We start from the raw sequence: 57,671 nt of genomic DNA on the forward strand, positions 1-57,671 counted from the left end.
CGATGGAGCACGCCCTGACCCGCACCGCGGCCGAGAACGACGCCGACTTCCTGGCCCGGATCAGCCGCAGCTGGGCCGAGGCACTGGACCAGGACGGCGCCGAACCCTCCGAGGAACTGCTCCGCCAGCTCCAGGGCGCCTTCCTCCGCAAACCCCGGCACGGCCTGCAACACCTGGAAATCTTCGCCACCACGGACCAGTTCGAACACCTGATCACCGTGATGAACACCGCCACCAACCCCCGCACCGGCCCGGACACCGGCCAGGGCACCCCCACCGGCAACACGGCACAGGCCGGACCGGGCGAGGGCGGGGCGGGCGAGGGTGGGGCGGCGGATGCGCCAGGCCCGGCTGCGGAGCCCGCCACGGCCGAAGAGGACCCGTCGCTTCTGTCCCTGGACCTCCGCTCCCGGCCCCAGCGGCTGCTCGACGGCCTGGTCGGCGCGTGCAAAGCAGCCCTCGCCACCGGAGGGCTACCCGCCGCGGGCGGGCTCCGGCCCCAGGTCATGGCCACCATCGACTACCGCGACCTGCTCACCCGGCTCGGGACGACTCCCGCCGAAGCAAGCGCCCCTGCCAACACCGCACAGCACGGCACCGGAACCAGGCACGGCACCGGGACGCTGCTGTTCACCGGCCCCGTCACCGCCGGCACCATCCGCAAAATCGCCTGCGACGCGGACATCATCCCCGTCGTCCTCGGCGGCGAGGGCCAGGTCCTGGACATCGGCCGCGCCTCCCGCATCTTCCCGCCCCACATCCGCAAGGCCATCACGGCCCGGGACCGGGGCTGCGCCTTCCCGCAATGCACCATCCCGGCCTCCTGGTGCGAGGCCCACCACATCACCTACTGGTCCCGCGGCGGAACCACCGGAACCGGCAACGGAACCCTGCTCTGCTCCCATCACCACCACGTGATCCACAAGGAACACTGGAGCATCCAGATGCGCACCGGCATACCCTGGTTCATCCCGCCACCCCACCTCGACCCAGCCCAGACACCCCGCCGGAACACCTACTTCCGCCTGGAGTGACCCCGTGGCCGCCGCGTGACAGACGCCCTGACGGCAGGGTGACCGCGTGGCTCGAACGGCAGCGGCCCGGACGGCCGGGTGGCCGGGTGACAGAAGCCCGGACGGAGGCGAGCCGTGCGCGTCGGACGTCAGCGGGCTGGCCGCCCCGGGCAGCGGCCCGGACGGCCGAGTGGCCGCGTGACAGAAGCTTGGACGGAGGCGAGCCATGCGGTTCGGACGGCGGCCGGGTGGCCGCGTGACAGAAGCTTGGACGGAGGCGAGCCATGCGGTTCGGACGGCAGCGGGCTGGCCGCCCCGTGAACAGCGGCCCGGACGGACGGCGGGCTGGCCGCCCCGTGAACAGAAGCCAGGACGGCCGGGTGGGCTGAGCGGCTCGCACGTCCAGGCCAAGGTCATGGCCGCGCGGGGGGCAACCCCGAGTCCTCAGTCCTGGGAGCCCCGGGAGCCCTCCGTCTTACGAGTTTTCCCGGGACGTGATACCAAAGCTCGGAGACTGCAGCTCGGTGAAGTTCCCGACGCTGGCACGCACGGTGCACTGGGGCGTGATCTGCAGGGCCGTCACGGTAAGCCCCGCGCTGTCCACCGCGAGCGCCCCGCCGCAGCCGTCGGAAAACCGTACTCCTTTCTCGCCGCCACTCACTGCGGCGAGCATCTGCGAGGGCTTGCCCGATGCAGGACTGACGTAGAGCGGGTTCAGCTCGTCGGCGCCGCCCGCCCAGACTGGCACGAGGGTGATCTTTAGCGGGCTAGGCGTCACGACGCGCGCCGGAGTACGCACCTCCACGCCCTTCAGTCGCTGGACGGTATAGGCCGTGCCCTTGACGGCAGGGTCCTGCGTCGCGGCCGTCGTCGCCTCGGACCCAGCCCGCAGCCATGCGTCGAGGGCCTGCTGGTCCGCCGGTGACACTGACACCTTGGCGGTGACCTGGGCTGCCCCTCCCGCCGGGACCTCCAACCCCGAGACCTTCCAGCCGCATTCGACGTCAAGGCCGGTGATCGAGGCCTGATTCCTGCTCACCGAAGCCCCGTCCCATGTGACCGCAGGGCACGCTTCCCCATCGGCCAGGCCCGGGATCACCTCAAGGAAATCACCGGACAATGGCGCCTTCTGCGCCGCGTACGCGACAGTCAAGCGGACCTGACCGGAGGACGGCTCATAGGAGGCCTCCCGCGAGATTGTCAGGCCGGTTGGCAGCGCCGCGTCCTGAAGTTGCTTGGACACCTGGCCTTCCGCGGTGGGCCGCATTTGCTGACCTGCAGGGGCGAGGACAACGAACCCCACGACCATCGCGACGACGAGCAGGGTGGCGGCGCCCGCGAGCAGTAACGCTTTGCGAGTGCGCCAGAACGGGGTGGAGACCTGTTCCTCGAGCCGGGCCTCCGCACGGGGCCGCACTTCGCGACGCGGGATTGGCCGGGCGATGGTGGCGCTGTCGGCCTCCCCGAGCTCGGGAGCCTTCCCGGCGTGGTCATCTGGCGAGCCTGACGCGAAGGCCGCGAGGTCCTCGTCCGTGAAGGCGCCCCGGACGACGGTGGCCGAGCGTTCGACGGCGTCGAAGTCCTCCGGGGCCTCGGTACGCGTGATCGGGCTGCTGCCGGCAAGGCGGGGTGCGAGACGCCGGAGCGTCGCCGCGGCCTCACTCGCCGTCGGGCGTCGGGCGGGGTCTTTGGACAGCAGCGAGTCGAGTACGTTCCATACCGCGTCGTCCACGGGGATCCGTGGCTGGCGCGAGGAAACATGGCGGTACGCGACGCTGAAGTCCGTCCCCGGCCCGGCGAAAGGAGTGCGCCCGGCGAGGAGCTCGTAGAGCATGATGCCCGTTGAGTACACATCGCCCGGCGGGCCGGACCGGCCCTGGCTGATGAGCTCGGGAGGCATGTAGTGCGGGGTGCCGATGAGACCGGTCGTCTGGCGGATCTTCTCGCCCACGACGTCGGAGATGCCGAAGTCGGAGACCCGTACGTCGCCCGCGGCACACTCGGGCCAGGGGCGGGCGAGGAGCACGTTGTCCGGCTTAATGTCGCGATGGGTCACGCCTCGTGAGTGCGCGAAAGCCAGTGCGTCGAACACTTCGGCGGCGACGTTGAACGCGTCCAGAGGACGCAGCGGTCCCGTCTCCTTGAGCGCGTCGCGCAGCGAGCCTCCCGCGACGTAGTCCATGACGATGGCCAACCGCGCGCCTTCCACCACCATGTCGCGCACCGTGACGATGTGCGAGTCCTGCAGGCCAAGCAGGACGGATCGCTCACGGACGAACCGCTCTACGAGCGAGGGATCGTCGGCGTGCTCCGGGCGCAGGACTTTGGCGGCAAGCGTCCGGCCGTCGGCAGAGGTGACGGTCCAGACCTCGCCGACGGCGCCGGAGCCCACCCGTTCGCCGAAGCGGTAGGACGCTCCCAGAGCCTGACCCGTCTGTGCGAATTTCATACCGTACTCCCCAACGCTATCGATCTGATTCTTCAAGGCCCCCGGCCGTCCACTCGTTCGTCGTAGGCGCTCGTAGCCGGGCTCAGCCCTCGGCGCTCATCGACTGGATCAGTGCCAATTGGCCGCCGACGCCGATATATCCACGCCCCGCACTCAGCGCCACCGGCGCCCTGCGCGGGAGTGCGGTGCCCAGCAGTTCGCCGTCGTAATCTGCATCCGGTTGCAGCAGCACGCCCAGGCGGGATTTGCGGAGCGTCTTGGTCCAGTGACTGTACAGCCCGCGGAGATCCGTGGCCCGTCCGGCCGCGATGACGCACAGCCCCGGCTGCCCGGATGTCACAGCCCCCGCGATGGATTGATCGGTGTCCTCGAAGCGCTCTGCGTCGTCAATGAGCAGGAACACTGGGCCGCGCTCGAGGCGCAGGGAGGCCAGCAGGGCCGGCACTTCATCCGTGCCGACGGCCACGCGATCCAGATCGGCGAGGGCCAGGGGCGAGCGGCGATCGCAGATGCCCCACACCTGAGCCGGCCCGCGTGAGGTGGTCGCGCCACGCAGGGCTGCGGCCAGGGCCAGCAGCAGCGTGGACTTTCCCGACCGGGCAGGCCCGGCGACAAGCGCGTGCTCGCCCTCGTAGATTTCCAGGAAAGCCGGCGAGAGGTCAGCCTCCTTTATTCCTACCGGGATGAGCCAGGGTTCGGCCTCCAGCCGGGGTTCCACCCCTAGCTCCAGCATGGTGACGTTGGAGGGCAGGCGCCGGATCGCCGGGGTCTTCGCGGGTGCGTGTGCCCAGCTTTGCCGCATGCGATCCACCGCAGCCTCGACCCCGATACCGGGCGTGGCCACATGCATCTGGAGCGAGGTGCGGGGATCCACGCAGCGCCCAGGAAGCGCAGCGGGGATTTCCTTGCCCCGGACGCCGAGCGAGGAGTAGTCGTAGTCGTCCGCCAGCCGGAAGAGCCACTTCTGCAGCGTCACCTCGTTCATGGCCGAGGGCACCGCCTTGGCGCGTGTGGTGGAGACCGCGAAGGACAGTCCCAGCGCCGGGCCGTCCGCGTACGCCCGATACAGCAGCGCCAGCAGCTGCTGCCCTTCGAAATCCTGGAACTCGTCCCGCAGTGAGGCCAGGCCGTCCAGCAGCACCACGGTGCGGCGGTGCCTGCCAGGCTCGGCGCGGCGGCTCTCGAGCTCCGTGTGCAGGTGCCGGAGGAAACGGGCCTGCTGCTCCTTGGCACCGGCCCCGGTTCCCACATACGCCACGGTGTGCGGCAGGCGTTCCAGGGCTTCGAGTTCACGGGAGCCCATGTCGAGGATCATCAGGTCCAGTTCGGCCGGATCGGCGTCCTTCGCCAGTGTCAGCGCGATCGAGGCCAGTGTGGTGCTCGTGCCGGAGCCGGCCACGCCCATGAGCATCAGGTTCCCCACGGACATGTCCCATCCCGCCGCGGACTGGCGCTGCAGCTCCGGCTCGTCGACGATTGCCACCTGGACCGTGGAGCCTCGGACGGCGCCCACCATCGGCAGCGGCCGGCGTGCGGGATCGGTGGGAGTGTCGGACGGTGTGGCGCGACGGCCGCCGTCCGGCTGAGGATGGTAACCCTCCAGCTCCACACGCTCACCCAGGGCCTCCGGCCAGACCTGCCGCGGCTGGGCGTACCCTGCCTCGGCGTTGGCTTCGACAACCGCGTCGATGAGCAGTTCGAGGTCGTTCTCGTCCACGCCCGCAGACCGTGGCGGCGCCGCCGCGGGCACGGGGACGCCGAACTGGCGTATCTCGCGCACGTCCACGGCGGGCCCGGCGCCGAGCTGCGCCCGTCCGGTCACGAGGGCTGTCTGCACGGGGGTGATGTCGTCCTGGCCCAGTTTCACGAATGCCCGGCCCATCTGGGCCCGGCCGATCGCCGAGGCGGCGGGCACACCGATGACGTTGTTGGAGTCGTCGCGGCTCTGCACCCGAAGGGCCACCCGAAGGTTGGTGTTCGCGAGGATGTCGTCGCTGACGACGCCCGCCGGGCGCTGCGTCGCCAGGATCATGTGCACTCCCAGGGTGCGGCCCACTGCGCCCACGCTGACGAGCGCTTTGAGCACGTCCGGGAAGTCCTTGGCCAGCATGGCGAACTCGTCGATCACGAGCAGCAGCCGGGGCATGGGCTCGGCCGGGTTCGTGGCCAGGTAGGCGTTCAGGTTGTCGATGCCCTCGCCGGCCTCTGCGAAGACCCGCTGGCGGCGTTCCATCTCCGCTTCCAGGGCGCGGAGGGCCCGGTCGGCGAGCTGCTCGTCCAGATTGGAGATCGTGCCAATGGTGTGCGGAAGGCGTTCGCATGCCTTGAAGGCGGCCCCGCCTTTGAAGTCGACGAGGATAAAGTTCAGGCGCGTCGGATCGTTGCGTGCCGCGAGGCCGGCCACAAGCGAGCGGAGGAACTCGGACTTGCCGGAGCCGGTGGTGCCGCCCACCAGGCCGTGCGGGCCGTCCTTGACCAGGTCCAGGGTCAGGGTGCCGTTCTCCCCTGTGCCGATCGGCGTGGAGACTCCGGTGGGAGCCTGCCACATGCGACGGATCGTGGTCGAGTCCGGGCGGTCGTAGCCGAGGAGCCCGGGCAGCCGCACAAGCGGGGGCAGCGAGGCCCCGGGCACGCTCAGCTCCGGATCGTCGAAGTGCGCCACGCGCATTGCGCAGCGCAGGGCCTCCTCCTGGTCCAGGCCCGCCAGGATGACGTCCTCCACGCGGGTCAGGTCCTCCGGCTGGTCCACAGTGGCCGCTGCGTCCGAACCGACCCTGATGATCGTGGTGCAGGAGGCCGGCAACTGTTCCTCCGAAGTCGCGATGACGATGCCCGCCACCCGGCACGGGCGCTGCTGCGGGCTCCCATGGGCCCCGGGCACGGAGCGGCCCGTGCCGAGCAGCGCGCGCGCCGGTGAGTCCCTGCCCTCCGTGAGGACCTCGGAGTCCAGGACCACCAGCATCGCTGGTGTGGGCAGCTCCTGCACAGCGTCCTTGAGCGTGCGCAGCATGGCCAGGCTCGCCTCGCGGTCCGCGGACATCCACCGCTCGCCCGTGCTGCTGCCGGCCTGGCGCGTGTGCGGCAGCCATGAAGCCCACTCCCACTCGTCAGCGCGTCCGGCGTCGCAGAAGACGCCGATGGTCAGGTCGGCTGGGCCGACGTGCACCGCGGCCTGGGCCAGGAGGGATCGCGCGAGCGCCAGAGTCCCCTCCCGCGGCCCGACGATACCCACCACACCGGCGTCGGTCAGGTCCACGAGCACGGGCGCGGCCTGAAGGCGCGCGGCCGCGAGGGAGTCCTTCACCTTCTCATCCAGCCGCGACCCGGCGGTGCGGTCCACCTCGGGCTTCCAGTGGACGTCACCTGTGCCGGCGTGCAGGGCCAGGAAGTCGTCCGCGTCGGCGCGGCGCTGCCACAAGGACGTGGCGGGGAGTGCGGGGCGCCGGACTACGGTCGCGGGATCGGGGATCATCCGATGGCGTCGTGCGGTCTCCGTCGCTGCGGCTTCGCGGATCTGCCGCTCGAATCCCTGGAGCGCCCCGGCGAAGCGCTCGTCCTCTTCTTTGAGGCCCCGGGCGTGACGGCGCTTTTGTTCGAACCACATGCCCACGGCCATGACCGGGCTGAGCATGGCGAACATCGCGAAGCGCAAGTCCCGCAGGATCAACACCATCGCCGCTGCCATCACGAGGGGCGCGAGCACCGTGATGTAGCTGAATTTGCTGGCCGGCGGCACGTCCTTGCGGCCCGGCGGGACCAGTGGCTCGCCCGCCGGGGCCTGCCCGGGGCGGGGAGGCCGGTTGAAGGGCGCTGTCGCCGCCGGCGTGAGGTTGTGCAGGCTGCCAGGCGCCGGGGCGGGCGTCTCGTCCAGGGACCAGCGCAGGAGGAGCACCGCGCCGCCCGCCGTGATCGTGGCGGTTTCTGTCACCAGGACCCCGTCCTCCCCCACCGGCTCGCCATTAACGAGGGTGCCGTTCGTGGACCCGCCATCGAACACCCGCAGCCCGTCCTCCTCCCGGCGCAGGCGGCAGTGGTCCCATGACGCGCTTTCGGTCGGAAGGCTCAGATCGGCGTGAGGGGACCGACCGATGAGCATCTCTCGCCCGTGCGGAACGTCAATCACGCCGCCGGTGCTCTGGCCGCCGGCGAGCGTCACGCTCCAGCCGCGCACGCGCTGCGGAATCTGCCACGGCGCCCGCGAGATGCGGCTACCCTCCAGGAAGATCAGCTCTGACACGGGGGTGGAACCACGCACCTCGGCCTCGTTCACGAACACCGCCTCATCGGGTGCCAGGCGCGGGCCACCGGCGGCCTCCACGAGGTCTGTCAGCGTCGTGGCGGGCGCGGCGTGAGCCACGTCGCACTCAAAGCGACGCTCGTCCAGGTCGATCAGCACACGCACCGGGCGCTCCTTCAGTGGTGGATGGTCCCCGCCCGCTTTGGTGCGAACCGGGGGCAGGTGGTCAGGGGTTTGCCGGCGCCGGCACCCAGACGAGCCGCGGAGCGGCCTCATCCGGCGGGCGCAGGCCCAGATCCTGAGGGGAAGCGTAGACCGGGATTGCCTCCGCGGTCAGCGCCGCGGAGCGCGAGAAATCCAGCGCCGGCCCGGCGAGGCCGTCACCAGGACCGAAGGACATGGTGCGCAACGCCGCGCCGACCTTGGACGGCTCGCCGCTTCCAGCCGATGCGGCCGCCCGTACGAGGGCGACGACGGCGTCGTGGCTGCGTGAGTCCGCCGCCCATGCGTCGGCGGAGAACGCGGCATCGCCCGTCAGGTTCTTGACCTTCGGGTCGCCGGAGGCCAGGCGCACGGCGGACAGGAATGCGGACATCCCGCGCCCCTGGGCGTCCTGCTGGAGCGCCGTGGCATCGCCGCCGGCCGGGGCAACGCTGACCAGCTGCCCGGAGGCGGCGCCGTCGAGTTCGGCGAGCGTGGAGGCGAAGGCCGGGGCGGTGGCACCGTCCGGTATGACGACGGGGACGGACACGTCGCGGGCCTGCAGGGCCTGGACCAGACGGGCCAGCCGCTGCGGGGTGGCGGCCGAGACAACCACGGCGTCCGCGGGCTCGGCGACCCCCGTGGACCCGGCGCCTGCTGGGGCGTCCTCGGCAGGAGGGCGCAGCTGGTCCCCTGTTCGGATGGCGGCCTCCTGGGCCAGGTCCGTCACCGCGTCGAAGCCATCGAGGTTCAGCGTCTGTGAGATCCCGACGGAGGCAGGGACCTCGCCGCCGTCCCCGACGAGCAGCACCCTGTTTTTGCCGTTCAGCGCGGTGCGAAGGGCGGCCGCGACGGATGCGCCCGACGGCCTCGTGGTCCAGGTGGTCTGCGCGGGGTCCGATGGTTCGGCGTAGGGCAGGATCGCCGGGAGGCCGAGCTCCTCGGCGGTCTTTGCCGCGGCCCGGGCCGGCGCACCCGTGGTCGCCACGACGACACCCGATGCTCCCTGCGCGGCGAGCGCGTGGACGGCGGCGCGGGCGCCATCTTCCGTGCCGCGGTCGTTCTGGGCTGCGAGGGCGACGGTGGCGCCGCCCTTGGCAAAGCGCTGTGCGGCGACGATCGCGCCCTGTGCCGCCCGGTTGTACTCGGAGCCGGGCTCGCCGGACTGGCCCAGGGTGAGGACGACGCCGATGGAGAGGTCCTTCGGCAGGCCCTCGGCCTGCAGCGCAACGGGAACCGTCGCGGCTACCGGATCGGGCCGTGAAGCCTCCTTGGGACGGCTCAGCGCCACGGTCGTCAGGGCGATCGCAGCCGCGAGGACGACAGTGATGCCCGCGACGATCAGGGTCGTGAGCCCGGTGCGGGAGCTCATGCGGTGCCGCCGATCTTCAGTGTGTACAGGGTCTGCGACGTGGCGCCGGCCGGCACCTCGAGGTGGAACGGTGGCAGTTCGTCGACCGCGGTGAGTGAGGCCTTGAACTGCGCCTGGCGCAGGAGCAGCCCCGCCACGTCCCTGGAGCGGATATTGGCATAGCCCTCAGCGTTCTGCGATGCCAGTGCCAGCTGATAGTCAGCGGTGTCGGCTTTGGCGGCGCTTGTGGCCATGGAGCCGAGCAGGCCGGATCCGTTCACCGAACGGTCGCCCAGGTCGAGCATCACCTTGGTGAGGCTTGAGGACAGGAGGGCGCTGGCGCCCTCGACGTCACGGGTTGAGCCGGACGTGCTGGAGGCGATGTTCGCGAGCGAGGACTGCGTGCTCTTGTCCAGGGATGCGGCCAGCGCGTCGCTCTGCCCGCGCAGTTCGTCCCGCTGCTTATTCACCGTGCCCTCGGCGTCGTTCACCACCTCGTCCGAGGTGGACTTCAAACCGGAGATAGAGCGGTTGAAGGCCGTGATCACGGCGTCGGAGCCCGCGTCGCCGATCTCGGCGACCCGGCGCACTTGCTCGTCCACGGTCTTGTAGACCTCGGCGGCGGTCTCCGCCGAAACCTCGCGGAGGGACTTCTTGATCTTGTCGCCGAGCCCGTCCTGCTGCTCCTTGAGCTTCGCGAGCGTCGAGCCGACCCGGCCGGAGGAGTCGATCGCCTTACCAAGCGCGGCGTCCAGGGCAGCGAGTTCCCGCTTGTTGCTGTTGACGTCGCCCGTGGCGGCGCCGTCGAGCGCCTTCGTGGCTTCTTTGATGGCGTCCAGCTTGGCGTCGATGTCGTCGATCGTCGTCCCCAAAGTGGTGAACGCCTGGCCGATCTCCTCGTCCGGGGCGGTGGTGTCGGTGGCCGCCAGGACCGCGTCCCAGGCGGCCGTCTGGGCCTGGATCCGATCGTCCAGCGGGTCCTTGAACCCCAGCGGCGGCCGCAGTTCCTGCGCCGGGTTTCCGCTTTCATCCGTGGGCTCGCACGGTGCGGACGTCAAGTAGGAACGCAGCCGCTCCGCTTGCTCGGCGGACAGTCGGCCCTCGCGGGGCGAGGCGCCGTCGGCCATCTTGCACAACTCGTCGGCGAGCCGCTGCGTTTGCTGCGTCATCGAGCCGTTCAGCAGCGAGCGGTCACCCAACTCGCCCCGGGCGTCCTGCGCAGTCTTCTTGATGTCGCCCAGCTTCTGCCGCAGGCCGTCGATGCTGCCGCGGACCGCAGCGGCCGCGTCCCGGGTCGCGGCGACGGAGCCCCGGGCGGACTTGATCGCTTCTTCCACGTTTGCGAGGGCAGTCTTGTAGTCTTCCGTGGTCTCGGCGCCGTCGAGGACCGCAGCGAAATCGGCGCGAACCTTCTCCAGCGTGACGGCGGCAGCCTCCTGATCCTTGATCGCGCCCTCGACCATCTGCGGCTGCAGGTCCGCCACAAGCTCGTCGCCCTTCTTCACCAGGCCCAGCAACGCGCCGGTGACGGTCACGGCAGAGCCGTAGAGGGAGCATGTCATCGAGCCCTGCTCCGCGCATTCCTCCGCGGTGGGGTCCTCGGGGCCCATGGTGGCCTTGATGGCGCCAGCGACGATATCCCGGCAGCCCGCACTCACCTTCGCGTAGGCGTCGAGCTGCGAGGCCATGGTCTGGATGCTGGAGTAAACCGTGGCCGCCTTCCCCGATTTGGGCACCTCCGCGGTGCAGCCGTCACCGTTGATGGGGGCCGTCGCGGGCACGGCCGAGGTGTCGCCCAGCATCGCGTCCACGGCGGCGACGGTCAGCTTCAGCTGGGACGCGGTGGTGGACTGCGTTGACTTCGTCGCGGCCTCCAGGTCGGCGCCGAGAGTCTTCAGTTGCTCCTTCAGGTCCACCATGGTTGCGGCCAGGGCCGTGGAGTTATCGCGCAGCTCGCCCGCGGTCTTCGCACCCAGGGTCTGAGAGGTCACCTGCAGGTTCCGCCGGACCTCGGTGATGGTGGAACCGGCCTTGGTCAACACGGTGTTGACGTCCGAGACCAGTGAGATAGTGCGGCGTTGCAGCCCCATCTCGGAGCCCGCGCCGGAAGAGAACGCGCCGGCGAGCACGCCGTCCGCGCTGAGGTCTGTGTTAAGGCCCGGCTGGACCGCCACGTCGAAAGCAGGGACCTGAAAGTCCTTGACATCAGCAACGAGGCGCAGCGTGGTGCTCGCCCCGGAACGCGGCGGGGCCAGCACGGTGGCCCACTGCACCACGGTGGCACCGTCCTCGGTGCTGCTCAAGACGCCGTTGGTGCCCGTTCCGCCGTCCGCAGAGCCGGCGGTGACGTCGTCGGCCCGTACACCGGTGAGTTTCGTTGAGGCGGCGATAGTCAGCGGGGCGCCTACGAGGGCGGTATCGGAGCGGGTTTGGCCAGCGGCATCGTACTCGATGACCCGCGGCTTAACCGTGAGGTTCTCCAGAGTCAGGTCGATCTCGACCGGCCCGGTGTGGCCTTGAAGCTCGGTGAGGTCGGAGCCGGACTTGTCGCCGGCCCGGTACTGCAGGCTCACTCGCACCGGCAGTTCGCCCACCGCCTGGGCGGCGTCGTACTTCGTGTCCGCTGCGGAAGAGTCGCCGGCCGCGGACACAGAGATGGTGGTGCCTTCGATCGTCTCGACCCCGGCGGCCGGGGACATGCCCACGCGCACGCTCTGCAGGAGCTTGACCGGATTGGACACCGATTCCGGCTCGGGGGCCGGGCCGCACGACGTCGTCGCGATCAGCCCCAGGCCGGCAAGGAAGGCGCCCAGCGCCCGGCCGGGCGCGATGCGGCGCCCCGGGATGTGCTGGTGCGTGGTAGTCCGTCTGGACATGATCGTCCCCTCTTCCGTTCATGGTGCCTTCAGCATGATACGGGGTTTCACTCACGAATGGACTAATCGCGGTTTGCCTGTGTCATGCGCATGACTTGGGCGGTCATGTCCCGCCGTCCTAGTTTTTCTTTTTGTTGGATTTATTGACGTGTGTTGGTAGCGTCGGCACCGTCTGGTCGTCGGCGGTTACGTGTCCGGCGGAGAAGCGCTTGTCTCTTGGGAGGAATTTCTATGTCGCGTGTGTTGTCTACTGAGCAAGCGAAGGCTGCGATTGGGCAGGTGCAGTCGATCATTAACGGTGGTTTCACGGATCAGATCTCGGCGCTGGATGCGCAGGGACGAGTTTTGTCAGATCCGAATATTTGGGATGGTCCCCTGGCTGCGCAGTTCCGAGGTTCTACGTGGCCGGAGACGAAGGCTGCTTTGGACAAGGCCAAGGAGGAACTCGAGCAGTTGCGGGGGCAGCTGCAGAAGATTTCGCAGGACATCTTCTCTGCTGGCGGCGGCGCCTGAGCCTGTATGTGATTGCGTGAGGGCCAGGTAGTCGCGCCGCTCTGGTGAGTGGGCGGTTACCTGGCCGATGCACGTTTGGTGGTTTGTCTTTCTGTTCCAGTTCTTGTTCTGTGGGGGGCTTTGGTTGTGACCGATTTCGTTGAGGTGCCGCTGTTGCCGGCGTCGGATGCTTCTCATGGCGGGCGGTTCAGTTATGCCGTGGCCGAGGCGGTGCAGTCGGTATTTGAATCGGCGGCGTCGCGGGTTGAGGGGCAGGCGGGGTCGCGGGCTTCGTATGTTTCCACGGCGAAGACGGACTTCCAGGGCCATTTCTCGGACCTGTTCGCGGCGAACGCAGTAACGGCTGCGGGCGACGCGGAGGCCCTGGTCTCAGCATTGCGGACGGTCGCCGGCTATGTGGGGCAGATGATCGAGGCCGGGCGTGATGAGGATGATCGGCGCCGGCGGAACAACGAGTGGGTCCGGGAGCACAACGACCGGAACGGCTTCGAACAGGCCAGGGACTGGTTTTTTGGTGAGTCGGAGCGGCCGAACGCGGATCCGGGTCCGGCCCCGTCGTTTGCTCCGGCCTCGGCGGCCCTGGGCTCACGGGAAACCCCGGCGCCCGGTGGCGGGTATGGAGGCGGGACGTCCTCGGCGCGGCCGGCTGATCTGCGGTCCTTCGCGGCAGGGTCGCGGGGCCTGGACGACGGTTTGGCGGCCGAGCCGGGCTCGTTGCACGGGCAAATGTCCTCGTTCGCGTCTGCTTGCTACTGGGGTTCAATAGACGCGTCCGGAGTGATCACCGCATACCGGCGGTACTTGCAGGCGAACGAGAACGACGCGAAATGGGCGGTGACGGTTGCGGATGCATTTGCCGCTGCCGGCGGCGAGGGGGCCGTGTCGAGTGTTTCAGACGCGGCGGTGAACGAGGCGCTCGCTGCGGCGGGGGTGAGTGCGACCCGGTCCTCGTTGGCGATTGATCCGCCCACGGCGGCCGGTGCGATGCCGACCAGCGGGTACGCCAATGATCCCGTGAACACCTCAACGGGAAACTTCATCGAGCCGGAAACGGATCTGGGGTTCGCCGGGGTTGCCTCAAACGTGGTGCTGTCTCGGATGTACAACTCGCTGGCGTCAGGTTTGGAGAGGCCCGGGGTGTTTGGTCCTGGGTGGGCCTCGGTTCTGGATCAGTACCTCACGGTCTCGGATGAGGGGTGCCGGTGGGTGATGGCTGATGGCCGCGCCGTGGACTTCCCCCGGGAGGGCACCGGCTGGGGCAGGGGTGTGGGAGAGAATTACTGGCTGGCCCGCGAGCATGCAAAGGCTGCTGACCTGGCGGAGCTGGGCTCCCTGCCTGACGGTACGGTCGAGCTCCTGGTGGTCCGGGACAACCAGGGCGCGTGGTGGGCTTACAGCCTGGCCGGCGTGTGGCTCGGTGCCGGGTCCGGGCCTGGCCGGACGGCGTCCGTTCTCCGGGAAGGGCCAGCTGACGCCGGCTGTGCCGGACTGGTGACCCGGCTGGCGCATGTGCGGGGCCGTTTCCTCGACGTCGAGTACGTGGACGGGCTTGTTGCCGTGGTGAGGGCCTCGGACGGGCGCCGGGTGGAGTACGCGTACGACGCCGCTGGCAGGCTGACCCGCGTGGAGACCGGGCTGGGGACGCGCACCTACCGGTGGAATGAGCAGGGCCTGATCGAGGCCGTGGTCTCGGCTGCGGGCGTTCTCGAGGCAGAGAACACCTACGACGAACACGGCAGGGTTGTCCTGCAGACCTCCCAGCATGGGCGCCGGACCAGGTTCGCGTATCTGCCGGGCCGGGTCACGGTGGTTTCGGATGAGGACGGTACCCGCTCAAACTCGTGGATCGCCGATGCGAAGGGCCGCCTGGTCGGGGTGCTTGATTCCCATGACCAGCGTCAGTCCATGGCGTATGACGGCCACGGAAATCTGGTGTCGTTCACGGAGCGCGACGGGACGGTCACGGTGCACGCCTACGACGGGCGGGGCCGGAAGACCCGGACCGTGACCCCGGAGGGCGCGGACCTCACCTACGGCTGGGATGAGCAAGACCGCATCACCACTCTGGTGACGGAGTCCGGGTCGGTCGTCTCGTATGAGTATGCCGGTGAGGTGTCGCGGGATCCCTCGGTGATCCTGGACCCGCTGGGCGGGCGCACCGAGCTTCAGTGGCGGAACGGGCAACTGGCCCAAGTAGTGGACCCGGCCGGAGTGACGGTCGGCTTTGAGTACGACGGGTTCGGGGACCTGGTCGCGACCCGGAACGCTGTAGGAGACATCGCAAGGATCGTCCGTGACCATGCGGGCCGCCCGGTCACGGCCATCAGCCCGTCGGGCGCTGAGACCCGTTTCAGCTACGACGCCGCGGGCCTGCTGGTGCGGCGCGAGGACCCGGACGGCGCCGTCTGGGCCTTCGAACACGATTCGGCGGGGCGGACGACGGCGTTCGTCGCCCCGGACGGCGGGCGGACCGAACTCGAATACGCCGTCAACGGTGATCTGGTCCGGACAATCGATCCGTTGGGCCGGGCCATTGAGCGGGTCTTCGATGAGCTCGGCAACGTCACCGCCGCGGTGCTGCCCGACGGTGCCCGCTGGGGCTTTGTCCATGACACGCTTTCCCGGCTGGTCGGGATCACGGACCCCGCCGGCCATGACTGGGTACGGGAGTACGACAAGATCGGCGCCCTGACCGCCGTCGTCGACCCCACCGGGGTCCGCACAGACGCGACCGCGGACCGCAAGGCCGGGACGGCGACGCTGACGGACGCGTTCTCATCCTCGACGTACAGCTTTGACGAGTACGGGCGCCCCAGGCAGGTCCAGGGGGTGGACGGCTCCGCGGAGCTCACCTCCTATGACGCGGCGGGCAACCCGGTGGAGCTCGTCGACGGCGACGGCGGCCTGACGGTCCTGGGCCGGGACGTGGCCGGGAAGATCACGTCGATCACCTCCCCCAGCGGTGCCGTTACCCGGTACGAGTACGACGTGTGCGGGCGGCCTTGGAAAACCACGGACCCGCTCGGCGCGGTCACGGAACTGGCCTACGACGCCGATCAGCGCGTCACTTCCCGGACGCTGCCCACGGGCGAGGTCGAGACCTTCGAGTACGACCCGTGCGGACGGCTTGTGCTGCGCCGCACCCCCGGCCAGGGCGTTTCCCGGTACGGCTACGACAATGCCGGGCGGCTGACGTTCAGCCAGGACTCCTGGTACGGCACGCGCCGGTTCAAATACAACACCGCCGGGGAACTGACCGAGACCGTCAACGGCGTGGGCGGCCGGACCCTGTTCGAGTACGACGTCCGCGGGCGCCTGGTCCGGATCACCGATCCCCTGGGCGGGGTGACCACCCGCACCTACACGGCCACGGACCAGGTTGATTCCGTCACCGATCCGCTCGGGCGGATGAGCACCGCCACCTACGATCCCGCCGGGCGGCAACTGTCCCAGACCGACCCGGACGGACACACCACAACCTGGACGTATGACCGGGCCGGCCGGGAATCCTCCACCTCGTTCGACGGGAAGCTCATTGCCGGCGTCGAACGCGACCTGATCCGCCGCCGCGTAATCATTACCGATTACACGGGCGCTGACGGGCTGGCCGTCGAGCACGAGCTCGCGTATGACCGCTGCGGGCGGCTGGCGTCCCGCACCCGCGGCGGCCGGGGAATGTCGTGGAAGTACGACGCCGACGGGAACCGCACCGGTTTCACCGACGCGCACGGAACCACCACCACTTATGTCCGGGATGCCGCAGGCCGGGTGACCGCTGTCAGCAACCCCCGGCTCGGGGAGGCCGTGTTCTCCCACGATGCGTCGGGGCGTATCACCGCAGCCACTGCCGGGAACCTAGTCCAGGAATGGGCCTACCGCTACGGGAGCCTGTCCGAGCACAGCCGCACGGACCGTTCTGACCCGCTCTCGACCGATGTCACCCTGATCGGCCGGGACGAGGACGGCCGGATCACGGCCCTGACCCGCGCCGGTACTGTGACCCAGTACGGGTATGACGGGGCCGGCCAAATGGTCTCGGCCGCCACCACCCGGAACGGGGAGCCGCGGCTTCCCTCTGCGGTCTCCGAGTGGATGTACGACGCCGGCGGGCGCCTTGTCCGGGAATCCACGCCGGGTGGCTCCCGGGTCTATGAGTACGACGCCGCTGGACAGCTCCTCGCCGTCACGGACGCTGACGATTCACGGACTGAGTATGTTCATGACGGCCTGGGCCGCCGTACCCGGCTGATCCGGCCGGACGGGTCCTGGACCGAGTACTCGTGGGGTCAGAGCGGCCAGTTGAAGAGCGTTGCCGACCGCACGCCCGACGGCATGGAAACCTCCCGGCATGAGCTGTGGGTGGACGCCCTCGGCGAGCTGGCTGCTATCGATGGGTCGGAGCTGTGGTGGGACACCGCCACCCCCATCCCCACCCTGGCCGGCTTCGGCGGTGAACAGGTCCTTTCGTTGCCTTGTGGTGTCACCGGGATCGGGGACGCCTGGATCGCGCCGGGCTGGCGGGCCGCCCGCCCCACCGACCAGTCCGACCCCTGGGCCGTCATCGGCGCGCCGGCAGTCCCTGGCCCGGGTGGCACTGCCGTTGGTGGTGCCGCTGGTTTGGGTTCGGTGTCCGGGCTGGCCGGTGTGCTGCCCGCCGGGATCACTCTGACCGGCAACGGCGGCCTGGACATCGCTGGCCTGGAGTGGCTCGGGGCACGTGCGTACGACCCCGCTACTCGTGGTTTCCTCTCCACCGATCCTCTCTCCCCCGTCCTCGGCGCGGGCTGGGACGGCAACCCCTACGCCTACGCCGGCAATAACCCCCTCAACACCACCGACCCCACCGGGCTGCGTCCGCTCACTGATGACGAGCTGAAGGCCTACGACAAATCGGCCGGGAGCCACTGGGAGTACGTCGTTGCGGGACTCGCCGTGGCCGCTGGCGTTGCTGCATTGTTCGTGCCGGGGCTCAACATCATCGCGGCAGGAGCTATCGCCGGGGCATTGAGCTCGGGTGGCCTCTCGGTCTTTTCCCAGAAATCGCAGAAGGGTTCGGTCGACTGGTGGTCGGTCCTCGGCAACACCGCGATAGGCGCGGCTACCGGTGCTGCAGGCGGCGGCGCGGCCATGTGGACTAGGGGCGTCCTCGCGGGTGCGCCGGCCGGACAGGCTGCAGCAGCGCTCGGAGTAAGTGCTGGCGCCAACGGGGTCGTCGGTGCGGGTGCAAGCGCCGCGAGCTACCTTTATCAGAAAGGCGGGCGCATCAATAACGGCTGGGACTTTGCGGGCAAGATCGCTGGTGGTGGCTTCGCCGGTGCCGTAGGCGGCCTCGCGGGGCCGGCCGGCGGCAGCCTCGCCAGAGGGATGTCATTGTCGTCGACCGGCGTGGTTGCCAAGGCCGGAACGATGGCCATCAGTGGCGTTGGTGCGGGAACAGGTTCGATGCTGGAGAACGTCGTCGCCGGGGATCCCATTGACCCCGCGAAGGCCGGGGCAACAGGCCTGTTTGGAGCGGGTGCTGCCGCGATACCTGTGGGGCGCATACCGGCGTTCAACCAGACAGGCGTTAGCACGCTAAGGCAGATGCCGTACTTTGCGCCTCGGACTGTGAACGGCATGTTTAACTACAACCAGACGAATACCGTGGGACTGTGGGGAGGCGCCTTTGGAGGTGGCACTGTCGGCTTCGGTGGCGACCAACTCCAGAGCGCACTCGGATGGTGAGCAAAACAGGCCTAGAAAGGGTTGGTTGTTGTGGGAAGAAAAGCTGAGCATCCGGTAAGGAATGCTCTGATCCTTAGTGGCGTGTTATTGAGCGCCACGGTCGCGGTGATCCTGGCAGGACCTCAGGACCACGTGTCACAGGAGGTCGTGGCACTACTCGCCGGCCTGGCCGTGGGTGTGTGGTTGCTGCGTTTCTCACCGCCCTGGCGATGGCTAGCCATGTTGGTTTTGGTGCTTTCCCTCGTTCTCTGTTTGGTGTTGGGCCCAGCCGGAATCGCGTGGTTCGGTGGGTTTATTTCGGGCACTCAGGCAGGACTGGCCTGGCAGCATGCGAATAAGCGGAGCCGTCAGCCCGCTAAGCCGAGCCGGGAAACCACAAATAAGGCGGAGTGGCTTGTTGATGGGCGGGGCCTTAGCACCGTCGCGGAGGCACGTGAGGCGGCTGGTGCTGCGCTGCATTCCTTGGACGGGAAGTTGCGTGGACGGCTGGCTGTTGAGCATGGGTCGGCACGTTTTGAGGTGGCCGGTGGTGTTGGGCTGGGGATGGTCTGTCACCGGAATGCTGATGCTGACCAGGAGAGTTCCTGGGCGGTGTTGTTGCGGCCCGGACAAGCGAAGGATGAATCGGTGGAGGTGCCGATGGGTGATGCGACGGGCTTCATTCCTTCTCGGTTCGTTAACGACCTCGGACCTGTCGAGGCGGCACTGACAGATTTCCTCGGGAACCCGGGATCAGCGTCGTTGGGCCCGGAATGGATGACGGGTAACGACGCAGAAGCCACTCGCCTGACCACTTTCTAACCACTAAATGGTGTCGCGATTGGCAGGAATGTGAGATCGTCGCGGCCCGCTTGTTCCGGGACGGCGAGTTGGAAAAACGGGTCGAGTATCCCACTGGATTAGTAATCAGCGATTCCGAGTTACAGACATAAGTTGGAGTCGTTCTGAACCACATGGGCCTTTGACCACAATGCTGAATCAGTGGAGCCCCTGGAGCGACTTGCAGGAGTGTCAGCGGATTGCCGATCGCCTTTTTCGGGAGGGCCGGAGGGAGGATTGGGTTGAGTACTCAACGGCCATCGTCGTGCCGGGTTAGGCGTTGGGGGAATACTCAGCAATGCTTCGAGGACAAAAGGCCGGCCGCCGCGCTCAACGGCGCTAGTGATTTGCACGTCGCGAAATCTCCAGATCGACCGTGGCGACCAATTCTGAAGTAGGAAAAGCGTATGGTTCGGTGGATTTATTTTGGGCACTCAGGCAGGACTGGCCTGGCAGCATGCAAGTAAGCGCCGTGAGCCCGCTCAGCAGGCCCGGGAAACCGCAAAAAAGGAACGCTGACGGCTGTCGGATCACGATGCAAGATGTGGATCGCCGGCGCTCTTGGTTTCGCAAATTTGCGCGTGTATCGTTGGCTATCGTTGTATATCGTTCACGGTCGTCCAGAGGAGAGCATGATGCGCAGTTCTTACCCGGCAGGCGGATTTCGCGGCAACAATGTCGACGGCATGTGGCAGGCCGTAGAGGAGTTGCGTTCGAGGTTCGAGAAGCGCTCGGGTTCCCGGGCGGGGCGTGGCGAGGTGCGCTCGGCTGTGCTGGCACTGCTCGCCGAGCGGCCGATGCACGGCTATCAGATTATTCGTGAAATCGAGGAGCGCAGCGGCGGCACCTGGAAGCCCAGTGCTGGCTCCGTCTATCCGACCCTCCAGCTGCTGGCCGACGAGGGCCTTATCCGTGCTGAGGAATCCAACGGCCGCAAGATCTATTCCCTGACGGACGCGGGCCGCGAGGAGATGGCGGGTGCCGGTACGTCAGCGCCCTGGGAGTCGACGGGTCCGGCGTCGGGCTCGGGATTCGCGGCGCTGCCCAAGGCGGGCGTCGAGCTCGCGCAGGCCGCCTCCCAGGTGGGACGCACCGGCACACCGGAGCAGGTGCAGGAAGCCGTGGCGGTGCTCGATGACGCGCGCCGCCGGCTGTACGCGATCCTCGCCCAGGGCTGACCGGGGTGATGTCGGTTCGCCGGGACCGGGCAGCTCCGGGACCCGGCGCCCGGGGCCACCGGGCCCGTTACCGCCGCATCCTGCGCTTCGCCGCATGGCATCTCGCGGTGACCTGGTGGTTCGAGCTGTTCCTCCCCCGCATCGGGCTGGTGCGGATTGCCGAGCGCACCAGGGCGAAGAGGATGCGGCGCTTCGCGCAACGCTTCCATGCGCTGGCGGTGGACCTCGGCGGCCTCATGATCAAAGTCGGACAGTTCCTGTCCTCCAGGCTCGACGTGCTGCCGCCCGAGATCACCAAGGAACTCGAGGGGCTGCAGGACGAGGTGCCTCCGGTTTCGTTCCCCGCGATCCGCGCCCTCGCCGAAGCTGAGCTGGGCGCGCCGCTGGAGCAGTTGTTCGCCTCGGTCGAGGAGACACCGATCGCAGCAGCGTCCCTCGGGCAGGCGCACCGGGCGAGGCTTGGCCCGGGCGACGCCGCCGACACCGGGCTCGACCGCGTGGTGCTAAAGGTGCAGCGGCCGGGCATCAAGGCCATTGTCGACGTCGACCTGGCGGCACTGCGCAAAGTGGGCGGCTGGCTCAGCCACGTGCGCCTGGTGTCCGATCGTGCCGACATGCCCGCCCTGGTCGAGGAGTTTGCGCAGACCAGTCTTGAGGAGATCGACTACCTGAATGAGGCGGCGAATTCGGGGCGGTTCGCTGCCGATTTCGCCGACGACGGCCGGGTGGAGGTGCCCGACGTCGTCTGGGAACGGAGCACCCGCCGCGTGCTCACCCTCGAAGACGTCACGGCGATCAAGATCACGGACTCGGAGGCACTGCTGGCGGCGGGCATCGATCCGGCCCAGGTCGCCCCTGTTTTTGCCTCGGTTATGTTCGACCAGATTTTTACGAGTGGCTTTTTTCATGCCGATCCGCACCCGGGGAACATCTTTGTCACGCCGGTTGCCGATCCATCCACGGAGCACCCATGGAAGCTGACATTCATCGACTTCGGCATGATGGGCGAGGTTCCGGCGAGCACACGCAGCGGTCTGCGGAAGCTGCTCATCGCTGCCGCTTCGCGTGACGGCAAGGGGTTGATGACCGCGATCAGCGACGTGGGGGTGTTGGTGCCCTCAGCCGACACGGTCGAGCTTGAGCGGGCGATGACGCACCTCTTTGCCCGCTTTGGCGGGATGGGCTTCGCCGAGCTTCGCGAGGTTGACCCCCGGGAGTTCCGTGATTTTGCGGTGGAGTTCGGTGACGTGGTCCGCTCGTTGCCGTTCCAGATGCCGGAGAACTTCCTGCTCATTATCCGGGCGATGTCACTGACGTCGGGTGTGTGCAGCTCGCTGGACGCCCGGTTCAATCTGTGGGACTCGGTCGAACCCTATGCGGCGCAGCTGCTGCGCGACGAGCGCGGCAACATCGTGCAGGACGTTGCCCAGCAGGCGCTCGATGCCGCCGGGATGGCGCTGGGTCTGCCGAAACGTCTGGATGGGCTGCTAACCCGGCTCGAGGACGGTTCACTGTCGGTAGCAAATCCGCGCCTTGAGCGGCAGCTGGGACGGCTTGACCGCACGGCGCAGCGATCGGCATCGGCGCTGATCTTCGGCGCCCTGCTGGTTTCCGGCTCCGTGGTCCGCGCGGATGACATGGTGCTCGGCAATGTCCTGATGATCGCGTCGGTGCTTCCGCTGCTGCATGGGCTGTGGGTGGGGCGCAGCGGCCGCTGATCGAGCCGGTGACGGGGGTTTTGTCGCGCCGGACCCCGTTGGGTTCCGCTGCCGGGGGATATCATCAAACCGTGAAGGAAGGCCAGCCTTTTCGTCCTGCGAACCCCACCGAAACCCCCAGCCCCGGCCCCACAGGGCTCAACCCCACTTCCTGGAAGTCCTCGATCCTGAACGGGAGCGGCGCTCTCGCGGCGGCCGCCCTGATAGTGGTCCCGCTCTGGATGCTGCTCAGCAACCCGGCCGTCCTCGGCGGCCACCCCGCCCTGCCAACTCTCCTGGTGGCCGCCGTCGCACTGGGGATTCTTTGGGCGCTGATTCTGGTCAGACGCTGGTGGTTCGGCGGCAAACAGCAGCGTAGCGGTGACATTTCCACCTGGCAGTTGGTCCGCGGGATCGCAGGCAGGCTCACGGTCCTCGGTTTCGTGGCGGCGCTGATGTGGCTTAGCCCGTTCCCCCACCAACCCGACCGGGAGAAGACGGTCCCGGCCAATGGACCCACCGCGACCGCGCCAGCCGGGTCAAAGGCTGCAGATGACGCCACTTCGATTACCCTTGCCCCGGCGGGCAAAGCCACCACGGGTCTCGTCTTCTACCCCGGCGCCAGGGTCGACGCGCACGCCTATCAGGAGCTGCTGCAGCCGCTCGCGGACGCGGGTCATCTAGTCGTCATCCTGAAACCACCCCTTGGCGTCTCCCTGCTGGACACCAACCAGGCCCGTGCAGCCATGGACCGGCATCCCGAAATCGCTTCCTGGGCCGTCGGTGGTCATTCGTTGGGCGGCGTGAGCGCATCATCCTTCGCGGCGGCGAATCACGACGTCTCCGGGCTGCTGCTCTTTGCTTCGTACCCCGCAGAGAACATGGCGGACGCGCAGGGCCTCTCGGTGCTCTCCATCTCCGGCTCAAACGATGGCCTGAGCACCCCGGACAAGATCGCGGCGTCGAGGTCCCTGCTCCCGCCAACCACCACCTACGCAACGGTTGTGGGCGGCGTGCACGCGTTCTTCGGTGACTACGGTGGGCAGCCCGGGGACGGCGAGCCGGGCATCAGCCGCAACGAGGCGCAGCAGCAGATAGTTGCCGAGTCGCTCCGCTTCATGGACCGGCTCAAGGCTTCCGGCTAGGAAGCGAGCATTCCTCAGCTCCACCGCTACGCACCGCCAACCGCTACCGGCCCGCGGCGTACCCTTGCGCACCGCGCGGATTCGCGGCAGCCTGCAGGATCCCGGTCTCAGGATCCCGCACGACGGCGGACAACCGCCCCAGCGCCCAGTCACCAGCCCGGCTGACCACATGCCCGCGGCGTTCCAGCCCCGCGATGACGTCCTCACCGAGCCGGTCCTCGACGACGGCGCCGCCGGGCTCCCAGGTGCGCGGCCAGAAGGACCCGGGCACCGACGTCGTATGGAACGTCGGTGCGTCGATGGCCTGCTGCGGCGAATACCCGCCCACGATGGTCCGCAGCAGGTACGGCAGCTGCCACTGGTCCTGCTGGTCGCCGCCGGGCGACCCCAGCGCGGTCACGGCGTGGCCGTCCCGCAGCACGAGCGTGGGCGTCAAGGTGGTGCGCGGGCGTTTGCCGGGCGTCAGAGTGGACGGCGTGCCGGGCTCCAGCCAGGTCATCTGCAGCCGGGTGCCCAAACAGAAGCCCAGCTCCGGTATCGCCGGGGAGGACTGCAGCCAGCCGCCGGACGGCGTGGCGGAGACCATGTTGCCCCAGCGGTCCACGACGTCGATATGGCAGGTATCGCCGCGGGTCACCCCCGCGGGTGTCACGGTGGGCTCGCCGACGCCGAGTCCGGCCGCGGAGGCATGGCCCGCGAGCGCCGGCACCGTGTAATTGGTGCGCAGTGGCGGCCTGTACGGCGCCAGCCCGGGCACGGTGCCAGGCCGGAAGTCGTGGGAGGCCCGTTCCGTGATCAACGCCCGGCGGCCGGCACAGTAGTCCTCCGACAAGAGGTAATCGAGCGGCACGTCCGTGTCGCCGTAGTACGCTTCCCGGTCCGCGAGCGCGAGCTTCTGCGCTTCCAGTACGGTGTGCGCCCCGAGCTCGGTGGACGGATCAAGGAACCGGTCCTCGAAGCCGGACAGAATGGCCAGGGTCTGCAGCAGCGCCGGCCCCTGGCCCCACGGCCCGGTCTTGGCGATCGTGTGGCCCCGGAACTCCACGGTGGCGGCCGCCTCATACCCGGCCTCGAATCCCGCGAGATCGTCCAGGGCGAGCACTCCGCGGTGATCCGTGCCCGAGGAATGCCGGTGCGGGGACTGAACCGACGCCACCATGGCGCGGGCCACGAACCCCTCCCGCCACTCGCGGCGGGCCGCATCAATTCCCGCCTCGCGGGTGGATTCCCTAACTCCGGCCTGCACGAGCCGTTCCAGGGTGCGGGCATAGGCCGGGTTCCACACCAGCTCGCCCTCAACCGGGATTCGGCCGCCCGGCATCCACAGCTCAGCGGACGTGGGCCAGTGCGCCTCGAACAGCGCGGACACGGCCGCGATGGTGGTTCCGACCCGGCCGAGCATCGGGTGCCCGTCCCGCGCGTAGCCGATCGCGAAGTCCAGGACCGCGTCCAGCTCCCACGTCCCGTGGTCACGCAGCAGCAGGAGCCAGGCGTCGACGGCGGCAGGCACCGCGGCGGCCAGGGCACCCGATCCCGGAACGAGGTCCAGGCCTTCGGCCACGTAGTGCTGCACGGTGGCCCCGGCCGGCGCCGGGCCCTGCCCCATCAGGACTATGGGCTGCTCCGGCCGGTCCGCGGTGACGAAGATCCCGGTCATGTCTCCGCCGGGCCCGTTGAGGTGCGGTTCCACCACGTGGAGCACGAACGCTCCCGCCACCGCGGCATCGAAGGCGTTCCCGCCGCGCTCCAACACGGACTGGGCCGCCGCCGTCGCAAGCCAATGCGTGGACGCGCTCATCCCAAACGTGCCCTGCAGCGTGGGGCGGGTGGTGAACGCCTCCGGGCGTGTGAACGGCACACTCACCGCGCGCGAACTACCACCGAAGACTTCTGCCACCACGGTGTCAGCCAAACAGGGCCGCCACGCGGGTGAGGGTCTCATAGACGCCATACGCGAGCGGCACGCCGACAAGCCCCCAAGCGATGACCAACCTCCCGGTGGACGGTGTGACCGAACTCTGTGCAGTACTCATTTCAGCCCTCCAAGGCAGGTTCTTCGGCCCGGACGCGGCCAGGACGTGGTTCGTAGAATCGTGCGTCCACCGGCGTGACCAAGAGGTTCGCCACGAAACCGATCACCAGCAGCCCCACCATGGTCAGCAAGGCGGGCTGGTAGGACGCGGCGTTGAGCGCGCCGGGCTTGCCCTGCGCGTCCAGGAAAGCGTTGACGATCAGCGGCCCGGCGATGCCCGCCGCGGACCAGGCCGTCAGGAGCCGGCCGTGGATGGCTCCGACCTGGAACGTGCCGAAGAGGTCGCGCAGGTAGGCGGGGGCCGTCGCGAACCCGCCGCCGTAGAAGGAGATGATGACGAACGCGAGGGCCACGTAGAGGACGGTGGACGTAGAGCCGGCCAGCGCCAGCACGGTGTAGAGCACGGCGCCGACGCCGAGGTAGACCATGTAGATGCGCTTGCGGCCTGTGACATCGGAGGTGGCGGACCAGGCAAAGCGGCCGGACATGTTGCCGATCGAGAGCAGCCCCACGAAGCCCGCGGCCACTGCGGCGCTGGCCAGGGACGTGCCGTCGGGCTGGCGGAAGAAGTCCTGGATCATCGGAGCGGCCTGCTCAAGGATGCCGATCCCTGCCGTGACATTGCAGAACAGGGCGATCCAGACGAGCCAGAACTGCCTGGTCTTGACCGCGTTCCGGGCGGAGACGTTGTCCGTGGTGACCAGCGAGGCGGCCTTGACCTTTGCGGGGTCGAAACCTGCCGGTTTCCAGCCCTCGGCCGGAACTCTGATGGTGAACGCGCCGAACATCATGTAGGCCAGATAGACGACGGCGAGGGTCAGGAAGAGCTTGCCCACCGACTCACCACTGGCCACCCAGCCCTTGGCCCCGGAGTTGGGATCGTACATTTTCAGCAGGGCCGTGGAGACCGGGCTGGCGATCAGGGCGCCGCCGCCGAACCCCATGATCGCCATGCCCGTGGCCAGTCCGGGCCGGTCCGGGAACCATTTGATCAGGGTGGAGACCGGGGAGATGTAACCGATCCCCAGTCCGATGCCGCCGACGACGCCGTAGCCGAGGTAGACGAGCCAGAGCTGGTGGCTGAAGATGCCCAGGGAGCCGATCAGGAAGCCGCTCGCCCAGAACGCGGCGGAGGTGAACATCGCCTTGCGGGGCCCGTTCCTGTCCACCCAGGTGCCCATGATGGCGGCCGAGAGGCCCAGCATCACGATCGCAACGGAGAAGATCACGCCGATCTCGGTCAGGCTCGCGCCGAAGTGCTTCACCAGCGCGGTCTTGTAGACGCTCGTCGCGTAGGCCTGGCCGATGCACAGGTGCACCGCGAGGGCTGCCGGGGGGACGAGCCACCGGTTAAATCCCGGCGGGGCGATGGTTCGTTCGCGGTCCAGCCAACCCATAAGTACTCCCCCTGCTCGTCAACGGACATCGGTGTCCAGCACATTGCGGAAACGGCCCTCTGCCAGGGCCTCTGACCGAGCTTCCGGTAGAGGGCCGTTGCCTCCGGCAATCATGGTGCAGATCGTCAGCAAACGTACTAGTTATGCGCCAAGCGGTAGGGAATCCGCGACGAACGGTGGTGCGGCAGCCGCACCGGGCGCTACTTGCCCAGGCCGGCCTTCCGGAGTGCCTCGGCCATCGCGGTGTTGACCGGCGACGGCGTGGGGGCCGGCTTCTGCGGTTGCCTGCCCGGCGTCCGGCGGTCGGCTGCCGGTTTCCCGGACGGCTGCCTTCCGGACGGTTGATTCGACGGCTGGGTCGACGACTGGGTCGACTGCGCCTGCGCCGCCGGCTGCCGCGGACGTTCCGGCCGCGAGTCCGCACGACCGCCGGCCGGGCGATCTCCGGCACTGCGGCCGCCCGCCGCACGACCGCCGGAGGCCGGTTCGTCGTCGAGCCTGAGGGTGAGCGAGATGCGCTTCCGCTCCGGATCCGCCTCCAGCACCTTGACCCGGACCACCTGCCCGGACTTCACCACCTCACGGGGATCGGAGACAAAGCGGTTGGCCAGGGCCGAGACATGCACAAGCCCGTCCTGGTGCACCCCGACGTCGACGAACGCGCCGAACGCGGCCACGTTGGTCACCGTTCCCTCCAGCACCATGCCGGGCCTGAGGTCCGAGATCTTCTCGATGCCTTCAGAAAACGCTGCCGCCGCGAAGGCCGGACGCGGGTCACGGCCGGGCTTCTCGAGCTCGGCGATGATGTCCTGCACGGTGGGCAGGCCGAAGGAGCCGTCCACGAAGTCCTGCGGGTTCAGCGCCGCAAAGCTTCCCGCAGCGGGCGCTTTACCGGCGGCCGCCTTGATTTTCCGGGCCACGGGGTAGGCCTCCGGGTGCACGCTGGAGGCGTCCAGCGGCTCCGCTCCCCCGGTGATCCGCAGGAAGCCGGCGCACTGCTCAAACGCCTTGGCGCCCAGCCGCGGGACCTTCTTCAGCTCGCTGCGCTTGGCGAAGGGCCCGTGCTCGTTCCGGTACGCCACAATGTTCTCGCTCAGCAGCGGCCCGACCCCGGCCACCCGGCTCAACAGTGCGGGCGAGGCGGTGTTGACGTCCACGCCCACCGCGTTCACGCAGTCCTCGACCACCGCGTCCAGGCTGCGGTCCAGCTTCGCGGCCGTGACGTCGTGCTGGTACTGCCCGACGCCGATCGACTTCGGCTCAATCTTCACCAGCTCCGCGAGCGGGTCCTGCAGCCGCCGGGCGATCGAGACGGCGCCGCGCAGGGACACATCCATGCCGGGCAGCTCCGCCGCGGCGAGCGCCGAGGCCGAATACACCGACGCCCCGGCCTCGGACACCACAATTTTCTGCGGCTTGTTTTCCGGCCCGGAGGAGAGCTGCTTGAGCAGTTCGGCGGCTAGCTTGTCCGTCTCCCTCGACGCGGTGCCGTTGCCGATCGCGACGAGTTCGACCCCGTGCTTCGTGGCGAGGCCCACGAGGGTCCGCAGCGCCTCGTCCCATTTCCGGGCCGGGGCGTGCGGGTAGACGGTGTCCGTCGCGACCACCTTGCCGGTGCCATCCACCACGGCGACCTTGACGCCGGTGCGCAGTCCCGGGTCCAGGCCCAGGGTGGCGCGGTTCCCGGCCGGCGCGGCGAGCAGCACATCGCGCAGGTTCGCGGCGAACACACGCACGGCCTCGTCCTCGGCGGCGGCGAACATCCGGCTGCGCAGGTCTGCCGTCAGCCGCGCCAGGACGCGCGAGCGCCAGGCCAGCTGGGCGGTCTGCAGCAGCCAGGCATCGGCGGGCCGGCCGCGGTCGGCAACCCCGAGGAACCTGGCCACGGCAGCCTCGTACCGGCCGCGGGCGGCGGTGAGGGCGGCGTCGTCGTTCGGATCAGCCTCGGCGAGGTCCAGCTCCAGCGCGCCGTCCTTTTCTCCGCGCAGCAGCGCCAGGACACGGTGCGAGGGCATTCCGGCCGGCTGCTGGGAGAACTCGAAGTAGTCCTTGAATTTCTGGCCTTCGGCTTCCTTGCCTTTCTTCACCCGGGACACCATCCGGCCCTGGGTCCACAGCCGTTCCCGGAGCGTGGCGGCCAGGTCGGCGTCCTGCGCTACGCGTTCCACCAGGATGGAGCGGGCACCGGCGAGCGCCGCGGCCGCGTCCCCGATCGAGTGTTCGGCGTTGAGGTACTTGGCCGCCTCGCTCTCCGGGTCCAGTTCGGGGCGCTTGAGCAGGGCGTCGGCGAGCGGCTCCAGCCCGGCTTCGCGGGCGATCTGCGCCTTGGTGCGCCGCTTGGTTTTGAACGGGAGGTAGATGTCCTCCAGCCGCGACTTAGTGTCCGCGCCGACGACGGCGGCCTGCAGTTCCGGGGTCAGCGCGCCCTGGGCGGCAATCGCCTCGAGGATACTCCGGCGGCGGTCCTCGAGCTCGCGCAGGTAGCGCAGCCGCTCCTCCAGCTCGCGGAGCTGGGTATCGTCCAGGGTGCCGGTCGCTTCCTTCCGGTAGCGGGCGATGAAGGGCACGGTGGACCCGGCATCGAGCAGATCCACGGCGGCCTTGACCTGCCACGGCAGGACGCCGAGCTCGCCGGCGATCTGGGCGGCGATGCCGGACTCCTGGGTGTGCGGCGTGCCGGTCTGTGGTGAGCCGGTCTTCGCGGACGGGCCGGGGGCGGGCGAGGCGGGTGAGGCGGGGCGCTGCGGGTGTTGGGTCACCAAACCATTTTGCCTTACCCCGGTCAGCGGCCGGGCTCGCCCGGAGGAGTCAAGGGCTCCTGCACGTCCTGAACAACCTCGTTGCGGCGCAGGAACCACGGCTTGAACGGCGGATCAAAACGGGCGAATCGTGGCGGCCCCACAGCCTTCAGCCCGGCTAGCTTCAGTGCCTCCTGGAGGCCATCGTTTCGCCGTACAAAGGCCGCCTCCGACCCGCTGCCGGAGAACCGAAGGGCGGCTGCCAGGGAACCTGGCTGGGCCCGGACTCTAACGTCTGGGTTCGCCGGGACCGGCGCCGTCTCCGCCGTCACCCCAGCGGGGAGCACAAAGGCCACGATGAAATCAGCGGGCTCTGCACTTCCCGGCAGCGGGCCGCTTTGCAGAACCGGCGCGGTCATCGCCAGCTTTTGCGACGGCCCGGGCCCCTGGATCACCGGGGCCGTCATCGCCAGCTTCCGTTGCGCCGTGTTGCTGCCGCTGATGTAGTTGAACAGGTGCCGGAAGGCAGCATTCCCGGCGCGGTCGAAGGTCGCTTTGACCTCTATTTCCGCCACAGCGTACGCGGGATAGCGGCGCAGCTCGAAGTGCGCGTAGCGCTGGACCAGCTCATACGGTTGCTGTTCGGTCATAGTCCTCAGACCCTACGCCGGTCCTGCGACAGGAACCAGAGGACATTGCCTGGTTCCGGTCCCGTGTTTGACTGTCAGAGGGCTTTGATAGCTTGAATAGCGGAGGCACCAACAACGGGGCACCAGCAACGGGGGCACAGTGTTTTTTCTTGAACCTGAGGTACCGGGCTCATCACCGGATCTGGTCTACTCCGCGAGCGACCTCGTGGTGGCAGCGAGTTGCGAGTATCAGCTGCTGCGCAAACTCGACGAGAAGCTGGGCCGGTCCCCCAGGGCTACCTTCGAAGACGACGAGATGCTCAAGCATGCAGCGGTGTTGGGTGACCTCCACGAGCGCAAGGTCCTCGGCGGTTTCGTGGCGAAGTTTGGCGACTGGGATCCGGCCACCGGGCACGGCGTGTACGACGTCGTCCCGGCCGAGGCCATGGACCGCGCCACGCTGGCGGCCAAGCACGCCGAGTCCATTGGGGCGCTGCGCGCGGGAGCCGACGTCGTCTTCCAGGCCGCCTTCTTCGACGGCCAGTTCCACGGCCGCTCCGACTTCCTCGTGCGGCAGTCCGACGGCAGCTACGCCGTGTTCGACACCAAGCTCGCCCGCCACGCAAAGGTGACGGCTCTGCTCCAGCTGGCCGCCTACGGCGACCAGCTGCTGAAGGCCGGGATCCCGGTGGACCCGGCGGTGACACTCGTCCTTGGCTCGACGGTGCAGCTGCCCGGTGGCGGATTCGACTACGTGCGAAGCCACCACAAACTCTCCGAGATCCTGCCGGTTTTCCGCGAGCGCCGCGAGCGTTTCCTCGCGCTGACCGCCGCGCACATCGCACAGCCGGGAACAGTGGGCTGGGGCGCGCCCGGGCTCACCGCCTGTGGCCGCTGCGATTACTGCCAGGAGCAAGTCAAAGCCACCGACGATCTCCTCCTCGTGGCCCGGATGAACTCCGTGCAGCGCAAGAACCTCCACGAACGTGGGATTAGTTCAGTCACTGACCTGGCGCAAGCGACCCTCACCAAGCCCACACCTACGCTCCTGCGCCTGCAGGAACAGGCGCGGATGCAGAGCGGCGTTGGCCCTGCCGACGGCGAAGTCTGCTACCGCAAGGACGGCGAAGAGCACACCATCCGCTACGGCGTCCTGCCCGGGAACACCTTGGCCGAGCTGCCCCCACCGAGCCGGGGCGATATTTTCTTCGACTTCGAAGGCGATCCGCTGTGGCAGGACCGCGCCACGGGAGTGTGGGGGCTCGAGTACCTGTTCGGCGTGATTGAGGCGCCCACCGAGCCCGGCAGTCCGGGGATTTTCCGACCATTCTGGGCCCACAGCCGGGAGGCGGAGAAGCAGGCGTTCCTCGATTTCCTTGACTATGTCGAGAAACGCCGGCGGGACCACCCGGACATGCACGTCTACCACTACGCACCGTATGAAAAAACGGCGCTTCGAAAACTCTCGGTGATGCACGTTGCCGGGGAGGACATCGTGGACGAGTGGCTCCGCGAAGGCCTGCTGGTGGACCTGTACCAAACGGTCCGGAACAGCATCAGGATCTCCGAGAACTCCTACAGCATCAAGAAGCTCGAGCCGCTCTACATGGGGGCGAACCTTCGAACTGGCGAAGTGAAGGATGCCGGCGCCTCCGTGATTGCCTATGCACGGTTCTGCGACGCGAGGGACAATGAGCGGCCCGACGAGGCGGCCAAAATCCTCGCCGGGATCTCCGACTACAACGAATACGACTGCCTCTCCACGCTGGAGCTCCGGAACTGGCTGCTCGGGCTGGCCAAGGAACGCCGGCTGGAGCAGCACGGCGCGGAGGCGGGCGCGGCGTCCGGTGCGGAGGCGGGCTTAGCGTCCGGTGCGGAGGCGGGCTTAGCGTCCGGTGCGGAGGCGGGCTTAGAGGACGGCCCCGACGACGACGGCTCGGCACGAGCCGATGCCGCGCTGGCCCCGGCTGAGCTGGCACTGATGGAATTTGCTGAGCCGGGCAGCGGCTTGTCCGAGGACGACGGTAAGGCCGTCGCCATGCTGGCCGCGGCCGTGAGCTACCACCGCCGGGAGCGCAAGTCGTTCTGGTGGTCGCACTTCGACCGGTGTGAGCACGGTCCGGACACGCACGAACGGGACCGGAACGTTTTCCTCGTCGAATCCGCGGAACTCCTCGACGACTGGCAACAGACGGGGACCAAACTTCCGGAGCGGCGGGTCAAGCTGACCGGCTCCGTGAGTCCCGGGTCGGACCTCCGCGAGGGCAGCAAGTGGTTCCGCATGTACGAGCTGCCTCTTCCCGCCGGGCTGGAGGGTACCGGCAAGAACGGAACCGGGCGGAGCGGATGGTTCGGCACGGAGGTCCTGGAGCTGGGGCGTGAGGACGGCAAGGACACCGTCATCATCCGGGACCGGCTGCACCGGAAGATACCGCCCTACAATGACCTCCCCATTGCGCTGACGGAAGACCAGCCCCTCGCGACCAAGAGCCTCGAGCAAGCACTGGCAGCCCTCGCTGACACGGTGGTCGCCGGCCTGGGGTCCGGTTCCCTCCCCCGCCATCCTGCGCTTGACCTCGTCCGGCGTCAGCCGCCGAGGCTGGCCGCCGGAGCTTCACTGCCGCAGCCTGGTGCCGGACCGGACCGCTTCATTGAAGCCATCACGGCGGCCGTGCTGGCCCTTGACCACTCCTACCTGGCGGTGCAGGGTCCGCCCGGAACGGGCAAGACCCATGTGGGGTCCCACGTCATCGCCCGGCTCGTGGCCCGCGGCTGGAAAGTCGGCGTCGTCGGCCAGTCGCATGCGGTGGTGGAGAACCTGTTGAAGACCGCTGTCACGAAGGCCGGGGTCGAACCGGCGCGGGTGGCCAAAGACGTGAAGCACAACGACGCCCTGCCGTGGGCCCGGCGCACCGGCAAGGACGTTGCGGAGCTGTTGGGTGCGCCTGGAGGCGCCCTCGTCGGTGGCACGGCGTGGACCATGACCGGCGCCACCGTCCCGGCCGGCTCCCTGGACCTCCTGGTGATTGACGAGGCCGGCCAGTTCTCGCTGGCCAACACCCTTGCCGTGGCCCAGGCCAGCAGCCGGCTGCTCTTGCTCGGCGACCCGCAGCAGCTGCCGCAGGTCAGCCAGGGCAGGCACCCCGAGCCGGTCGACGACTCTGCCCTGGGCTGGATTTCCGCAGGCCACGCCACGTTGCCGCCCGAGCGTGGCTACTTCTTGGCCGACTCGTGGCGGATGAACTCAGAGCTGTGCCTGGCCGTCTCGGAGTTGTCCTACGAAGGCCGGTTACGTTCCGCCCCGCCCGCGGATCTGCGCCGTCTGGAGGGTGTGCCCGCGGGGATTGAGACGGTGATGGTGCCGCACAGCGGGAACACGACGTCGTCGGCCGAGGAGGCTGCCGAGGTCGTCGGGCAGGTGCGCCGCCATTTGGGCCTTTCCTGGCACACCGCAGACGGAGCCCGGCCATTGGAGGCGGCCGACATTCTGGTGGTGGCTGCCTACAACGCGCAGGTCAACGTCATCCGCGATGCCCTGGACGCCGCGAATCTCGCCGGCGTGCGGGTGGGGACCGTGGATAAGTTCCAGGGCCAGGAGGCCGCGGTCGTGATTGTGTCCATGGCATGTTCTGCGGTGGCCGAGGCTCCGCGGGGCATGGAGTTCCTGCTCTCGCGGAACCGGATCAATGTGGCGGTGTCCCGCGGCCAATGGCGTGCCGTGATCGTCCGCGCGCCCGAACTGACCAACTACCTCCCCGCCCACCCCGAGGGTCTGGAGCAGCTGGGCGGCTTCATCGGCCTGTGCCAGAGGTCAGTCCGCGCCTAGCTGTCTTTGCCGCACCCTCCGACGAGGGACATGCCCATTCTTCGATGGCCTCAGCCTGGGACATGCCCATTCTTGCCCCCGACCAAGGACATCTAGGCATCATGCCCGTCGCACGCGGCCAAGGCCGGACATGTCCACTCTTCGCTGCCCACCCAACGGAACATGCCCATTCCTCGGTGGCCACAGCATGGGACATGCCCATTCTTGCCCCCGACCAAGGACATCTAGGCATCATGCCCGTCGCACGCGGCCAAGGCCGGACATGTCCACTCTTCGCTGCCCACCCAACGGAACATGCCCATTCCTCGGTGGCCACAGCATGGGACATGCTCATTCTTGCCCTCGACCAAGGGACATCTAGGCATCATGCCCATCGCACGCGGCCAAGGCCGGACATGTCCACTCTTCACTGCCCACTCCACGGAACATGCCCATTCTTCGATGGCCACAGCATGGGACATGCTCATTCTTGCCTTCGACCAAGGGACATCTAGACATCATGCCCGTCGCACGCGGCCAAGGCCGGACATGTCCACTCTTCGCCACCCACCCAACGGAACATGTCCATTCCTCGCCAGCCACCCCACGGGACATGCTCATTCTTGCCCTCGACCAAGGGACATCTAGGCATCATGCCCATCGCACGCGGTCAGGGCTGGACATGTCCCACGGGGGTTGGTTCCGGTGCAGTGAAGCCCTCGGCCAGCAGGAGTGCCTCATCCAGCACGGCGCCGAAATTCACGGGGTCGTGTGCAAACCGGCCCAGGAACAGGCCCGAGAGACCCTCAAGCGTGGGCAGCAGTCCGGGCTTCGCCGATCCGCCGTAAATGACCGGCAACCCTGGCACGCCGGCGGCGGTGAGCTGGTCCCGGAGCCGGCGGACGACGTCGGACACGTACGCGGCGGCGGCCGGCTCGGCCGCGCCGATGGCCCAGACCGGTTCGTAGGCCACCACCAGGCGGCCGGCGAGGTCCCAGTCGCCGTCGACAGCCGACTCGATCTGGCGGAACACAAAGTCCGCCGCGGCCGCCGGCTGCCCGCCGTCGCGCTCCCCCACGCACAGCAGCGGGGTGAGCCCGGCGTCGTCCGCGGCCCGGACCTTGAGGGCCACCATGGCGTCGTCCTCGCCGAAGTGCTGCCGGCGTTCGGCATGGCCGATCTCCACGAGCCGGACGCCGAGTTCCGCGAGCATGGACGGGGCTACTTCCCCGGTCCAGGGCCCGTCCGCCCAGCCGCAGTTCTGCGCACCGAGCAGCAGCGGCGAACCCGCCAGGAGCCGGGCCGCCGCGGGCAGGACGGGGAAGGACGGGATGACAAACGGGACAACCCGCCCGGCCGCGAGGGCCGGGCGGGTGTCCACTTCGTGCTGCAGCCGCTCGAGCCAGTCCAGGCTGTCCCGGTAGCCGAGGTACATCTTCGTGCTGACCCCCACCAGGATGCGGGTGTTGGAGGTCTGGCTGCCGGGGCGCTGCTGCATGTGTTGGTGCTTTCTGCTGGATCCAGTGGATGGGCGCTGGACGTCGCGCTGGAAGTGAGGCCGGGGGGCCTTTACTGCTCCAGCAGCTCGTCGGCCTTGTTCTTGAAGCGGCGGGTCGCGAACATCATGGCCGCTGCCAGGAACGGGAGCACGCCGAGGGCGTAGACGCCCATTGTCCCGGTGTCCGAGGCGGTCATCTGGTTGACCGAGGTGCGCAGGATCGGCGCGACGAAGCCGCCGAGGTTTCCGAGCGAGTTGATCAGGCCGATCCCCGCGGCCGCGGCGGTTCCGGTGAGGAACGCCGTCGGGTAGGACCACGCGATGGGGCCGATGGAGAGGAACGAGCACACGGCGAGGGTGATGAAGATGATGCCGAGCGCCGGAATGTGGTTGGCGCCGGCCCACGCGGAGCCGAAGATGCAGAGTCCGGTGGAGATGAACAGCCCGGTGCCCCAGACCCGGCGGCGGATCACGGTGTTCGCGGCCTTGCCGATGAAGTAGCAGGCGAAGATTCCGAAGAACCACGGGATGGCTGCCATCAGGCCGACGGCGATGCCCACCTTCTGGCCGGTCAGCTGGGCGACCTGCTGCGGCAGGTAGAACGTGACGCCGTAGACGGCGATCTGCAGGCAGAAGTAGATGACGGTGAAGTACCAGACCTTGCCGTTCTTCATGGCCGCCAGGACGCCGCGCGGCCCGGACTCTTCCTTGACGGTGTCCTCGAGCGCCATGACCTCCAGGAGCGCGTTCTTCTCGTCCTTGTCCAGGAACTTGGCGTCCTGCGGGCTGTTGATCAGGAAGAAGTACGCGGCGACGCCGGCGACGACCGCCAGCATTCCCTCGACGAAGAACATGACCTGCCAGCCCTGGACGCCGGGGACCTGGTCGCCGATGTTGATCAGCCAGCCGGAGAGCGGGGCGCCCAGCATCTGGGAGAACGGCTGGGCCAGGTAGAAGATGGCGAACATTTTGACGCGGACCTTGTTGGGGAACCACGCGGCCAGGAACATGATGACGCCGGGGAACAGCCCGGCTTCGGTGACACCCAGCAGGAACCGCAGGATGATGAAGGACGTCTCACCCTGCACGAACGCGAAGCAGGCCGAGACGATGCCCCACGTGATGGCGATGCGGGCCAGCCATACCTTGGCGCCGAATTTGGTCAGGAGCAGGTTGCTCGGGATCTCGAACAGGGCGTAGCCGATGAAGAAGATCCCGGCGCCCAGGGCGAAGGCGCCGGCGCTAATGCCCTTGTCCACGCCCAGGGCAGCTTCGGAGAAGCCGACGTTGGTGCGGTCCAGGAAGGCGACCACATACAGGATCACCAGCATGGGCATGAGCCGGCGGGAGGCCTTGGAGATGGCCGATTTTAGGACCGGTGTCTCCAGTAGGTCCCGGGTGGACGTTGTTGTTACGGTCATCAAAAAACTCCTCGTCGAGCAATCAGTGGTGTAACTCAGGGGGGTGAATCAGTTGCATGAAAGTGGCCGGATGAGGCCAGTCCAAAACGAGCCAGGCCGGCTCCGGCTGGAGAAAACTAGCGCGAAAAAACCATCATCAGGACGCCGGCCACGCAGGCCAGGATCCCGACGGCGAGGTAGATCTTCCGTCCTTTGCTCCAGGCTGCGAATCCGGACGCGGGGGTTTGGCTGTGTTGTGCCACGAGGCTTCTTCCTTAGTGCATGTAGAGTCCGCCATCCACATTCAGCGTCTGGCCGGAGATGTAGCCGGCGTCCTCGCTGATGAGGAAGGCGATGGCTGCTGCGATGTCCCGGGTGGAGCCGACCCGGTTGACCACGAGGTCTTTGGTGAGTTCGTCCTTGCGTTCCTCGCTGAGGGTGCCGCCCATGATGTCGGTGTCGATGGGCCCGGGTGAGATGGCGTTGACCGTGATGTCGTATTCGCCCAGTTCACGGGCCGTGGCCCGGGTCAGGCCGATCACGCCGGCTTTCGCCACGGAGTACGGCGTCTTGGAGAAGGTGCCGCCGCCACGCTGCGCGGAGACAGAGGAGATGTTCACGATGCGCCCGATCCTGTTCTTCACCATGGATTCCGCGACGCGGCGGGTGGCGTAGTGGACGCCGTTGAGGTTGATGTTCAGCACCCGGTCCCATTCGGCGGCGTCGAGTTCCAGGTAGGGCACCGGAGAGCTGACGCCGGCCACGTTGGCGAGCGCAACGATCTGCGGCAGTTCCGCCTCGATGGCGTCGATTGCCGCGCGGACCGAGCCTTCGTCGGAAACGTTGGCGCCGGCGCCGAAGGCCTTGACGCCGTGCTCGGCTGCCAGTTCCTTGGCCGCCGCCTTGCAGAGTGCGTCATCGAGGTCGATGATGCCGATGTTCCAGCCCTGTGCGGCCAGGTAGCTGGCGGTGGCGCGGCCGATGCCGCGCTCGGACACGGCGCCGGTGATGATGGCGGTGCGTTCTGTTGGGAAAGTGCTCATGGGAAGGCTCCTGAAGTGAAAGAGGAAGATGCGGAATCAGCTGATGGGGGCGGGGCCGAGCTCGTCGATGAGCTTCTGCATGGCCACGTACGCCTTGTTCCGGTAGGCGATCAGTTCCGGCGTGCGCTCCGCCGGGACGTTCAGGAAGCCCGCGCCGGTCTTGGTGCCCAGCTTTCCGGCCTCCACCAGGTCGGTGAGGATCTTCGGCGTCGCGAACCGTTCCGGGAAATCGGTCTGGAGGGACTTGTAGCAGAAGTTGTAGACGTCCAGCCCGGCCATGTCGGCTATGGCGAAGGGCCCGAAGAACGGCAGCCGGAAGCCGAAGGTGGTGCGGACCAGGGTGTCGACGTCCTCCGCGGTCGCGATCTCCTGCTCCACCAGCTGGGCGGCCTCGTGGAACAGCGCGTACTGGAGCCGGTTGAGCACGAAGCCGGTGACGTCCTTGACGACGGCGGTCTGCTTGTTGGCCGCGTGCACGAGGTCGCGGACGGTGCCGACCGTCGCGGCCGAGGTGCCGGCATGGGGGATGATTTCCACGCCCGGGATGAACGGGGACGGGTTGGAGAAGTGCACGCCCAGGAAGCGTTCCGGGTTGGTGACCGGCTCGGACAGGTCCGCGATGGAAATCGTGGACGTGTTGGACCCGATGATGGCGTCCGGGCGGGCGGCCGCGCTGATGCGGGCGAGAGTCTGGTGCTTGATCTCGATGACCTCGGGGACGGCTTCTTCGATGAAGTCGGCGTCCGCCACGGCCTCCTCGATGTCCTTGGCGGGCCAGAGGTTTTCCTTCAGGATTGCGGTGGCGCCTTCCGGGAAGAGCCCGGCGGCAACGAATTCGTCGGATTCGGCCAGGAGCCGCTCGTAATTCTTCTGGGCCACTTCCGCGGACACATCCGCGAGCGCCACCCGGGCGCCACCGAGTGCCAGGACCTGTGCGATCCCGCCACCCATGTAGCCGGAGCCGACGACGGCGATCTTGCGGGCGGCGTTGATGGCGGCTGCGGTTGCTGTTGATTCGGTCATGTTCAGACTGCCTTCGTGTATTCGGGTTCGTACGAGCAGATGGCGTCCACCTTCGCGGCGGAGGAGGAGTTTTCGTCGAAGCGGTGGCTCAGCCATTCGCCCACGAGCTTCTTGGCCAGTTCCAGCCCGATGACGCGCTGCCCCAGCGTGAGCACCTGGGCGTTGTTGCTCAGGACGGACCGCTCCACGGAGTAGCTGTCGTGGGCCGTGACGGCGCGGATGCCGGGGACCTTGTTGGCCGCGATCGCCACGCCCAGGCCGGTGCCGCAGATCAGCAGCGCCCGGTCGGCGTCGCCGTCGGCGATCTTGCGGGCCGCGTCGACGGCGACGTGCGGATAGGCGGTGGAGTCATTGGCGCCGACTCCCACGTCCTGCACGGACGCCACGCGGGGGTCGGCTTCCAGGAGCGCCTTCAGCGCGTTCTTGTATTCGACGCCGGCCTCATCGTTGCCGATGACCACCCGCCAGCCTGTTGCTGTGCTCATGCTTGTGCTCCTTGTTCCGCCGGCTCGGGGGTGCCGGGCCGGGATCCTGTGTCTGTGGTGTGGGTGGATATCCGGGTCGCGATGAGGGCGAAGGACACCGCTCCGGGGTCGGGGTGGCCGAGGCTCTTCTCGGCGAGCGGGCGGGCCCGGCCTTTGAGCGGACGCAGCCCGGCGGTCCGCTCTGCGGCGGCTGTGGCGGCGGCCGCCGCCGCCGCGAGGGAACCGGCCACTGGTGTGCCGGCGTCGAACGCGGTGAGGAACGCGTCCTGGAACGGCAAGAGTGCGTCCACCATGGTCTTGTCCCCCGGCTCGGCCTTGCCGAGCGCGGTGATCGCATCCACGAAGGCCGTGACCGCGGCGGCCGCGTCCTCGCCGCTGTAGCTGTCCTGGTTGCCCAGGGCCTGTCCGGCGGCGATGATCGCCGAGCCCCAGAGCGCACCCGAGGTGCCGCCGGCGCGTTCGCTCCAGGCCTCCCCCGCAGCGGTCAGGACCCGCGACGGCGAGGCGCCGCCGTCGTTCGAGGCAGCCTGTTCGGCCGCGGCGACCGCCGCGTCCACGCCGCGGCGCATGCCGATCCCGTGGTCGCCGTCGCCGGCGACGGCGTCCAGACGGCCCAGTTCTTCCTCATGCTCGACCACCACGTCCCGCGCCTGGCCGAGGAAGTCGGCGGCCAGCCGGCCGAGGGCTGCCGCCGCGGCGGTGGGCCGTTCGACGTCGGCGGTCTCTTCGGCGTCCGGACCGGCGAGTTCGCGGCGGGCACGGGGTGCCAGGTTTCCCTTGCGGAACGCCGGGGTGTCGGCCGGGGCGGCCCAGTACTGCTCGAGTTCCTCGTCCAGCCACAGCAGGGTCAGGGACAGCCCGGACATGTCCAGGCTCGTGACGAGCTCGCCGCATTCGGGTTCGACGACGGTGAGCCCGGCCGCGGTGAGGAGTTTCTCGATCTTGCCGAACAGCAGGAAGAGTTCGTCGTACTTGACCGTGCCAAGGCCGTTGACGATTGCGACCACGCGGGTGCCGGCGTCGTCCGGTTTGTCGGCCAGGAGCCGGCTGACCAGGAGTTCGGCCAGTTCGGAGGCGGTGGGCATGGGGTGGTCGGAGATGCCCGGTTCGCCGTGGATGCCCAGGCCCAGGGACATGTGCCCCGCGGGGACAGAGAACAGCGGGGCCTCCGCGCCGGGCAGCGTGCAGCCGTCGAAGGCCACGCCGAGGGACCGGGTGCGGTAGTTGGTCCGGATGGCCAGCCGTTCGACGTCGTCCAGGCTCAGTCCCGCCTCTGCGGCGGCGCCGGCGATCTTGAAGACCGTCAGGTCCCCGGCGATGCCGCGGCGCTTCTCGATCTGCTCCAGCGGGGCGCTGGCGATGTCGTCGGTGACCAGGACAGTGCGGGTTTCGATGCCTTCGGCGTTGAGGCGCAGCTGGGCCTGGCCGAAGTGCAGGACGTCGCCGGCATAGTTGCCGTAGCTCAGCAGCACGCCGCCGCCGGCGTTGGCTGCCTTGGCCACGCGGTAGACCTGGCCGGCCGCGGGCGAGGCGAACATGTTGCCGCAGGCCGAGGCGGTGGCCAGGCCGGGCCCGACGAGGCCGGCGAAGGCCGGGTAGTGCCCGGAGCCGCCGCCGACCACCAGGGCCACCTGCCCGGAGGGGACTTCGGTGGAGCGGACGACGCCGCCGTCGACTCGGGCCACGTAGCCGCGGTTGGCCGCAACGAAGCCGTCCAGTGCCTCATCCGCGAAATCAGCGGGATTGTCGAAGATCTGGGTCATGGTTCCTCATTGAATCCGTGTTGGAGAACTAATGCTGTGGGTAGAGGTGGGTGGTGCGGCCGCCCCCCAAGTGGCTTGACGGCCGCACCACGCGCCGGTGTCGGCGCCCGTTCAGGCGCTGGCGAGTACCGTGGCTGCCGGCAGCTGTCGGCCCTGGGCCACCTGGCTCCTGCCGAGGGCGTAGCCGTCGGTCTTCGGCAGGACCTGGCGGCGGAGGTAGTCCTGGTTGCTGGCCGTGACGCTGAGGCCGTCGCCGCCGTAGTGCTCGGTGCACAGGATGCCCTGGAAGCCGACGGAGAGCGCGGTCTTGAACGCCTCGCGGTAGTTGATGAGGCCGCTTTCCATCGGGGCCGGCATCGCCACGTAGGTGTCCCGGGCGACGTCCTCGTCGCGGATGTAGTTCTTCATGTGCCAGTAGTTGGAGTACGGGAGAGTCTTGGCGACCATCTCGCGCCAGTCCTCGATCGGGCGGTGCAGCCGGATGAGGTTGCCGATGTCCGGGTTGATGCCGACGTTGGCCAGGCCGATGTCCTGGACCAGCTGAACGGAGGAATCCGCGGTGCCGAGGTACGTGTCCTCGTACATTTCGAGCGAGAGCAGGACGCCGACCTCGGCCGCGTGCTGGCCGAGTTCGCGCAGGCGGCTCACAGCCTTGCCCCACGTTTCCTTGTCCCCTACCGGGTCCTTGTACCCTTCGACGGTCCAGAACCAGAGCTGCTTCTGCTGCTCGGCGGTGATGGCCTGGTGCAGTCCGAACGAGACGACCTCGCAGCCCAGCTCGGCGGCGGCGTCGATGGTGCGGTGGCTGTACGCCAGGTTGGCTTCCCAGTTGCCTTCCTCGATCACGCTGCGGCGGATGGCCGAGATGACGGGGATGCCGATGCCGACGTTGTCCGCGGTCTGCTTGAACTCGGCAAGCCGCGGAGAGCTCAGGTCGCCGGGGCGGACCCAGCTGTCCGTGAGGTCGGCATTGGCAAAGCCGGCGTCCTTGACCTCACTGAGGACCTCGGCCCAGGCGGAGGCGTCGGCGTCGTTGATGTGGCTGCCCTGCGCGTCGGCCCCCGGGAACTGCAGGAGCGCTGCGGTGATGGGCCAGTTTTCGGCTGTATAGGCCATGGGTTCACTCCTTCGTGGAATCCTGTTTCCTATAGGATTTACTATCTATGGGGATGTTGTCAAGGTCACACCCCCGGGTTACGGGCGCTTCGCGGCGAAGGCCGCGGTCGCGAAGACCTCCGGATTCAGGACGTTGGCAGGGCGCTCCCCTGCCGCGACCGCCAGGATTGACCCAATGGCGCTGGCAGCGACGTCCCGCGTGAAGTCCTCGGTCCAGCACAGGGAATGCGGGGAAAGCACCACGTTGTCCAAGGTCAGGAGCTCGTCGTCGGGAAGCAGGGGTTCCGGCTCAAAGACGTCCAGGCCGGCACCGGCGATCCGGGCGTCCCGCAGGGCGTCCCGGAGGGCATCCGTGTCCACGAGCTTTCCGCGGCCGATATTGATCAAGTAGGCGCTTGGCTTCATCCGCGCAACGCGGCCGCGCCGATCAATTTTTCGGTCGCCGGTGTCAGCGCGGCGCAGAGCACAACGTAATCCGAGCGCTCCAGGAGCTCGTTCAGGCCCAGCAGCTCAACGCCGAGTCCGGCGGCCTCCGCGTGGCGGCCGCTGCGGTTGTTGCCCACGACCTTCACCCCGAGCGGGGCCAGGAGGCGGGCGAGCTCAGCGCCCACGCTGCCGAAGCCCACGATGCCGACCGTCTGGCCCACCAGCGGCGCGCCGCGGTAATGCTCGCGCTGCGCCCAGTCAGAGGTCCGGGTCAGCCTGTCCTTGGCCAGGAGCTTGTGCGAGAGCGCCAGGAGCAGCGTCAGTCCCGCCACCGCCAACGGCCGCCGGATGGCATCCGGGGTGTTGGTGACAACGATGCCGGCGCGGGTGCAGGCGTCCAAGTCGATGGTTTCGTAGCCGGCCCCGAACCGGGCAATCAGCCTCAGGTCCGGGGCGTGGTCCACGGTGCGTGAATCGAAGGCGATGTGCCCCAGGGACAGCACGGCCCGGACCCCGGCGAGGTCGGCCAGCGGAACCGGGTCTGTGTAACTGGGCAGGACGCTCCAGCTGATGCCATGCTCGCTGAGCCGCTGCAGCCCCAGATCCCCGTGAATGGAGCTTCCGTCCGGCCGCGCGGCGTCGGCCGTGACGGCCACGGTGAACGGCGAGCGGGCGGTGCCCGCAGAGGTGGTTCCCGCCGCCGGGGCGGCCGCCGTGGGGGCGACCGCCGTCGTCGTCAATGCATTTGTTGCTGTGCTCATGCGTCGGTTCGGCTTTCTGTCTGCGTTGCTGCGGCCTTGTCCTTGATGGGTTCGCGGACCAGCACGGTGTATGCCACTGCGGCCAGGGCGGCGATGACGCCGCCGATCACGAACGACGGCGCGTAGGAGCCGGTGGCATCGGCGATCACACCGGTCAGCAGAGGGGCAAAGGCGCCGCCGAAGTAGCCGCCGAAGTTCTGGATGGCACCGACGGAGGCAACCTGTGAGTTGTCCACGATGTCGCCGGGCATGGCCCACGCGGCCGCCTGCATGGTGGCGACGAAGCCCAGTGCCACGGTCATGACAGCGATGGCGAGCGGGAGGGAATCTACGAACGGGATGAGGCAGATCAAGATGCCGGCGGCAATCGCTGCAATGGACATCACGTGGCGCTTGGCCAGCAACGGATCGCGGCCGGCCTTCTTCGCGTAGCGCGTCATGACCCAGCCGCCGGTGATGCCGAGGATGGCTGCGCCGAGGTACGGAACAGCCGCAAGCCAGCCGGAGCTGGCGATGCTGGCACCGCGTTCTTCCTGCAGGTAGAGCGGCAGGAAGACGATGAAGATGTTCCAGATCCAGATGACGCAGAAGAATCCGGCCATCATGCCCCAGATTTGGCGGTGCTTAAAGAGTCCGAGCCACGATACCTTCTTGGCAGTCAGGAGCTGGGTGGTGCGCTGGCTTTCAATGTAATCCAGTTCCTTCGCGCTGATGCGCTTGTGCTCTTCGGGAGCGCGGTAGTAAAGGAAGAAGGCCAATGCCAGCACGATGCCTGCGACGCCGAGGAAGAGGAAGATGGCCTGCCAGCCGAACGCGAGCATGATGGCGGTCAGGACGGGCGGCGCGATGGCGGGTCCCCACTTGGAACCGCTGTCCCAGATGGCGGTGGCCTGTCCGCGCTCGGCCCGGGGGAACCAGTCAGCGGTGAGCTTTGCCGACGCCGGCCCGTTGGGGGCCTCGGTGATGCCGAGCAGGACGCGGAAGGTGACGAATTGCCACATCTTGGTGCCGACGGCCATCAGCGCGGTTGCGATGCTCCAGCCCGCGATTGCGAGGAAGTACATCCGTCGGGCGCCCAGCTTGTCCACGAGCCAGCCAGCGGGCAGCTGGGCAAAAGCGTAGGTCCAGGAGAACACGGTGCCCAGGAGGCCAATGTCCGTCCGGGTCATGCCGAAGTCTTTGATCAGTTGCGGCGCGGCGATGGAGATTGCACTGCGGTCCATGTAGTTGATGATGCCGGCGGCCAGCGCCCAGCCGAGAATCCACCACCGCAGATTCTTGATGGTGCGGCGTGTTGCGGACTCCTTGGGCCCTGCGGCCAAAGTTTCTGTTTGCACTCTTCACTCCCTTGTGACTCCCCATGCCGGCACCGTAGCCGTCACAATCGAAGATCCTATAGGGTCTTCGATCAGCTGTGAAGGGGGTCACAAAAAGAGGGCTCAGAAGCCGGGCGCGGCGCGCTGTTACGCGGTGTTGGGCCCGCGTGCGTCAGCCTGGGAAGTGAGCCTCATTCCGCGGGAGCGTCCGCGATGGCGCGGCCGCGCACCTTTTGCACGTGCTCGGCCATGGCGGCTGCGGCCTTCTCCGGATCGCCCGTCGCCAAGGCATCCAGGACGGCCTGATGTTCGGCGATCGCGTGGTCGGCGTCGGTGATCCCCACTCCCCCGAACAGGCGGAAGCGCTGAATCTGTCCGCCGAGGGCGGCGTAGGCGGCCACCATGAACTGGTTGCCCGTCTGCTCCGCGATCAGCCGGTGGAACCGCTCGTCGGCCTCGAGGTAGCCGCGGAACTCGGCGAAGGAAGGCCCGCGCGGCGCGTCCTTGAGATCGGCGACTGCCCGTTCCAGTTCGGCCAGGTGGCCGGGCGTCAGCCGTGCACACGCCAGGCGGGCGTTCACGGGCTCGATCGCGAGCCGGGCTTCCATGAGCTCGGCGAAGTCTTCCCGGGTGAACACCGGAGCAACCCGGTAGCCCTTGAGGGCCACGCGGCGCACCATCCCGGTGTGTTCCAGCCTGGCGAGCGCCTCCCGCACGGGGGTGGGCGAGACGTCGAGTTCACGGGCGGTCCCGTCGATGCTGACCGCGGTTCCGGGTTCCAGCCGGCCATCCATCAGCGACGCCAGAAGTTCTTCATAAACGTGGTCCGCCAGGACCTGCCGGCTGACTGCGCGGCCGGCGGGGCGCCCCTCAGAATGGCTGCCGGTGGAAGCTAATTGCATCTTCAGATCCTATAGGACTAGGCACGGCGAGGCCCCCTCCGGGACATGCCCATTTGCCGCCCCCACCGCTGGACATGCACCTCGCTCCGCACCATGGGCCCACGGGGGACAGGCCCAATCCCGGCGCCAGCCACGGGACATGTCCAGTGGCCAATTCGTAGAGGGAACATGTCCCGGCGGCTCCGATGTGCAGGACGGGACATGCCCAGCCACACATGTCACCGCGGAGCATGTTCAGTGTCGGACCTGCCCTGCGAGGGACATGCTCATTGTTAGATGCGACCAGTGGGCAGAATGGCATTCTGCCCACTTGTCGTGGCGGCCGCTGGGCATGTCCCATGGCATGATGCGCCACGTGGAACATGCTCTCTCGTGCAGATCATCGCGGCACATGTCCGGCAGCGGGTGCGGCCCTGTGACTCGCGCATTCAGTCTCGGACCTGCCCGCGAGGGACATGCTCATTGTTAAATGCGACCAGTGGGCAGGATGGCATTCTGCCCACTGATCGTGGCTGCGGCTGAGCATGTCCAACCGAGCGTGTCCTGCGCGGCGCGTGCGGCGCCGCCGGAGTCACCGCGCCCGCAGTTGGCCCTAGTTCTGGTAGGCCGGGTAGTCGGTGTAGCCCTCGGCGCCGTCGGTGTAGAACGTGGCCGGATTAGCCTCGTTGACCGGCAGGCCTTCGCGCCAGCGGCGGACCAGGTCCGGGTTGGCGATGGCGGGGCGTCCGACGACGACGGCGTCAGCGTGGCCGTCCGCGACCAGCGCCTTGGCTTCGTCGCGCGTGGTGACGATGCCGAAGCCCGTGTTGATCAGGAATGTCCCGTTGAACCGTGCGCGCAGGTCCTGGACAAGCTCGCTGGTGGGGTCCTTGTGCAGGATGCTGAGGTAGGCCAGCTTCAGCGGAGCCAGCGCGTCCACGAGGTGGGCGTAGGTGGCCCGGACGTCAGCCGCATCGAGTTCGAGGGCACCCTGGACATTGTGCTCCGGCGAGATGCGGATGCCAACACGGTCCGCGCCGACGGCGTCCACCACTGCCTGGGTAACTTCAATCACGAAACGAGCCCGGTTCTCCGGAGAGCCGCCGTAGACGTCGTCGCGCTGGTTGGCGGCCGGAGTGAGGAACTCGTGCAGCAGGTAACCGTTGGCCGAGTGAAGTTCGACGCCGTCGAATCCTGCCTCAACCGCCTTGCGGGATGCCGTCACGAATTCGTCGACAATGCCCGGCAGTTCCTCTGTGGTCAGGGCGCGCGGGACGGGGAACGCCTGCTTGCCCTCGTACGTGCGGGTCTCGCCGTCGATGGCAATGGCGCTGGGTGCGACTACTTCGTAGCCACCGGTAGTGTCCTGGTGAGTGACGCGGCCGGCGTGCATGACCTGGGCGAAAATGCGGCCGCCCTCGGCGTGCACGGCGGCTGTGACGTTGGCCCAGCCCGCGAGCTGCTCGTCGGTCACGAGGCCGGGCTGGCCCGGGAAGCCGCGGCCTGTGTGGCTGGGGTATGTGCCTTCACTGACGATCAGGCCGAGCGAGGCGCGCTGACGGTAGTGTTCGACCACCAACGGGCCGGGGATTCCTTCTTTGCCGGAGCGGACGCGGGTAAGCGGCGCCATGACGAGCCGGTTGGGTAGTTCCAGCTCGCCGAGGGTCATCGGGGAAAACAGCATGCGCAGTTCCTTTCGCAAGGGGTTGGTTCATTGGCGGCAACTGCGAGGCGTCTGCAACTATTCCCGCGTGAGACTCGGATCACTACGGGTGGACGATGATCTTCACCGCGGTGTCGTTGTGGTTGATCAGCGTGTCAAACCCCTTGTCCACCAAGTCGTCCAAGGCGATCCGCCCCGTGATGAAGGGTTTCAGGTCCACTTTTCCTTCCTGGACGAGCTTGATCGCGGCTTCGTGGTCGCCGCAGTAGGCGATGGTGCCGCGCAGGTCAATTTCCTTCAGCACCACTTTCTGCATGTCGACCGTGGCCGGGTGCCCCCAGATCGAGACGTTGACGACGACGCCGGCGGGCCTCACTACGTCGAGCATGGTGTCCAGCACCGCATTCACACCGGCACATTCAAACGCCGCATCGGCCCCCGTACCGTTGGTCAGTTCCAGCACGCGCGCCTTGACGTCCTCGGCACTCGGATCGAGCACGTGATCCGCGACCCCGGACGAAGTCGCCTTGTCTTTGCGGGCGGCCGACAGCTCGGTAACGATAGTGGTGACGCCGATGCCTTTGAGGACCGCGGCGGTCAGCAGGCCGATGGGTCCGGCACCCCCGACGACGGCGACGTCCCCGGCTTTGACGCCGCTCCGGCCGACGGCGTGATACGCCACCGCAAGGGGTTCGATCAGTGCGGCCTCGTCCAGGGGGATGTCGCCGACAGGGTGCACCCACCGGGTGTCGACGACGATCTTCTCGCTCAAGCCGCCACCGCCGCCCGCCAGGCCGATGAAGCCCAACCTGGTGCACAGGTTGTAGTGGCCGCTGAGGCAGGGACCGCATTCATTGCACACATAGTACGGCTCCACGACGACGTTGTCTCCGACAGCCAGACCGCTGACGCCTTCCCCCAGCTCCTCGACGGTGCCGGAGAACTCGTGGCCGAGGGTGACCGGGGCGGCCTCGTGGGTGAGCCCGTGGGGGTGGCCGGGCGGCGGGGTGAAAATGGGTCCTTCCAGGAATTCATGGAGGTCGGTGCCGCAGATACCGCACCAGGCCACGGCTATCTTCACCGTTCCCGGTCGCAGCTCCGGCTCTTGAATGTCTTCGATCCGGAGATCCTCGCGGGCGTGGAATCGTGCTGCTTTCATGGTGTTTCACCTTCGCAGTCCAGGACCGTGGATGCGCCCGGTCAGGCGCATCCACGGAATAAAAGTTGGATTTTCACAGCGGGGCCGTAGCCCCAGTCTGGTGGCCGTGCCTGAGATTGTCACGACCCCGTGAGTCAGCGCGTGCGGTTAGCGCGCGTGATGCGTGGGCTGCAGCTCGAAGACCGGCGTCGGCAGTCCTTCCATCCTGGCCTTGAGCTGCAGGGCAAGATAGTTCGAATAGTGCCGGCTCTGGTGCAGGTTGCCGCCGTGGATCCACAGGTTCTCCACGTTGGTGGGCTTCCACATGTTGCGCAGTTCCCCCTCCCACGGCCCCGGATCCTTCGGCGTCTCCGATCCGAACCCCCAGCACTTGCCGACGGCGTCCGCCACCTCGGGCGAGACCAGATCAGCCAGCCAGCCGTTCATCGACCCATACCCGGTGGCGTAAATAATGACGTCGGCATCCAGCTCCGTTCCGTTGGCCATCACGACGGAGTTGCCGGTGATCTTGCTGACCTGGCCATTGGCCAGCTTGACCCGGCCGTCGATGATCAGCTGCGAGGCGCCGACGTCGATGTAGTAGCCGGAGCCGCGCCTCAGGTACTTCAGGAACAAGCCGGAGCCGTCAACGCCGAAGTCCAGGTCAAAGCCGGCAGCCTCGAGCTGGGAGTAGAACTCCGCGTCCCGGCGGGCCATCTCCGCATAAACCGGGATCTGGGCTTCGGGCAGAATCCGGTACGGCAAGGAGGCAAACAGCAGGTCGGCTTTCTCCGTGGTGACGCCGTTGGCTAGTGCCTCTTCGGAGTACAGCCCGCCGAGAGCGAGGTCCATGAGGGATTCACTGCGGGCAATATGCGTCGAGGACCGCTGGACCATGGTGACGTCCGCGCCGTGTTCCCAAAGGTCGGCGCAGATATCGTGGGCCGAATTGTTGGAGCCGATGACCACGGCTTTCTTGCCGGTCCAGTCGCCACCGCCCGGGTGCTTGGACGAGTGGTACTGCTCCCCCAGGAAGGAATCGGCGCCGTCGAACGTGGGGACGCTCGGGTACCCCGATACACCCAGGGCGAAGACGAGCTGCTTCGGGCGCAGGGTGACCGGTTCGCCGTCGCGCATCACCTCCACCACCCACTCCTGGGACGTTTCGTCGAAGCGGGCGTTGGTGCACTCGGTCTTGGACCAGTAGTTCAGTTCCATGATCCGTGTGTAGTTTTCCAGCCAGTCGCCGATCTTGTCCTTGGCCGCGAAAACCGGCCAGTCGTCGGGGAACTTCATGTAGGGCAGGTGGTCGTACCAGACCGGATCGTGCAGGTGGAGGGACTTGTAGCGGTTCCGCCAAGAGTCACCCGCGCGCTCATTCTTTTCGATGATGATGGTGGGCACTCCGAGCCTCCGCAGCCGCGCGCCCAGCCCGATCCCGCCCTGGCCGCCGCCGATGATGACGGTGTAGGGCTGGTCTTCGTAGCCGAGCCTCGCCTCCTGCTCCTCCTTCAGTTCCAGCCAGGATTTGCGTCCTTTGGTGATCTCGTGGGCCACCCCCTTGTCCCGGTTGGGGCCCTTCTTTTCCTCAAAGCCCTTCAGTTCCTGCATGGTGGTGAGCAGGGTCCAGCATTTGCCGTTCCGGAGGCGCAGATGGGCGTAGCCCCGGGCCTGGGCGGTCTCGAAGTTCACCCAGGCCTCGGCATTGGCGGCGTCCCCGGTGGCGTCCTCGGCGAGGGTCCAGTTGCTGGGCTGCACGTCGCCCAGGGTCGCATCGAGCATGCGCCGGATGTCCTCTTTGCCCTCCAGCGTCTTGAGGTTCCAGGTGAAGGAGACGAAATCGCGCCAGTACGAGTCGTCGTCAAAAAGTTCCAGTGCGGCGTCCGTGTTGTGGCTGCGCAGTGCCTCATCGAACTGCGCCAGCCACGCCCCGACGACGCCGTTTGGTGTCTCAGGCATGTTTCCTCTTTCCATTGCTGACAGGGGGCCGCTCCCGTTGCGTGGCGCATAGACCACGCAGTGACCCGCATCACAAGTAAAAGTCGCAGGGGGTTACAATCGGGTTACACGGAGCTCTCAAGCTGTCGGCGGGCGCGCAGGTTGGCCGACGGCGGCAGGGACCCAGCCGGGTGCGACGATTCGAGGGCGAGTTGAGAGAATGAGCATGCGGCAGGGCAACGGCCCCATCACGCATCCCTCGGACCTCAGGTTTTCTGCACCGTCGGAATACGCCCGAATTCTCCGGGCGGCGCACGAAACCACGATTTCTGGCACTCCGGATCCGCACCTCTCGCCGTCGCTTATCAAGTCCTGGCAGCGTTCCCTGGCTCTGGGCATCAATCCGGACCAGCACCGGCCCCTGCACCGGCATGAAGTCTCCGAAGCGCGATCCCTCAGCGCCAGCCATCGGCTGGCTGCGGTGATGCCGGCGCTGTCACAGCTTCTGGCCGATGAGACCGCGACCGGACGCCATCTGCTGATCGTCACCGACCACGAGGGCGAAGTGCTGTGGCGCGTCGGCAGCAAGCAGGCCTTGCGGCTCGCGGACTCGCTGGAGTTCGTGGAGGGCGCCGACTGGTCCGAATCAGGGGTGGGCACGAACGCCATCAGCGAGGCCTTGGTGACCGGTGCGCCGGCGCAACTTTTCTCGGCCGAGCACCTCGTGCGGACACACCACGACTGGGCTTGCACCGCATCCCCCATTCGCGACCCTTTGACCGGCGACATCGTCGGCGTCCTGGACGTCTCCGGCCCGTTCGAATCGGTCACGCCGGACAGCCTGCGGCTGGTGCGTTGCGGAGTGCGGCTCGCAGAGGAGCTGCTGAAGTCGGCCCCGTTTCCCGACGGCGGCGTCGGCCGCTCGGGGCAGCGGTCCCCGGGTGGCGAGCGGGCAGTGCGCGACGGCGGCGCCCGACCCCAGCTCGTGCTGCGGCTCCTGGGGGACGCGCCATCCGCGGCGGTCGACGGCGGCATCAGCCGTCCGCTGACTGTGCGCCGCGCCGAGATCCTGGCCCTGCTGGCCTCGCGTGATCAGGGCTGGAGTGCCGAAGAATTGGCGTACGAGATCCATGGCGATGCGGGCACCGGCGCGGCGATCCGGACCGAGATGCACCGGATCCGCGCCATTCTGGGCGATGTCCTGGAAGCGAACCCCTACCGATTCTCTTCAACCCTCAACGTCGTGACCGACGTTTCCGTTGTGGCCGGTCATCTGCGGGACGGTCGGGTTGCCGAGGCGTTCGCGGCGTACCCTTCAAAACTGCTCACCCGTTCGGTCAATCTGGCGATCGGGTTCATGCGCGACGAGCTCAACACGGCCGTGGGAGCTTCCATCCGGTCAAGCGGTGATGCCCGGCTGATGCTGCAGTGGTGCACGAGCGACATGGGGTCCTTCGATACGGCGACTGCGGCTGCCGTGGCTGCTCTTATGGGGCCGGACGACCCGCGTTGCCAGCTCGTGAATGCCCGGATGGAACGGGTGGACCGGGAATTGCGAGCCTAGCCACGGACTAGGGCGGCGGCGGGGCGACCCCCGGGCAGCCTTGGCCTCGGGGATTCTGCAGACACGTGTCTGCGTAGTTCCTGGTGATAGTCCGCCAGACACTGACGGTCTGTGGCGGCGAGCTGAATTGCCCTTGGCCGGGGATGGGCAGCGGCGGTCCGCCATTGACGGAGTAGGTTCCCTGGAAATGCGTCGTCAAAACCACCGGGAAGTCGCCGGTCTGGGTGTACACGTGACTCGTCAGGGTCTTCTCGCCCCAGCGATCCTGTGGAAGCGGTCCGCCGGCCACCGCTTGCGGGCCGAGAGAGGTGCTGTCGCCATAGCTCCAGGAGTACTGCACGGGCTTAGCCACAATAGCGACACTTTGGCCCAGCATATCGACGCCAAATGTTTGCTCGATGGCCTCGGCATAGAAATTTGTCTCGGCACCCCTGAGAGTGTGTGGGCTCGGCTGCATGACGCTGCGGCCGGCATTGATTGGTAGTTGCTGAAATTTGGTCTGAATCTGGGTGGCAATCTGGCCCAGCACGTCTACGGGTTTCTCGAGATAGACACACCGATCTGGACGAATCGTTGACCATATGGGTGGGTCAAATACTCGCAGGGAAGTGTACCAACGCACGGGCCGCCCATCGCGACCTTGATCGCACCGAACCGCTCCTGCAAGGCAATCAACGTCGAAGTTGTTCTTTGTGGCGTCGAGACAGAGATACTCGAATTTGTAGATGTTGGGGTTTTCTGCAACTGCACCTGGCGCATCCACCCATACGCCAGCGCCTGCATCATAGCGCCAGACTCCGAGTCCAGAGGTGCTCCAAGAAACTTCTGAGTCGTCAGCCACCGCGGAAATTGGAATCACAAGCAGGGCGACTAATCCAAGGAAAGCCGTCACGAACGATCGCCATGCAATACGTCCCGGCATTGCCTAGCTCCCGAGCCGATCGACGTTCTGAACGGCCCAACTTCCTTTCTCGTATCTCGCCACCATCAAGTCCCCCAGCATGGCGGACTCGGAAATCGTCTGCGCATCAGTTCCGTCGGCGTTTTTCAGCGATCCAGCCTGTTGTTGCGACTGGATGGCAACTTGGAAATCTCCATTCGGCGTCTTCACGAAAGTCGATTGAACTGCATGGACCGTAACCGTCCCACCGACTATCCACCTTCCCTCACCGTTCCATTTCTGGATCCCAGGAAAGACTTTTCCGCATAGGGCGCATGAAGGGCTGGAGATCGAGTTGATACCAGATAGGTCACCGGTCTCGTACGAATAGTTCAGGAGCGCGTACCAGTACCGCGCAAACGCCTCCAGTCCTTCCTTCGTCTCCGCCTTCGCAGCTTCCGGCAACTCGGGTACTGGCACGTTCTGCGCCTTGCCGGTCGCGTCGGCGGGCTTGTAGCTGGCAGTAGGTGTCGGAGTTGCGCTCGGGGTGGCCGGCCCTGAGGGACTCTGCGAAGCAGCCGGTGCAGATCCGGGAGGCGGCGTTCCACCCCCGCTGCACGCTGTGGCCGATATCAGGGAGATCGACACCCAAGCGACCGCACAGGCTCGCCAGGGACCGGAAAGCGAAGTGCGAGAGGTCATGGTCAGCTACTCCCCCGATAGAAAATCAAGACGATTGAAGCCAATTTGTGGCTTAAGGGTAACCGAGATCACATTTTGCCGGTCAAAATTATCCACAGGCAGCATGTGCCCGCCCCTCGGACCGGCAGAACACCCCGGCTGTCCCTTGCCAGTCCTTTAGCCCCTAGCCAGCGACGGCCTGATTCAGAACAATGAACCCATGATGTTCGAACACGAAGACGGCAATCCGATCCTTACACTTGACGACGACCAAGCCTGGACATTGATTGAGGGCACAAAGCACGGCAGGCTCGTGGTCACCGTGGCCGGAGAACCCGACATTTTCCCGGTGAACTACGCGGCCAGCGGCCGGAAACTGTTCCTCCGCACCGCCCCGGGAAACAAACTGGCCGAGCTCACCATCAACTCGAAGGTACTCTTCGAAACCGACGGAATCCTGTCCGACGAAGCATGGTCAGTAGTCCTGCGCGGCACTGCGCGCGTGCTCGACCAATCGGCGGATATCGCCGACGCCGAGGCCCTCGGGCTGAAACCGTGGGTTCCAACGTTGAAGGACTTCTACGTCGAAATTACGCCGACGTCGCTCAGCGGACGCCACTTCCAGTTCGGCGAACACCCGGAGCGCGAAATCTAACGCCCGACGGCGGCTGCCGGCCCGCCGTTCCCCGGCCCGCCGTTCCCCGGCCCGCCGTTCTCCGGCCCGCCGCCCCCGGTCCGCTTCAGACCCGCGCCCCGAGGCTGCTGCCCGACGGCTGTTGCCCGGCGCCAAGACTTGGCACCCGCCTAGACTTAAACAATGGCGGACAAGCTGACTCCGGAGCGGCGCAGCTGGAATATGTCCAGGATCCGGGGCAAGAACACCAAGCCGGAAATGCTGGTCCGCAGGCTGCTGCACGCGAAGGGATACCGCTACCGCCTGCACGGCACCGCGGGCGGCGGCAAACTTCCGGGCAACCCCGATCTCGTCTTCGCCGGCCGCCGCAAAGTCATCTTCGTCAACGGCTGCTTCTGGCATTTCCACGACTGCCGGGTGGGCCAGCACGCACCCCAGGCAAACGCCGAGTTCTGGGAAACCAAGCGCACGCGCACCCGGAACCGCGACGCCGCCCAGCGGCTTCAGCTCGAACTCGATGGCTGGGAAGTCCTCACCGTGTGGGAGTGCGAACTGAAGGACCGATCGGCGTTGGAGCTCCGCCTCGATGCCTTCCTCCAGGGCCCTCCCCTCCACAGTCCTTTCCTGCACAGCCCGGCCCGGGACGAGCCCTCCTGAGGATCTTCGCTGAGCAGCAACGCCCCGCGTGTCGCGCGGCCCACCTCCGGTGCAGGCTGAACGACCTCAGCTAATATTCGACTCCGGGGGCGATAGGCATTATTCGGTCAGTACCAACGCGTACTGCAAACACGGGAGAGCGCACGATGCCGCACTTGCTGATGTCCAACGACCAGCCCGAAACGGCTGCTGCGCCAACAGATTCCAGTCCCACAGATTCCAGCCCCACAGATTCAGACCCCACAGTTCTGCCGTTCCGTCGCCTCGGCCACACGAGGCTCCACGGCTTCCGGCCCCGCCCGCTCCGCGGAGCGAACCCGGATCTGGAGCCGCTGCGCCGGCAGGCGGCCTCGATCATTGATGAGGTTCTGGCTGGCACCAGCCCGGAAGAGGCTGAGGTGCGGGAGAAACTCCAGTGGCACGTCGACAACAACCCGGGCCAGCCGGAAAAGGCGCTCCTGGAACATTTGCGGACAGTGGCCGACCAGCAGGAATCCGCCTAGCCGGCGGACCTGTCGATACTGGCCTGCCGGAGCACTTCGCCCCACGACTGCTGGGCAAGATCTGCCACGGCGGCCAGGATTTCCGACGGCGGTAGCGACAGATCCAGCGGGAACTCAACAATGTCGATGTCGGTATTGAGAATTCGGCGCAGCTTGATTTCCCCGGCTCCCGGGTAAACGATCCACGCCGTCGGCACCCGCAAGGATGTGCAGTAGGCCAGCATCCGATAGTGGTCGCCCGAAAGGGACGCGCCGATGTCGGCCGCGGCCTTGTACTTGGCGTCGTACACCATCACGGGCCGGCCGCCGAGGAAGTGGACGGCACCGGGCTGCACCACAATGCGGTCCGAGTCGCGGACGGCCTCGTTCAGCAGGGCGTTGTAGCGCAACCGCATTTCTCCGGGGTAGGCGGCCATGGCTTCGCGCAGGGCTGTTCCCACGAAGTCCTCGAACACCTTTGCCATGTCCACCACGAACGACGCCGACTGCTGCTTGCCGTCGCCGGCCTCCGCCGACGCGTTCCGCAGGATCAATTCGGCGAGCCGAAGAGCGGCGTGGTAGCGGGTGTTCATCCGGCTGGGCCGCCACTGCGGCAGTGGCGCGCCGGACTGAAGGCGCGTCACGGCGTCGAGCTTTCCCTTGAGCTGGCGCAGGCGGCTCAGGACTTCCGGCCGAACCCGCGGCACCTGGGACATCCGTTCCAGTGCGGCGCGCAGAATCCGGTTCTCCGCGATGTCCTCGGTGAACTCGTCGTAGGAGACTTCCAGCGGTACCAGCATGCCGGGCCGGCGGGAAATCTGGTCTGACATCCGGATCCGGCCCTTGACGGTACGGAGGGATTCTTCGACCATGAGATACCCCTGCAGCACGCCGCGGCTCAGCGCCCGGTCAGCGAGCTGCGCCAGGGATTCGGCCAGGGCGCTCCAAAGGTCAGAGTGCTCCACCGCGGCGACAGAATCGTCCCGGAACCCCTGGTCCCCCGCGTAGCCGAGCAGGAACAGCAAACGGCTCAGCCCGAGCCGACCTTTCGGTCGCACCTCCAGCTGCACGGCGGGAGTGCGCACCGAGCCCACGGTCCCCACCGGTTCGACCCGGTACAGGCCCATGCCCATCGGCGAGGCCTTCGCCAGGCCGCTGGCGTTGACGTAGGCGGCAGTGTCCGGATCAAGCCGCTCCACGACGCCGACGGAGAGTTCGTCGAGGACAATGTGCCGGCAGGCCTCCGCCGCGCCGCGTCCGGATGAACCGCGACCTGATGAACCGCGCCCGGCCGGACCGGCTCCGGATGAACCCCGGTGGTCCGAGGCCTCCCGGTCCGACGAACCGCGGTCAGCTCCCCGTTCCGACGAACTGCGGTCCAGCGCTATGGCGTCTCCGGCCAGCCTAGGCATGCGCCAGGCGGCCCAGGAGTTGTTCCAGTCCGAACCGTTCCTCGAGCTGGGCGCGGTTGAGTTGCCCGTGATAGTGCTCCTCCAGCAGCGGCATGAGCTCGTATTTCCAAATTCTGCGCAGGCCCTTAGGCGTCTGCGCGGACTTCTTCATGAAGTACGAGGGACCGATCATGAGGTCGCGGTCCCACTCGTCGATCGCGTCGTTTAAAGCGTCAAGCAGCAGGGCCGGGGTCGTGTCCAGGTCACGGGCTTGGAGGAAGCGCAGCAGCGAGCCCTTCACCGGTTCCGTCTTCGGGTGCAGCTCGATGAAGGAGAAGCGCCGCCGGATGGCCGCGTCCATCATCGCGATGGAGCGGTCCGCGGTGTTCATGGTGCCGATGATGTAAAGATTGTCCGGCAGGGTGAACGGCTCGTTGGGGCTGTACTGAAGGTAGATCCGGTCGTCGCGGTATTCGAGCAGGAAGTACAGCTCGCCGAACACCTTTGCCAGGTTGGCCCGGTTCATCTCGTCGATGATCAGGAAGTACGGTTTGCTCTCGTTGCCGGGCTTGGCCGCTTCCTCGGCGAGCCGGCGCAGCGGTCCTGCCACGAGCTTGAAGGACACCTGTCCCTCGTCCGTCTTGTCCGGGCGGAAGCCCTCGAAGAAATCCTCATAGGCGTACGACGGGTGGAACTGGACCAGCTTGACCCGCTCGTCCGTGGTGTCGCCGGCGAGCTCGGCGGCGAGGTGTTTGGCGAGGTACGTCTTGCCGGTTCCCGGCGGACCGTAGAGCACCAGCTGCCGGTTCTCCTCGAGGAGTTCGGCGATTTCCTGCAGCGGCTCCAGGTCCATGTGCAGGGACGCGGCGAACTCCGGCGTCAGCGGCCGGAACCCGTCACAGGCCGGTTCGACGGCGGCATCCGGCGCGGCGCCGTCGCCGTCCTCGGCTTCCGCTTCAGCCGGCAGCAGCGCCTCGAGCGCCTGGATCACGCGGGTGATGTCCACGATGTTGCCGGAGGTGGTCAGCTGGCGCTGCACGTGGCGGGGCAGGCCGGTGGCGTCGTGTTCCTCATCGAACCAGCGGACCTTGCGGCGGAGCTGGCGGTTGTCTTTGGCATGCTCCGGT

Annotated in this window: 38 protein-coding genes and 1 pseudogene (1 of these 39 running past the window's edge); 12 read left to right on the forward strand and 27 right to left on the reverse strand. The window is 67.5% G+C overall.

Annotated features, from left to right (window positions below; translation table 11 throughout):
- The coding region (locus tag AC1D1A_RS17490) for a DUF222 domain-containing protein (protein ID WP_476948306.1) at positions 1 to 1,034 on the forward strand (1,034 nt) is incomplete at its 5' end.
- Between the two features lie 454 nt (positions 1,035 to 1,488).
- Here AC1D1A_RS17490 and AC1D1A_RS17495 read toward each other — a convergent pair.
- From AC1D1A_RS17495 to AC1D1A_RS17510, 4 genes are all read right to left on the reverse strand, one after another.
- Positions 1,489 to 3,462 carry a serine/threonine-protein kinase gene (locus AC1D1A_RS17495; protein ID WP_476948307.1) on the reverse strand — a complete coding sequence of 658 codons (1,974 nt, stop codon included), beginning with the start codon at positions 3,460 to 3,462 and terminating at the stop codon, positions 1,489 to 1,491.
- A gap of 82 nt (positions 3,463 to 3,544) precedes the next feature.
- Positions 3,545 to 7,864: an FtsK/SpoIIIE domain-containing protein gene (locus tag AC1D1A_RS17500; RefSeq protein ID WP_476948308.1), complete on the reverse strand. Its 4,320-nt coding sequence runs from the start codon at positions 7,862 to 7,864 to the stop codon at positions 3,545 to 3,547.
- Between the two features lie 61 nt (positions 7,865 to 7,925).
- Complete coding sequence (locus AC1D1A_RS17505) at positions 7,926 to 9,272, reverse strand: hypothetical protein (protein ID WP_476948309.1); 1,347 nt, start codon at positions 9,270 to 9,272, stop codon at positions 7,926 to 7,928.
- Positions 9,269 to 12,127 (reverse strand): hypothetical protein, encoded by a 2,859-nt coding sequence (locus AC1D1A_RS17510; RefSeq protein ID WP_476948310.1) that lies wholly within the window; start codon positions 12,125 to 12,127, stop codon positions 9,269 to 9,271. The genes AC1D1A_RS17505 and AC1D1A_RS17510 overlap by 4 nt, the downstream gene beginning before the upstream one ends.
- A gap of 231 nt (positions 12,128 to 12,358) precedes the next feature.
- Here AC1D1A_RS17510 and AC1D1A_RS17515 point away from each other — a divergent pair, with 231 nt between their 5' ends.
- The 6 genes from AC1D1A_RS17515 to AC1D1A_RS17540 all read left to right on the forward strand — a co-directional run bounded on the left by AC1D1A_RS17515 (position 12,359) and on the right by AC1D1A_RS17540 (position 23,203).
- A complete protein-coding gene (locus AC1D1A_RS17515) occupies positions 12,359 to 12,640 on the forward strand; it encodes a hypothetical protein (RefSeq protein ID WP_028275663.1) in 282 nt (93 codons plus the stop codon).
- A 126-nt stretch (positions 12,641 to 12,766) separates the two neighbouring features.
- Positions 12,767 to 18,364: a DUF6531 domain-containing protein gene (locus AC1D1A_RS17520; protein WP_476948311.1), complete on the forward strand. Its 5,598-nt coding sequence runs from the start codon at positions 12,767 to 12,769 to the stop codon at positions 18,362 to 18,364.
- Between the two features lie 30 nt (positions 18,365 to 18,394).
- Positions 18,395 to 19,165, forward strand: coding sequence for a hypothetical protein (locus AC1D1A_RS17525; protein ID WP_476948312.1), 771 nt, complete (start codon positions 18,395 to 18,397; stop codon positions 19,163 to 19,165).
- 653 nt (positions 19,166 to 19,818) lie between these two features.
- On the forward strand, positions 19,819 to 20,361 hold the full coding sequence (locus tag AC1D1A_RS17530) for a PadR family transcriptional regulator (RefSeq protein ID WP_223915556.1): 543 nt from the start codon (positions 19,819 to 19,821) through the stop codon (positions 20,359 to 20,361).
- A gap of 8 nt (positions 20,362 to 20,369) precedes the next feature.
- On the forward strand, positions 20,370 to 22,079 hold the full coding sequence (locus AC1D1A_RS17535) for an ABC1 kinase family protein (RefSeq protein ID WP_476948313.1): 1,710 nt from the start codon (positions 20,370 to 20,372) through the stop codon (positions 22,077 to 22,079).
- Positions 22,080 to 22,150: 71 nt separating this feature from the next.
- Positions 22,151 to 23,203 carry an alpha/beta hydrolase gene (locus tag AC1D1A_RS17540; RefSeq protein ID WP_476859715.1) on the forward strand — a complete coding sequence of 351 codons (1,053 nt, stop codon included), beginning with the start codon at positions 22,151 to 22,153 and terminating at the stop codon, positions 23,201 to 23,203.
- A gap of 43 nt (positions 23,204 to 23,246) precedes the next feature.
- Here the strand turns inward: AC1D1A_RS17540 and AC1D1A_RS17545 are convergent, their stop codons facing one another.
- The 5 genes from AC1D1A_RS17545 to AC1D1A_RS17565 form a co-directional block, all read right to left on the reverse strand.
- The gene (locus AC1D1A_RS17545; RefSeq protein WP_476948368.1) at positions 23,247 to 25,001 is read right to left on the reverse strand and encodes a gamma-glutamyltransferase family protein; all 1,755 of its coding nucleotides are present in this window, start codon (positions 24,999 to 25,001) and stop codon (positions 23,247 to 23,249) included.
- Positions 25,002 to 25,107: 106 nt separating this feature from the next.
- Positions 25,108 to 25,236, reverse strand: coding sequence for an MFS transporter small subunit (locus AC1D1A_RS17550; RefSeq protein WP_263407449.1), 129 nt, complete (start codon positions 25,234 to 25,236; stop codon positions 25,108 to 25,110).
- A gap of 1 nt (position 25,237) precedes the next feature.
- Positions 25,238 to 26,632 carry an OFA family MFS transporter gene (locus tag AC1D1A_RS17555; RefSeq protein WP_476948314.1) on the reverse strand — a complete coding sequence of 465 codons (1,395 nt, stop codon included), beginning with the start codon at positions 26,630 to 26,632 and terminating at the stop codon, positions 25,238 to 25,240.
- A 200-nt stretch (positions 26,633 to 26,832) separates the two neighbouring features.
- Positions 26,833 to 29,391 carry a helix-hairpin-helix domain-containing protein gene (locus AC1D1A_RS17560; RefSeq protein WP_476948315.1) on the reverse strand — a complete coding sequence of 853 codons (2,559 nt, stop codon included), beginning with the start codon at positions 29,389 to 29,391 and terminating at the stop codon, positions 26,833 to 26,835.
- 23 nt (positions 29,392 to 29,414) lie between these two features.
- Entirely contained in the window at positions 29,415 to 30,020 is a 606-nt protein-coding gene (locus AC1D1A_RS17565; RefSeq protein ID WP_476948316.1) for an SOUL family heme-binding protein, read from the reverse strand.
- A gap of 139 nt (positions 30,021 to 30,159) precedes the next feature.
- Between AC1D1A_RS17565 and AC1D1A_RS17570 the strand changes: the two genes are divergently transcribed.
- Complete coding sequence (locus AC1D1A_RS17570) at positions 30,160 to 33,825, forward strand: TM0106 family RecB-like putative nuclease (protein WP_476948317.1); 3,666 nt, start codon at positions 30,160 to 30,162, stop codon at positions 33,823 to 33,825.
- Positions 33,826 to 34,474: 649 nt separating this feature from the next.
- Here AC1D1A_RS17570 and AC1D1A_RS17575 read toward each other — a convergent pair.
- The 14 genes and pseudogenes from AC1D1A_RS17575 to AC1D1A_RS17640 all read right to left on the reverse strand — a co-directional run bounded on the left by AC1D1A_RS17575 (position 34,475) and on the right by AC1D1A_RS17640 (position 50,276).
- Positions 34,475 to 35,302, reverse strand: a complete 828-nt coding sequence (locus AC1D1A_RS17575; protein ID WP_476948318.1) for a triose-phosphate isomerase family protein — start codon at positions 35,300 to 35,302, stop codon at positions 34,475 to 34,477.
- Positions 35,303 to 35,373: 71 nt separating this feature from the next.
- Positions 35,374 to 36,723, reverse strand: a complete 1,350-nt coding sequence (locus tag AC1D1A_RS17580) for an MFS transporter (RefSeq protein ID WP_476948319.1) — start codon at positions 36,721 to 36,723, stop codon at positions 35,374 to 35,376.
- A gap of 116 nt (positions 36,724 to 36,839) precedes the next feature.
- Positions 36,840 to 36,965 carry a hypothetical protein gene (locus AC1D1A_RS17585; protein WP_018775883.1) on the reverse strand — a complete coding sequence of 42 codons (126 nt, stop codon included), beginning with the start codon at positions 36,963 to 36,965 and terminating at the stop codon, positions 36,840 to 36,842.
- A gap of 12 nt (positions 36,966 to 36,977) precedes the next feature.
- The gene (locus AC1D1A_RS17590) at positions 36,978 to 37,745 is read right to left on the reverse strand and encodes an SDR family NAD(P)-dependent oxidoreductase (protein ID WP_026539080.1); all 768 of its coding nucleotides are present in this window, start codon (positions 37,743 to 37,745) and stop codon (positions 36,978 to 36,980) included.
- A gap of 36 nt (positions 37,746 to 37,781) precedes the next feature.
- A complete protein-coding gene (locus AC1D1A_RS17595) occupies positions 37,782 to 38,768 on the reverse strand; it encodes a 3-hydroxyacyl-CoA dehydrogenase family protein (protein WP_476851397.1) in 987 nt (328 codons plus the stop codon).
- A gap of 2 nt (positions 38,769 to 38,770) precedes the next feature.
- On the reverse strand, positions 38,771 to 39,253 hold the full coding sequence (locus AC1D1A_RS17600; RefSeq protein ID WP_018775886.1) for a ribose-5-phosphate isomerase: 483 nt from the start codon (positions 39,251 to 39,253) through the stop codon (positions 38,771 to 38,773).
- Positions 39,250 to 41,016, reverse strand: coding sequence for a dihydroxyacetone kinase subunit DhaL (gene dhaL, locus AC1D1A_RS17605; RefSeq protein WP_476948320.1), 1,767 nt, complete (start codon positions 41,014 to 41,016; stop codon positions 39,250 to 39,252). The genes AC1D1A_RS17600 and dhaL overlap by 4 nt, the downstream gene beginning before the upstream one ends.
- Positions 41,017 to 41,127: 111 nt before the next feature.
- Complete coding sequence (locus AC1D1A_RS17610) at positions 41,128 to 42,132, reverse strand: sugar phosphate isomerase/epimerase family protein (protein ID WP_476948321.1); 1,005 nt, start codon at positions 42,130 to 42,132, stop codon at positions 41,128 to 41,130.
- Between the two features lie 78 nt (positions 42,133 to 42,210).
- Positions 42,211 to 43,319: pseudogene (locus AC1D1A_RS17615) on the reverse strand (2-hydroxyacid dehydrogenase).
- On the reverse strand, positions 43,316 to 44,656 hold the full coding sequence (locus tag AC1D1A_RS17620; protein ID WP_476851393.1) for an MFS transporter: 1,341 nt from the start codon (positions 44,654 to 44,656) through the stop codon (positions 43,316 to 43,318). Before AC1D1A_RS17620 ends, AC1D1A_RS17615 begins: the two are co-directional and overlap by 4 nt.
- Positions 44,657 to 44,826: 170 nt before the next feature.
- Complete coding sequence (locus AC1D1A_RS17625) at positions 44,827 to 45,537, reverse strand: GntR family transcriptional regulator (RefSeq protein ID WP_476872093.1); 711 nt, start codon at positions 45,535 to 45,537, stop codon at positions 44,827 to 44,829.
- 592 nt (positions 45,538 to 46,129) lie between these two features.
- Positions 46,130 to 47,200 (reverse strand): alkene reductase, encoded by a 1,071-nt coding sequence (locus AC1D1A_RS17630; RefSeq protein WP_230008495.1) that lies wholly within the window; start codon positions 47,198 to 47,200, stop codon positions 46,130 to 46,132.
- A gap of 82 nt (positions 47,201 to 47,282) precedes the next feature.
- Positions 47,283 to 48,338 (reverse strand): 2,3-butanediol dehydrogenase, encoded by a 1,056-nt coding sequence (locus AC1D1A_RS17635; RefSeq protein ID WP_476948322.1) that lies wholly within the window; start codon positions 48,336 to 48,338, stop codon positions 47,283 to 47,285.
- A gap of 147 nt (positions 48,339 to 48,485) precedes the next feature.
- Positions 48,486 to 50,276 carry an NAD(P)-binding domain-containing protein gene (locus tag AC1D1A_RS17640; protein WP_476948323.1) on the reverse strand — a complete coding sequence of 597 codons (1,791 nt, stop codon included), beginning with the start codon at positions 50,274 to 50,276 and terminating at the stop codon, positions 48,486 to 48,488.
- Positions 50,277 to 50,481: 205 nt separating this feature from the next.
- Here AC1D1A_RS17640 and AC1D1A_RS17645 point away from each other — a divergent pair, with 205 nt between their 5' ends.
- A complete protein-coding gene (locus AC1D1A_RS17645) occupies positions 50,482 to 51,819 on the forward strand; it encodes a helix-turn-helix domain-containing protein (RefSeq protein ID WP_476948324.1) in 1,338 nt (445 codons plus the stop codon).
- Positions 51,820 to 51,826: 7 nt separating this feature from the next.
- On the opposite strand, the gene AC1D1A_RS17650 is transcribed toward AC1D1A_RS17645, so the two are convergent.
- Together AC1D1A_RS17650 and AC1D1A_RS17655 are read right to left on the reverse strand one after the other, a co-directional pair.
- The gene (locus AC1D1A_RS17650; RefSeq protein ID WP_476948325.1) at positions 51,827 to 52,711 is read right to left on the reverse strand and encodes a hypothetical protein; all 885 of its coding nucleotides are present in this window, start codon (positions 52,709 to 52,711) and stop codon (positions 51,827 to 51,829) included.
- A 33-nt stretch (positions 52,712 to 52,744) separates the two neighbouring features.
- The gene (locus AC1D1A_RS17655; protein WP_476948326.1) at positions 52,745 to 53,401 is read right to left on the reverse strand and encodes a DUF6318 family protein; all 657 of its coding nucleotides are present in this window, start codon (positions 53,399 to 53,401) and stop codon (positions 52,745 to 52,747) included.
- A gap of 199 nt (positions 53,402 to 53,600) precedes the next feature.
- On the opposite strand from AC1D1A_RS17655, the gene AC1D1A_RS17660 reads away from it, so the two are divergent.
- From AC1D1A_RS17660 to AC1D1A_RS17670, 3 genes are all read left to right on the forward strand, one after another.
- Positions 53,601 to 54,035, forward strand: a complete 435-nt coding sequence (locus AC1D1A_RS17660) for a pyridoxamine 5'-phosphate oxidase family protein (RefSeq protein WP_223915503.1) — start codon at positions 53,601 to 53,603, stop codon at positions 54,033 to 54,035.
- A gap of 162 nt (positions 54,036 to 54,197) precedes the next feature.
- A complete protein-coding gene (locus AC1D1A_RS17665; RefSeq protein ID WP_079550431.1) occupies positions 54,198 to 54,671 on the forward strand; it encodes a very short patch repair endonuclease in 474 nt (157 codons plus the stop codon).
- Positions 54,672 to 54,817: 146 nt separating this feature from the next.
- Positions 54,818 to 55,174, forward strand: a complete 357-nt coding sequence (locus AC1D1A_RS17670; RefSeq protein WP_476948327.1) for a hypothetical protein — start codon at positions 54,818 to 54,820, stop codon at positions 55,172 to 55,174.
- On the opposite strand, the gene AC1D1A_RS17675 is transcribed toward AC1D1A_RS17670, so the two are convergent.
- On the reverse strand, positions 55,171 to 56,565 hold the full coding sequence (locus AC1D1A_RS17675; protein WP_476948328.1) for a 5-methylcytosine restriction system specificity protein McrC: 1,395 nt from the start codon (positions 56,563 to 56,565) through the stop codon (positions 55,171 to 55,173). The two genes, AC1D1A_RS17670 and AC1D1A_RS17675, sit on opposite strands and share 4 nt — an antisense overlap.
- Positions 56,558 to 57,671: the 3' portion of an McrB family protein gene (locus AC1D1A_RS17680; protein ID WP_476948329.1), read on the reverse strand. It continues 1,118 nt past the right edge of the window; the window shows 1,114 of its 2,232 coding nt (coding positions 1,119–2,232); the start codon falls outside the window, past its right edge; the stop codon is at positions 56,558 to 56,560. Before AC1D1A_RS17680 ends, AC1D1A_RS17675 begins: the two co-directional genes overlap by 8 nt.

Source organism: Arthrobacter sp. P1_B9, from assembly GCF_056406495.1.

Coding starts and splice junctions, on each gene's coding strand:
- AC1D1A_RS17495 (WP_476948307.1), bottom strand. CDS start 3,462: ATGAAATTCGCACAGACGGGTCAGGCTCTGGGAGCGTCCTACCGCTTC.
- AC1D1A_RS17505 (WP_476948309.1), bottom strand. CDS start 9,272: ATGAGCTCCCGCACCGGGCTCACGACCCTGATCGTCGCGGGCATCACT.
- AC1D1A_RS17510 (WP_476948310.1), bottom strand. CDS start 12,127: ATGTCCAGACGGACTACCACGCACCAGCACATCCCGGGGCGCCGCATC.
- AC1D1A_RS17515 (WP_028275663.1), top strand. CDS start 12,359: ATGTCGCGTGTGTTGTCTACTGAGCAAGCGAAGGCTGCGATTGGGCAG.
- AC1D1A_RS17530 (WP_223915556.1), top strand. CDS start 19,819: ATGCGCAGTTCTTACCCGGCAGGCGGATTTCGCGGCAACAATGTCGAC.
- AC1D1A_RS17535 (WP_476948313.1), top strand. CDS start 20,370: ATGTCGGTTCGCCGGGACCGGGCAGCTCCGGGACCCGGCGCCCGGGGC.
- AC1D1A_RS17545 (WP_476948368.1), bottom strand. CDS start 25,001: ATGAGCGCGTCCACGCATTGGCTTGCGACGGCGGCGGCCCAGTCCGTG.
- AC1D1A_RS17550 (WP_263407449.1), bottom strand. CDS start 25,236: ATGAGTACTGCACAGAGTTCGGTCACACCGTCCACCGGGAGGTTGGTC.
- AC1D1A_RS17555 (WP_476948314.1), bottom strand. CDS start 26,632: ATGGGTTGGCTGGACCGCGAACGAACCATCGCCCCGCCGGGATTTAAC.
- AC1D1A_RS17565 (WP_476948316.1), bottom strand. CDS start 30,020: ATGACCGAACAGCAACCGTATGAGCTGGTCCAGCGCTACGCGCACTTC.
- AC1D1A_RS17575 (WP_476948318.1), bottom strand. CDS start 35,302: ATGCAGCAGCGCCCCGGCAGCCAGACCTCCAACACCCGCATCCTGGTG.
- AC1D1A_RS17580 (WP_476948319.1), bottom strand. CDS start 36,723: ATGACCGTAACAACAACGTCCACCCGGGACCTACTGGAGACACCGGTC.
- AC1D1A_RS17590 (WP_026539080.1), bottom strand. CDS start 37,745: ATGAGCACTTTCCCAACAGAACGCACCGCCATCATCACCGGCGCCGTG.
- AC1D1A_RS17595 (WP_476851397.1), bottom strand. CDS start 38,768: ATGACCGAATCAACAGCAACCGCAGCCGCCATCAACGCCGCCCGCAAG.
- AC1D1A_RS17600 (WP_018775886.1), bottom strand. CDS start 39,253: ATGAGCACAGCAACAGGCTGGCGGGTGGTCATCGGCAACGATGAGGCC.
- dhaL (WP_476948320.1), bottom strand. CDS start 41,016: ATGACCCAGATCTTCGACAATCCCGCTGATTTCGCGGATGAGGCACTG.
- AC1D1A_RS17610 (WP_476948321.1), bottom strand. CDS start 42,132: ATGGCCTATACAGCCGAAAACTGGCCCATCACCGCAGCGCTCCTGCAG.
- AC1D1A_RS17625 (WP_476872093.1), bottom strand. CDS start 45,537: ATGCAATTAGCTTCCACCGGCAGCCATTCTGAGGGGCGCCCCGCCGGC.
- AC1D1A_RS17630 (WP_230008495.1), bottom strand. CDS start 47,200: ATGCTGTTTTCCCCGATGACCCTCGGCGAGCTGGAACTACCCAACCGG.
- AC1D1A_RS17635 (WP_476948322.1), bottom strand. CDS start 48,338: ATGAAAGCAGCACGATTCCACGCCCGCGAGGATCTCCGGATCGAAGAC.
- AC1D1A_RS17640 (WP_476948323.1), bottom strand. CDS start 50,276: ATGCCTGAGACACCAAACGGCGTCGTCGGGGCGTGGCTGGCGCAGTTC.
- AC1D1A_RS17645 (WP_476948324.1), top strand. CDS start 50,482: ATGCGGCAGGGCAACGGCCCCATCACGCATCCCTCGGACCTCAGGTTT.
- AC1D1A_RS17655 (WP_476948326.1), bottom strand. CDS start 53,401: ATGACCTCTCGCACTTCGCTTTCCGGTCCCTGGCGAGCCTGTGCGGTC.
- AC1D1A_RS17660 (WP_223915503.1), top strand. CDS start 53,601: ATGATGTTCGAACACGAAGACGGCAATCCGATCCTTACACTTGACGAC.
- AC1D1A_RS17665 (WP_079550431.1), top strand. CDS start 54,198: ATGGCGGACAAGCTGACTCCGGAGCGGCGCAGCTGGAATATGTCCAGG.
- AC1D1A_RS17670 (WP_476948327.1), top strand. CDS start 54,818: ATGCCGCACTTGCTGATGTCCAACGACCAGCCCGAAACGGCTGCTGCG.
- AC1D1A_RS17675 (WP_476948328.1), bottom strand. CDS start 56,565: ATGCCTAGGCTGGCCGGAGACGCCATAGCGCTGGACCGCAGTTCGTCG.